At 64.1% G+C, this 56,055-nt stretch carries 58 protein-coding genes (2 of these 58 only partly in view); 35 read left to right on the top strand and 23 right to left on the bottom strand.

What is annotated here, in order from left to right; genetic code table 11:
* The 5 genes from M2334_RS06380 to M2334_RS06400 all read right to left on the bottom strand — a co-directional run.
* Positions 1-538: the 5' portion of an amidohydrolase family protein gene (locus M2334_RS06380; protein WP_264605033.1), read on the bottom strand. Its footprint begins 269 nt before the window's first position; only the first 538 of its 807 coding nucleotides appear in the window; it begins with the start codon at positions 536-538; the stop codon falls past the left edge of the window.
* Positions 539-618: 80 nt separating this feature from the next.
* Positions 619-2,025 carry an MFS transporter gene (locus M2334_RS06385; RefSeq protein ID WP_264605034.1) on the bottom strand — a complete coding sequence of 469 codons (1,407 nt, stop codon included), beginning with the start codon at positions 2,023-2,025 and terminating at the stop codon, positions 619-621.
* Between the two features lie 30 nt (positions 2,026-2,055).
* Positions 2,056-2,259: a hypothetical protein gene (locus M2334_RS06390; protein ID WP_181560124.1), complete on the bottom strand. Its 204-nt coding sequence runs from the start codon at positions 2,257-2,259 to the stop codon at positions 2,056-2,058.
* Between the two features lie 18 nt (positions 2,260-2,277).
* Positions 2,278-2,727 carry a hypothetical protein gene (locus tag M2334_RS06395; RefSeq protein WP_264605035.1) on the bottom strand — a complete coding sequence of 150 codons (450 nt, stop codon included), beginning with the start codon at positions 2,725-2,727 and terminating at the stop codon, positions 2,278-2,280.
* Positions 2,728-2,764: 37 nt separating this feature from the next.
* Positions 2,765-4,000 carry an acyl-CoA dehydrogenase family protein gene (locus M2334_RS06400; RefSeq protein WP_264605036.1) on the bottom strand — a complete coding sequence of 412 codons (1,236 nt, stop codon included), beginning with the start codon at positions 3,998-4,000 and terminating at the stop codon, positions 2,765-2,767.
* Between the two features lie 198 nt (positions 4,001-4,198).
* Here M2334_RS06400 and M2334_RS06405 point away from each other — a divergent pair, with 198 nt between their 5' ends.
* Positions 4,199-5,191, top strand: coding sequence for a protocatechuate 3,4-dioxygenase (locus M2334_RS06405; protein WP_264605037.1), 993 nt, complete (start codon positions 4,199-4,201; stop codon positions 5,189-5,191).
* A 36-nt stretch (positions 5,192-5,227) separates the two neighbouring features.
* On the opposite strand, the gene M2334_RS06410 is transcribed toward M2334_RS06405, so the two are convergent.
* Both M2334_RS06410 and M2334_RS06415 read right to left on the bottom strand, forming a co-directional pair.
* Positions 5,228-5,821, bottom strand: coding sequence for a hypothetical protein (locus M2334_RS06410; RefSeq protein WP_264605038.1), 594 nt, complete (start codon positions 5,819-5,821; stop codon positions 5,228-5,230).
* Between the two features lie 53 nt (positions 5,822-5,874).
* Positions 5,875-6,168 carry a hypothetical protein gene (locus tag M2334_RS06415; RefSeq protein ID WP_181560119.1) on the bottom strand — a complete coding sequence of 98 codons (294 nt, stop codon included), beginning with the start codon at positions 6,166-6,168 and terminating at the stop codon, positions 5,875-5,877.
* A gap of 135 nt (positions 6,169-6,303) precedes the next feature.
* On the opposite strand from M2334_RS06415, the gene M2334_RS06420 reads away from it, so the two are divergent.
* On the top strand, positions 6,304-7,566 hold the full coding sequence (locus M2334_RS06420; protein WP_181560118.1) for a Rieske 2Fe-2S domain-containing protein: 1,263 nt from the start codon (positions 6,304-6,306) through the stop codon (positions 7,564-7,566).
* The gene (locus tag M2334_RS06425; protein ID WP_264594229.1) at positions 7,566-7,856 is read left to right on the top strand and encodes a YciI family protein; all 291 of its coding nucleotides are present in this window, start codon (positions 7,566-7,568) and stop codon (positions 7,854-7,856) included. Before M2334_RS06420 ends, M2334_RS06425 begins: the two co-directional genes overlap by 1 nt.
* Before the next feature lie 14 nt (positions 7,857-7,870).
* On the opposite strand, the gene M2334_RS06430 is transcribed toward M2334_RS06425, so the two are convergent.
* Entirely contained in the window at positions 7,871-8,758 is an 888-nt protein-coding gene (locus tag M2334_RS06430; protein WP_264594230.1) for an MBL fold metallo-hydrolase, read from the bottom strand.
* Between the two features lie 106 nt (positions 8,759-8,864).
* On the opposite strand from M2334_RS06430, the gene M2334_RS06435 reads away from it, so the two are divergent.
* Both M2334_RS06435 and M2334_RS06440 read left to right on the top strand, forming a co-directional pair.
* On the top strand, positions 8,865-9,344 hold the full coding sequence (locus M2334_RS06435) for a hypothetical protein (RefSeq protein WP_181560115.1): 480 nt from the start codon (positions 8,865-8,867) through the stop codon (positions 9,342-9,344).
* Entirely contained in the window at positions 9,341-9,484 is a 144-nt protein-coding gene (locus tag M2334_RS06440) for a hypothetical protein (protein WP_264594231.1), read from the top strand. Before M2334_RS06435 ends, M2334_RS06440 begins: the two co-directional genes overlap by 4 nt.
* A gap of 8 nt (positions 9,485-9,492) precedes the next feature.
* Here the strand turns inward: M2334_RS06440 and M2334_RS06445 are convergent, their stop codons facing one another.
* The gene (locus tag M2334_RS06445) at positions 9,493-10,818 is read right to left on the bottom strand and encodes a sugar porter family MFS transporter (RefSeq protein ID WP_264605039.1); all 1,326 of its coding nucleotides are present in this window, start codon (positions 10,816-10,818) and stop codon (positions 9,493-9,495) included.
* Positions 10,819-10,951: 133 nt separating this feature from the next.
* On the opposite strand from M2334_RS06445, the gene M2334_RS06450 reads away from it, so the two are divergent.
* From M2334_RS06450 to M2334_RS06460, 3 genes are read left to right on the top strand one after another with little or no spacing between them, the layout of a single operon-like run.
* Positions 10,952-11,857: a dienelactone hydrolase family protein gene (locus M2334_RS06450; protein WP_264594233.1), complete on the top strand. Its 906-nt coding sequence runs from the start codon at positions 10,952-10,954 to the stop codon at positions 11,855-11,857.
* Between the two features lie 4 nt (positions 11,858-11,861).
* Entirely contained in the window at positions 11,862-13,430 is a 1,569-nt protein-coding gene (locus M2334_RS06455) for a carboxylesterase/lipase family protein (protein WP_264605040.1), read from the top strand.
* A gap of 28 nt (positions 13,431-13,458) precedes the next feature.
* Positions 13,459-15,132, top strand: coding sequence for a tannase/feruloyl esterase family alpha/beta hydrolase (locus M2334_RS06460; RefSeq protein WP_264605041.1), 1,674 nt, complete (start codon positions 13,459-13,461; stop codon positions 15,130-15,132).
* A 42-nt stretch (positions 15,133-15,174) separates the two neighbouring features.
* Here the strand turns inward: M2334_RS06460 and M2334_RS06465 are convergent, their stop codons facing one another.
* Positions 15,175-16,317 carry an alpha/beta hydrolase gene (locus M2334_RS06465; protein ID WP_264570778.1) on the bottom strand — a complete coding sequence of 381 codons (1,143 nt, stop codon included), beginning with the start codon at positions 16,315-16,317 and terminating at the stop codon, positions 15,175-15,177.
* A gap of 134 nt (positions 16,318-16,451) precedes the next feature.
* Between M2334_RS06465 and M2334_RS06470 the strand changes: the two genes are divergently transcribed.
* The 6 genes from M2334_RS06470 to M2334_RS06495 all read left to right on the top strand — a co-directional run bounded on the left by M2334_RS06470 (position 16,452) and on the right by M2334_RS06495 (position 26,526).
* Positions 16,452-17,885, top strand: coding sequence for a sialidase family protein (locus M2334_RS06470; RefSeq protein WP_264605042.1), 1,434 nt, complete (start codon positions 16,452-16,454; stop codon positions 17,883-17,885).
* 131 nt (positions 17,886-18,016) lie between these two features.
* Complete coding sequence (locus M2334_RS06475) at positions 18,017-18,646, top strand: hypothetical protein (protein ID WP_264605043.1); 630 nt, start codon at positions 18,017-18,019, stop codon at positions 18,644-18,646.
* 84 nt (positions 18,647-18,730) lie between these two features.
* Positions 18,731-21,601, top strand: coding sequence for a TonB-dependent receptor plug domain-containing protein (locus M2334_RS06480; protein WP_264605044.1), 2,871 nt, complete (start codon positions 18,731-18,733; stop codon positions 21,599-21,601).
* A 73-nt stretch (positions 21,602-21,674) separates the two neighbouring features.
* Complete coding sequence (locus M2334_RS06485; protein ID WP_264605045.1) at positions 21,675-22,223, top strand: hypothetical protein; 549 nt, start codon at positions 21,675-21,677, stop codon at positions 22,221-22,223.
* A 6-nt stretch (positions 22,224-22,229) separates the two neighbouring features.
* A complete protein-coding gene (locus M2334_RS06490; RefSeq protein WP_264605046.1) occupies positions 22,230-23,393 on the top strand; it encodes an alpha/beta fold hydrolase in 1,164 nt (387 codons plus the stop codon).
* Positions 23,394-23,736: 343 nt separating this feature from the next.
* A complete protein-coding gene (locus M2334_RS06495; RefSeq protein ID WP_264605047.1) occupies positions 23,737-26,526 on the top strand; it encodes a M10 family metallopeptidase C-terminal domain-containing protein in 2,790 nt (929 codons plus the stop codon).
* A gap of 32 nt (positions 26,527-26,558) precedes the next feature.
* On the opposite strand, the gene M2334_RS06500 is transcribed toward M2334_RS06495, so the two are convergent.
* The 6 genes from M2334_RS06500 to M2334_RS06525 all read right to left on the bottom strand — a co-directional run bounded on the left by M2334_RS06500 (position 26,559) and on the right by M2334_RS06525 (position 33,083).
* Entirely contained in the window at positions 26,559-28,046 is a 1,488-nt protein-coding gene (locus M2334_RS06500; protein WP_264605048.1) for a carboxylesterase/lipase family protein, read from the bottom strand.
* Between the two features lie 12 nt (positions 28,047-28,058).
* A complete protein-coding gene (locus M2334_RS06505) occupies positions 28,059-29,447 on the bottom strand; it encodes an MFS transporter (protein WP_264594244.1) in 1,389 nt (462 codons plus the stop codon).
* Positions 29,448-29,523: 76 nt separating this feature from the next.
* On the bottom strand, positions 29,524-30,153 hold the full coding sequence (locus tag M2334_RS06510) for a dipeptidyl peptidase 3 (protein WP_264605049.1): 630 nt from the start codon (positions 30,151-30,153) through the stop codon (positions 29,524-29,526).
* Between the two features lie 87 nt (positions 30,154-30,240).
* Positions 30,241-31,320: a TAXI family TRAP transporter solute-binding subunit gene (locus M2334_RS06515; protein WP_264605050.1), complete on the bottom strand. Its 1,080-nt coding sequence runs from the start codon at positions 31,318-31,320 to the stop codon at positions 30,241-30,243.
* Positions 31,321-31,528: 208 nt separating this feature from the next.
* Positions 31,529-32,632: an aromatic ring-hydroxylating dioxygenase subunit alpha gene (locus M2334_RS06520; protein WP_264605051.1), complete on the bottom strand. Its 1,104-nt coding sequence runs from the start codon at positions 32,630-32,632 to the stop codon at positions 31,529-31,531.
* Positions 32,633-32,789: 157 nt separating this feature from the next.
* Positions 32,790-33,083 carry a 2Fe-2S iron-sulfur cluster binding domain-containing protein gene (locus tag M2334_RS06525; RefSeq protein ID WP_264570766.1) on the bottom strand — a complete coding sequence of 98 codons (294 nt, stop codon included), beginning with the start codon at positions 33,081-33,083 and terminating at the stop codon, positions 32,790-32,792.
* 165 nt (positions 33,084-33,248) lie between these two features.
* On the opposite strand from M2334_RS06525, the gene M2334_RS06530 reads away from it, so the two are divergent.
* Positions 33,249-34,835 carry an FAD-binding protein gene (locus M2334_RS06530; protein ID WP_264605052.1) on the top strand — a complete coding sequence of 529 codons (1,587 nt, stop codon included), beginning with the start codon at positions 33,249-33,251 and terminating at the stop codon, positions 34,833-34,835.
* A gap of 21 nt (positions 34,836-34,856) precedes the next feature.
* Here M2334_RS06530 and M2334_RS06535 read toward each other — a convergent pair whose 3' ends face one another.
* From M2334_RS06535 to M2334_RS06550, 4 genes are all read right to left on the bottom strand, one after another.
* Positions 34,857-35,447, bottom strand: a complete 591-nt coding sequence (locus M2334_RS06535; RefSeq protein ID WP_264605053.1) for a MarR family winged helix-turn-helix transcriptional regulator — start codon at positions 35,445-35,447, stop codon at positions 34,857-34,859.
* A 27-nt stretch (positions 35,448-35,474) separates the two neighbouring features.
* Positions 35,475-37,451: an alpha/beta hydrolase family protein gene (locus M2334_RS06540; protein ID WP_264605054.1), complete on the bottom strand. Its 1,977-nt coding sequence runs from the start codon at positions 37,449-37,451 to the stop codon at positions 35,475-35,477.
* A gap of 119 nt (positions 37,452-37,570) precedes the next feature.
* Positions 37,571-38,929 (bottom strand): methylenetetrahydrofolate--tRNA-(uracil(54)-C(5))-methyltransferase (FADH(2)-oxidizing) TrmFO, encoded by a 1,359-nt coding sequence (gene trmFO / locus M2334_RS06545; RefSeq protein WP_264605055.1) that lies wholly within the window; start codon positions 38,927-38,929, stop codon positions 37,571-37,573.
* Complete coding sequence (locus M2334_RS06550) at positions 38,926-39,282, bottom strand: DUF952 domain-containing protein (RefSeq protein ID WP_264575487.1); 357 nt, start codon at positions 39,280-39,282, stop codon at positions 38,926-38,928. Before M2334_RS06550 ends, trmFO begins: the two co-directional genes overlap by 4 nt.
* A 100-nt stretch (positions 39,283-39,382) precedes the next feature.
* On the opposite strand from M2334_RS06550, the gene M2334_RS06555 reads away from it, so the two are divergent.
* The 3 genes from M2334_RS06555 (at position 39,383) to xrtV (ending at position 42,297) form a co-directional block, all read left to right on the top strand.
* Positions 39,383-40,288: an acyl-CoA thioesterase gene (locus M2334_RS06555; RefSeq protein WP_264605056.1), complete on the top strand. Its 906-nt coding sequence runs from the start codon at positions 39,383-39,385 to the stop codon at positions 40,286-40,288.
* A 149-nt stretch (positions 40,289-40,437) separates the two neighbouring features.
* Positions 40,438-41,277: a CmcJ/NvfI family oxidoreductase gene (locus M2334_RS06560; RefSeq protein ID WP_264605057.1), complete on the top strand. Its 840-nt coding sequence runs from the start codon at positions 40,438-40,440 to the stop codon at positions 41,275-41,277.
* 87 nt (positions 41,278-41,364) lie between these two features.
* Positions 41,365-42,297 carry an exosortase V gene (gene xrtV, locus M2334_RS06565; RefSeq protein WP_264594255.1) on the top strand — a complete coding sequence of 311 codons (933 nt, stop codon included), beginning with the start codon at positions 41,365-41,367 and terminating at the stop codon, positions 42,295-42,297.
* Between the two features lie 18 nt (positions 42,298-42,315).
* Here the strand turns inward: xrtV and M2334_RS06570 are convergent, their stop codons facing one another.
* Positions 42,316-42,711 carry a YdcH family protein gene (locus M2334_RS06570; RefSeq protein ID WP_264605058.1) on the bottom strand — a complete coding sequence of 132 codons (396 nt, stop codon included), beginning with the start codon at positions 42,709-42,711 and terminating at the stop codon, positions 42,316-42,318.
* A gap of 52 nt (positions 42,712-42,763) precedes the next feature.
* Between M2334_RS06570 and efp the strand changes: the two genes are divergently transcribed.
* Genes efp through M2334_RS06585 form a run of 3 tightly spaced genes read left to right on the top strand, consistent with a single transcriptional unit; the run spans position 42,764 to position 44,563 of the window.
* Positions 42,764-43,327, top strand: coding sequence for an elongation factor P (gene efp, locus M2334_RS06575; protein WP_181560089.1), 564 nt, complete (start codon positions 42,764-42,766; stop codon positions 43,325-43,327).
* Positions 43,327-43,689 (top strand): hypothetical protein, encoded by a 363-nt coding sequence (locus M2334_RS06580; RefSeq protein ID WP_181560088.1) that lies wholly within the window; start codon positions 43,327-43,329, stop codon positions 43,687-43,689. The genes efp and M2334_RS06580 overlap by 1 nt, the downstream gene beginning before the upstream one ends.
* Before the next feature lie 49 nt (positions 43,690-43,738).
* On the top strand, positions 43,739-44,563 hold the full coding sequence (locus M2334_RS06585) for an inositol monophosphatase family protein (RefSeq protein ID WP_181560087.1): 825 nt from the start codon (positions 43,739-43,741) through the stop codon (positions 44,561-44,563).
* Between the two features lie 117 nt (positions 44,564-44,680).
* Here the strand turns inward: M2334_RS06585 and bfr are convergent, their stop codons facing one another.
* Together bfr and M2334_RS06595 are read right to left on the bottom strand one after the other, a co-directional pair.
* Positions 44,681-45,160 carry a bacterioferritin gene (gene bfr, locus M2334_RS06590; RefSeq protein ID WP_181560086.1) on the bottom strand — a complete coding sequence of 160 codons (480 nt, stop codon included), beginning with the start codon at positions 45,158-45,160 and terminating at the stop codon, positions 44,681-44,683.
* A gap of 161 nt (positions 45,161-45,321) precedes the next feature.
* Positions 45,322-45,624 (bottom strand): (2Fe-2S)-binding protein, encoded by a 303-nt coding sequence (locus M2334_RS06595; RefSeq protein ID WP_319801191.1) that lies wholly within the window; start codon positions 45,622-45,624, stop codon positions 45,322-45,324.
* Positions 45,625-45,766: 142 nt separating this feature from the next.
* Between M2334_RS06595 and M2334_RS06600 the strand changes: the two genes are divergently transcribed.
* From M2334_RS06600 to nuoL, 14 genes are all read left to right on the top strand, one after another.
* The gene (locus M2334_RS06600) at positions 45,767-46,141 is read left to right on the top strand and encodes an NADH-quinone oxidoreductase subunit A (RefSeq protein WP_181560085.1); all 375 of its coding nucleotides are present in this window, start codon (positions 45,767-45,769) and stop codon (positions 46,139-46,141) included.
* Positions 46,132-46,698 (top strand): NuoB/complex I 20 kDa subunit family protein, encoded by a 567-nt coding sequence (locus tag M2334_RS06605; protein WP_181560084.1) that lies wholly within the window; start codon positions 46,132-46,134, stop codon positions 46,696-46,698. The genes M2334_RS06600 and M2334_RS06605 overlap by 10 nt, the downstream gene beginning before the upstream one ends.
* Positions 46,699-46,708: 10 nt before the next feature.
* Positions 46,709-47,596, top strand: a complete 888-nt coding sequence (locus tag M2334_RS06610) for an NADH-quinone oxidoreductase subunit C (protein WP_264605059.1) — start codon at positions 46,709-46,711, stop codon at positions 47,594-47,596.
* On the top strand, positions 47,596-48,831 hold the full coding sequence (locus tag M2334_RS06615) for an NADH-quinone oxidoreductase subunit D (protein WP_264605060.1): 1,236 nt from the start codon (positions 47,596-47,598) through the stop codon (positions 48,829-48,831). Before M2334_RS06610 ends, M2334_RS06615 begins: the two co-directional genes overlap by 1 nt.
* Before the next feature lie 11 nt (positions 48,832-48,842).
* Positions 48,843-49,205, top strand: coding sequence for a nuclear transport factor 2 family protein (locus M2334_RS06620; protein WP_264606045.1), 363 nt, complete (start codon positions 48,843-48,845; stop codon positions 49,203-49,205).
* A complete protein-coding gene (locus M2334_RS06625) occupies positions 49,202-49,393 on the top strand; it encodes a hypothetical protein (protein ID WP_181560082.1) in 192 nt (63 codons plus the stop codon). Before M2334_RS06620 ends, M2334_RS06625 begins: the two co-directional genes overlap by 4 nt.
* Positions 49,386-50,051: a complex I 24 kDa subunit family protein gene (locus M2334_RS06630; RefSeq protein ID WP_264605061.1), complete on the top strand. Its 666-nt coding sequence runs from the start codon at positions 49,386-49,388 to the stop codon at positions 50,049-50,051. Before M2334_RS06625 ends, M2334_RS06630 begins: the two co-directional genes overlap by 8 nt.
* Positions 50,051-51,391, top strand: a complete 1,341-nt coding sequence (gene nuoF, locus M2334_RS06635) for an NADH-quinone oxidoreductase subunit NuoF (RefSeq protein ID WP_264605062.1) — start codon at positions 50,051-50,053, stop codon at positions 51,389-51,391. Before M2334_RS06630 ends, nuoF begins: the two co-directional genes overlap by 1 nt.
* Positions 51,392-51,393: 2 nt before the next feature.
* A complete protein-coding gene (nuoG, locus tag M2334_RS06640) occupies positions 51,394-53,406 on the top strand; it encodes an NADH-quinone oxidoreductase subunit NuoG (RefSeq protein WP_264605063.1) in 2,013 nt (670 codons plus the stop codon).
* On the top strand, positions 53,403-54,449 hold the full coding sequence (gene nuoH, locus M2334_RS06645; protein WP_264605064.1) for an NADH-quinone oxidoreductase subunit NuoH: 1,047 nt from the start codon (positions 53,403-53,405) through the stop codon (positions 54,447-54,449). Before nuoG ends, nuoH begins: the two co-directional genes overlap by 4 nt.
* Positions 54,446-54,928, top strand: coding sequence for an NADH-quinone oxidoreductase subunit NuoI (gene nuoI / locus M2334_RS06650; protein WP_264570750.1), 483 nt, complete (start codon positions 54,446-54,448; stop codon positions 54,926-54,928). The genes nuoH and nuoI overlap by 4 nt, the downstream gene beginning before the upstream one ends.
* A gap of 30 nt (positions 54,929-54,958) precedes the next feature.
* Positions 54,959-55,573: an NADH-quinone oxidoreductase subunit J gene (locus tag M2334_RS06655; protein WP_181560076.1), complete on the top strand. Its 615-nt coding sequence runs from the start codon at positions 54,959-54,961 to the stop codon at positions 55,571-55,573.
* A gap of 106 nt (positions 55,574-55,679) precedes the next feature.
* Positions 55,680-55,985, top strand: coding sequence for an NADH-quinone oxidoreductase subunit NuoK (gene nuoK, locus M2334_RS06660; RefSeq protein WP_181560075.1), 306 nt, complete (start codon positions 55,680-55,682; stop codon positions 55,983-55,985).
* 4 nt (positions 55,986-55,989) lie between these two features.
* Positions 55,990-56,055, top strand: partial view of an NADH-quinone oxidoreductase subunit L gene (gene nuoL / locus M2334_RS06665; RefSeq protein ID WP_264605065.1) — the 5' portion only. Its footprint extends 2,061 nt past the window's final position; 66 of the gene's 2,127 nt are visible here — the first part of the coding sequence; its start codon is at positions 55,990-55,992; the stop codon falls past the right edge of the window.

The following is a 56,055-nucleotide window of genomic DNA, read 5'->3' on the forward strand; positions in this document are numbered from 1 at the left end:
GCCCCAGCGCGGGAATCTTGACCGTGATATTGGGGAAGCGCGCGAGCGCGAGCAGTGCCGTCCAGGTTTCGGGCTTTCGGTCGCAATCGGGTCTGACCCAGCCGGCCAGATGCTCCAGCATGATCGGCAAATTCGGGACGCTGCCGATGAGATCGGCGAACGCGGGCGATACAAACTGCGCGCTCGGCCCGCCGCAACTGATGACAAGGCCGTGCCGCTCCGCAGCCCGCCAGATGGCGAGCGGGTCGTCACCGGGGCTGCGGGCATCGGGCCGCAGGCGTAGGCCGGCCGCACCGTCATCCGCCAGCATCCCAAGTTGGTGCACCGCATCGGGCGCCGCGGGATCGATGGCGCCGACGCTGACGAAGCGATCCGGATAGCGCGCAACGCAATCGCGCTGATAGCGATTGTCAAACTGCCCAAGGATCTGCGTCAGCACCGCCTGCGCGACATTGTGGCGGTCCATCTGGAAGAGCAGGGTTTCGACCGGCTCGAACCACAGGGGCGAGACGTGGCAATGGGCATCGATCAGGAGCACGGCATATCCTCACAGGCTGTCATCGCCGGGGGTGGGCCGATATCGTTAGCGTAAAATGTTAGGCGATTCTAGCCGTCGGCTTAGTCCTCGTCGCGCACGGCGAGCTGGCTCAAATGGCGCGGGATGCGCCGACGCATGAGGAGGGTCGCGACGAACCCGATCAGCGCGACGGCCAGCATGGCGCCGCGATACTCCATCAGCCCCGGCTCCGCATGGCCGGTAAATTGCGTCAGGAGGCCAAGCAGCAGCGCCGTGAGCGAGACCGCCAGCGCTGCGAACAATTGCATGGAAATGCTGGCGAGCACATTGCCCTGCGTCATCGTGTCCTTGTCCAGACTGACATAGGTCAGCGAGGTCATGCCGGTAAACAGCACGGAGCGGGCCAGTCCGGCGACGAGCAGCGCCACGAAGATCAGGGCAGCGAGCCAGGGGCCTTGATCGGCCAGGGCGACCACGGCGATCGCGGCCAGCCCTGCGAAGCTCGAAAGCATCACCGGTCCCGAGAAGCCGAAGCGGTCGAACAGGGGGCGAATGAACAGCTTGGCAAGCAGATCGCCGCCATTGAGCGCCATGAGCATGACGCCGGCCAGAATGGGCGTGAAGCCATAGGCCATCTGGAACATGAGCGGCAGGCCGAAGAGCATCGCGCGCGCCGGGATGCGGACGATGGCGCCCGCGCCGATCACCGTCGTCCGGAAGCTCGGATCCTTGAGGGCATCGAGCTTCAGCACCGGGTCCGGATGGGTGCGAATATGCTTCAGTCCGGCAAGGCACAGGACCGTGCCGACCGCGAGCAACATCCAGGGCAAGGGGCGACCGACGCCGCTGGCCAGCCGGTCGAAGCCGGTGAGCAGGCAGACGAGCGATCCGCCCAGCAGCGCGGCGCCGACCATGTCCAGTCGTCTAGAGGCATCGGGCGGGCTGGCCGGAATGGTGCGCCATGCTGCGAGCAGCAGAGCAATGGTGACGGGGATGTTCAGCAGGAAGATGAATTCCCAGCGCGCATATTGCACGATGAATCCGCCAATCGAGGGACCGAGCGTCGGCGCGATGAGCATGGGCATCGCCACGATCGCCATCGCATCGACCAGTTCCTCCTTGCTGGTCTGCCGTAACAGCAGCAGCCGGGCCACCGGGGTCATCAGCGAGGCCGTGGCTCCTTGGAGGGCGCGCGCGGCAATGAACGGCCAGAAGGAGGGCGCGGCGGCACAGCAGATCGAGAAGAAGGCAAAGCCTGCCGTCGCGATCATGAACACGGTCTTCGGGCCAAAGCGCTCGGCCGCCCATCCGCTGATCGGCAGCAGCGCGATCTGCATGGTGAGGTAGATGGTGATGGCGAGGCTGAGCTCGATCGCCGGCAGGCCAAAGTCGGTTGAAATCTGCGGGATCGCCACCGCCAGCACGGACGCATCGAGCTGGACCATGAACATGGCGGTCGACGCAATGAGGATCGCGCCGCGACTCTTCAGGGACAGAAACCGCTTCAAGCCAGGTCTGTCCGCTCGCGCAGTGGCCGGCTAGCCGATGGCGTCTTCGTCTGTTTCTTGCGGAATGAACTCATGGGGGCGTTGCCGTGCGGCGGCCTTTCGGCTGAGGAACAGGGTGATCAATATGCCCATAATGCCGAAGAGCGCGCCGACCATCTCAAAATTCGTCATTTCGAGCGGATTGAGACTCATCATGTCGACCTGGCCGTCGAGTTTGAAGCTGAAGTTCGCCATTCGTCTGTCGATCCCTGCTTAAAGTGCCCGCATCAGCCGGGACGGCCGCTTCCAAATCGGCTGCGGCGCAGTCTTTGCCTTGAGCAGCGGCAGGAAGTAGTTGGCATAAGCCGCGAGCAGAATGAGGTGCATGACCAGATTGCGCGTCACCGAGAGCTGGATGTGGGGCAGGGGCACCCACGGCACATTGGTCAGGAAGATCATCAGCGTCACCGGCATCAGAAGCGTCAGCGCAAGCGGCACGAAGCGATTGAGCAGCAGGCAGGCGCCGGCGGTCAGCTCGATGATCTTGGCATAGGTGAACAGGTTGAGATCGGTGGCGGCGAGCACGAACGCATTGCCAGCCGCCGCGCCCATCTTGGGCTGGGGCCAGAAGAGGATGAAGTAGTTGAGGCCGGAGACGAGGTTGAAGCCGCCGAGATAATAGCGGCAGAAGACGACACCGTATTTTTCGATCACGCCCCTCATGCGCGTCCTCCCCTGACTTCCGTCCGCCCCTCGTGTCTCACTTCCCCTTGGGAATGGCGAAAGCCCCGGCCTTGAGTCCGGCGGCGGCGCGGCCATAGCCGGTCATCGCCCGGTCCCAGGTGAAGGCGAAGTGCTGCGCGCCGGAGTTCATGTCGCGGAACAGGCGCTGCATGGCGCCGCCATCATAGATGGCGCTGCCGCCCGATGCCTCGAAGATCCGGTTCGCGGCATGGCGCGCGCGCTGCACGCCCCACGCCCAGTTGCGCGAGATTTGCGCGCCCAGAAGCGGCGTGATTTCCGCGGGATCGCGGGCCTCATCGACCATGCGGGCGTCCTCCAAGATCAGCGCGAGGGCAGCGTCGACCTCGGCGCCAATCTCCGCGATACGCGCGAAGGTGGCGGATTGCTCGGCGACTTCCAGTGGCTCGGCGCCGTCCAAGCGTTTGCCGATATCCGCCGCAAAGCGCTGCACCATGCCCCGCGCCATGCCGAGCGGCGCGCCGACGATGGAGAAGGGCGCAATGTTGGAGAAAGGCATGCGGTAGACTGCACCCTCATGCACGCGCGCACCTGGGGTGGAACCAGCCAGCATGTCGGCCAGGCTGCAACTGCGATGGGCGGGGATGAAGGCGCTGTCGATCTTGATCGAGCGGCTGCCGGTCGCGCGCATGCCCATGGTGAACCAGTCGTCGACGATTTCGATCTCGGACTTGGGCAGGACGAAGAAGCGCGGCTCCATGCGGCCATCGGCCTTCTTGACGGCGTTGCCGATGATCACCCAGCTCGCATAATCGATGCCGGAGCAGAAGCGCCCGGCGCCACCGGTCAGCCGGTAGCCGCCATTTTCCTCCACGACCTCGCCACCGAGACGGAAGACGGTGCCGATGAGCGTGGTGGGATCGTCCATCACCTCGCGCTGCGCCTGCTCGGGGAACAGGTTGATGAGCCAGCTATGCCCGGCCAGTACGCCGAAAATCCACGCCGCCGAGCCTGACATAGTGCCGATCTCCGCCGTGACGCGCACCAGATCGGCAAAGCCCAGCTCCGATCCGCCAAGGTTGCGCGGCATGACGATGCCGAACAGGCCCGTCTGGCGAATGGCATCGACCACATGCGGGGAGAGGCGCCGGGCGCTCTCCGACTCGGCATCCGCCGCCGCGATCTGCGGGAGCAGCGCCCGAATGCGCGCAATCGCATCCGCACTGGATACGACGACCGGGTAACGGCCCGCAATATCCAACGTCGCAACGTCCGCGCTTGCCTGGCTCGCCATGTTCGTCATCCTTCCTCCATTGCGTTCATCTTCGGGGCTTCCGTCGGCTCATTGAGCGCCGCAGCCCCTTCTGCCCGCGATTGACCCGCGATGCAGGATTGTTATACAAACAGGTATCCGATAATGGAGCGGACATCAACACCCCACGTTGCCCGTCCGTGCAACGACCACAAAAGAGCATCGGCAGGAGAGCAGAGCATGGCAGAGATCGTTCTTGGTATCGGCACGAGCCATGGCCCGATGCTGGTCACCGAAACCGAGAGCTGGGGCCTTCGCGTGCCTGCCGACAAGGCGAACAAGCATGCGTGGAAGGGCGGCACCTGGACCTTCGATGAGCTAGTGGAAGCACGGGCCGGGGAGCGGCTGGGCGAGCAGACCGTCAAATCCGTGTGGGACGAGCGGCAGGCGCGCTGCCAGCAGAATATCGAGGCACTAGCCGACCTGTTCGAGGAGGCGCGGGTGGATGTGGCCGTGATCGTCGGCAACGATCAGGACGAGATCTTTCGCAAGACGCTCAACCCTGCCTTCGCGGTGCATTATGGCGACACAATCACCAATTATGAGTTCACGCCGGAGCGGCTGAGCGAACTGCCGCCGGGCATCGCCCCATCGCTCAAAGGCTATATTCCCGCCGGCGGCGCGGATTATCCGGGCTGCCCGGACCTGGCGCTCAAGATCATCGAGCAGGCAATGGCAGACGAGTTCGACGTCGCCGCGATGTCTGCCATGCCGCGCCCGGAGGCGCCCCACGCCTGGGGGTTCGTCTATCGCCGCATCATGCGCGACCGGCCTTGTCCGAGCGTGATGGTGACGGTGAACACCTTCTTCCCGCCTAATCAGCCGAGCGTGCGGCGCTGCTACAAGTTCGGCCAGTCGCTCCTCGATGCGATCCGTGGGTGGGACAGCGACAAGCGGGTCGCGCTGATCGCCAGTGGCGGGCTGACGCATTTCGTCATTGATGAAACGGTGGACAAGACGTTTCTCAACGCGCTGGAAAGCAAGGATTTCGATCCGGTCTTCAACATGGGTGAAGAGACGTTCCGCGATGGCACGTCCGAGATGAAGAACTGGGTGCCGGTGGCCGGCGCGATGGCGCAGCTTGGGCTGGAGGGCCATGTGCTCGATTATGTGCCCTGCTATCGCAGCGAGGCCGGGACGGGCAATGCGATGGGGTTCGTTTACTGGAAGTGAGGGCGGGGCGAGGACGGTTGGCGCCGCCCGCCTACCTCAGTGGGTCCAGTCGAGCGTCAAGCTCTGGAAATGCCAGCGCAATTGCGCAGGCGTTGCGCCATCCACATCATTGACCCGCCGCAGCACGGCTTCGCCTTCCATGCGCACTGGTCGCCCATCGCGATCCTTCCCGGTGATCGTGACGGGCGCGGTGTAGTAGCTGGAGCCCGCCGCGCCCTCCATCGTGCCGTCCGGCATTGCGACCATGATATTGGAGAGGTCGGCAAAGAGTGCCGCGAACGCGCTCTCACTCCACTTTTCCTTGTCTGCCGGCGCGAGCAATGCCCAGGCTTGATCGAAAGCCCGCTGCTCGATCGCGCGCGCGAAGGAGATCAGTACGTTGCGCGCGCCTTTTACGGTGCGTTCCGCTTCCGGTGTCAGCACCGGCGGGGTGAAATCGGGCGCGGCGGCGCGATTGCTGGTCCCCCCCGCTTCGTCGGCGGCCGGAGGCTCGGTTGGACCTGTCGGGTTGATCGCTCCCGGACTGGCTGCGTTGGATGGATCGATGGTCTGATTTTCTCCCGTCGGCGCACCGCCGCAGGCCGCGAGCGAGAAGGCGGGAATCATCAGAATGAGTTTGGCGCTGTTCATGGCCAAAGAACCCGCAAGGCCAGCTGGCCGTTCCCGCTCCCGTTGTTGGCGTTCTACCGCAGCAACGCCTCGCGCAGCACTTCCGCCGCCTCCCGGGGGCGGTCTTCCATGCCGACCAGATCATGGGCGCGGTGGACCAGATCGCGCAGATGATGAAGCTGCTCGGAATCATAATGCGTGTCGCCGCCGGCCTTGAGGGCAATGTCGATCAGCCGCCAGAGTTCGTCCAGCTCGCTCTCGCGGTAGATGCATTGTTCGGCGCCGCTGCTGCGCTGTAGCCGGTCGGCCAGCGTCTGGATCGTCAGGTCCGAGAAGTTCTCCACCGGCAGAATATCGTCCAGGTCCACGCAGTATCTCCAGTTCAGTGCGGCGGCTGCTCCGCCTTATCGGGCCGGCGCGCATGCCGGCAACTTTTGGGTAGTGACTTTTCGGGCGAGCCACGATATTTATATCTTATTGTCTAACAATGTCAGGTGCGTCAAATGCTCTCTCACGAAGATAACGAGCTGCTTTGCAGGATCGGTCCCGGCACGCCGATGGGCGAGTTGATGCGCCGCTTCTGGATGCCGGCCCTGCTGACTCAGGAGTTGCAGGCAGACGGCAAGCCGGTGCGCATCAAGCTGCTTGGCGAAGAGCTGGTCGCCTTCATGGACAGCGAGGGGCGGATCGGCCTGCTGGATGAGCATTGCCCGCATCGCGGCAGCTCGCTGGCGCTGGGCGTGAACGGGGAGTGCGGCCTGCGCTGCCTGTTCCATGGCTGGAAGTTCGATGTGACCGGTCAGTGCGTGGACACGCCGGCCGAGCCGGAAAATTCCAAGCTGGCCAAGGCAATGCGGGTCAAGGCCTATCCCACACGCGTCGCGGGCGGAATGGTGTGGACCTATATGGGGCCGAAGGAGAAGGAGCCGGTGTTCCCGCACTTCCCCTGGTTCGATATGCCGCCGGGCAGCTGCGAGGCCTTCAAGGTCATCTACGAGTGCAACTACGCGCAAGCGCTGGAAGGCGCGGTCGACAGCTCGCATGCGGGCATCCTGCACCGCGACAGCGCCTGGGATCAGCCGGCGAAATGGCCGCACGAGAAGGATCTGCGGCCAAAGCTCGAGATCGAATATACCCGCTACGGCATGCGCTATTGCGCCGTCCGCAACGATGGCGAGCAGAAGCAGGGCCGCATGACGCAAGTGCCGCTGCCCTTCTACACCTTCATTCCGCCCGATGGCCCCAAGGCGCCGGAATTCCGCCGCAATCGCCGGCTGGTCAATGCCTTCGTGCCGCGTGACGACTACACGACCTGGCACATCCAGTTCTTCTACGATCCCGGCCAGACCATCGACCGCGAGCACCGCATGGGCGAGGCGAACACGCCGCATGACGAACAGTTCTTCAAGACCAACGGCATGTCGGTCTGGTACAATCAGGACCGCGAGATGATGCGGACGCAGAACATGTCCGGCATCATCGGCGTGGCGCTGCAGGATCATGCCGTGAGCGAGACGATGGGCAAGATCGCCGACCGCTCGAAAGAGCATCTCGGGCGCTCGGACATGGCTGTCGTGGCGTTCCGGCGCATGATGCTGAAGGCGGCGCGGCGGCTGGCGGAGACCGGCGAGATGCCCGAGGCTGATCAGGGGCAGTTCGACTGGGGCCAGATCACGGCCGAGACGTTCAACTTCGAGCCGACGCAGAAGTGGCAGGATATCCAGCCGCTCGGCGATGATCTCCAGCCGGTGGGCGCAGCAGCTTGATGGCGCATTTTCTGGTCGAGTATCGCGAGCTTGGCGCTGCCGAGCTTCGCGAGGCCAAGCGGCCCGAGCATATCGCCTATCGCAAGGGGTTCGGGCCAGCCATGCCGCTGACCGGCCCCTTGCTGGACGAGGATGACCGCCCCATCGGCAGCGTCGTCATCATTGAGGCTGCCGATCTCGACGCGGCGCAGGCGGCGGCGCAGGCTGATCCCTATGTCGCGGCGGGCGTGCTGGACCTGGTCTCGGTCCGGCGGTTCCGGATTGCCGCGATGAAACCGCCGGCTGCCTAGGCGGAGCAGGCGGATCAGCCGACGAAATCGTAGCGATAGGCGTCGCCATCACTGCGAACATGACCGACGGAGTTGCCCCTGAAATGCGCGGGGCAGCATAATGTATCGGTATCCGCCAGCCGTGCGAGCAGCGACTGGCGCACCTGCGCGGCGGCATCGCCATCGTCATCGAACATCAGCGGCAGGTCGGGCCGCAGGAGCTGGACAGGGTGGTGGATCACATCGCCCCAGAATGTCGCCGCCGCGCCGCCGCCCTGCGCGTGGACGAGGCAACTGCCCGGCGAGTGGCCATAGGCGGGCTCCAGCCACACGCCATCGCCAATCTCCTTGAACGCCGCGCGTGGATCGTCGGTATCGACGATGTCGGCCAGCCCGGCTTCCACCACCGGCAGCACCGAATCCTCATAGGCTTCGCGATGGGGCGGAATATCCTGCTGGGTGGACCAATGATCATAATCGCGCTTGCCGAAGATGTAGCGCGCATTGGGGAAGGTCGGCACCCAGCGGCCATTCTCCAGCCGGGTGTTCCAGCCGACATGGTCCATGTGGAGATGCGTGCAGAGCACCATGTGAATATCCTGCGGGCGCAGGCCGAGCTTCGCCAGATTCTCGAGATAGGGCGTGTCGAGCATGTGGATGTCGGGCACACTGCGCGTCTTGCAATTGCCGTTGCAGCTGTCGATCAGGATGTTCTGGCCATCGAGCTGGACGACGAAGCTGTGCATGCTGAGCGTGACGAGGGAGGTCGCCGGGTCGCCGGTCAGGCTGTCATCGCGATACCATTGGGCAAGGCCGGCGAGATCGTCCGCAGTCACCTGCGGAAAGATCATCGCGAGCGGCATGGCCGACTCCATTTCCATGACACGACTGATCGTCATCCGGCCCAGAGTCTGCGGCGTCATGCGAAATCCTAATACATGATTGCCTAGCAATTCATGCGCGTTACAAAGGCGCTGTCAACTCGAATCGGCGCAATTCGGGTGGGGTCGCGGAGCGGGAGAAGATGGTATGTTCAAGCCAATGGTGGTTTCTGCGCGGATGCTGCTCGGCATCTTCAGCCTGCTGAGCGGCCTCAACTGGTTCTTCGGCTTCATGCCGCTGCCGAGCATCTACATGCCGCTCGATGCACCGATGAAACATGTGGTCATCACCGAGATGATCCGGACCGGCTGGATGTTCCAGATGGCCAAGGTGGTCGAAATCCTGCTGGGCCTGTCGCTGGTTTTCAACCGGGGCGTCCCGCTGATGCTGGTGGTCGCCTTCCCGGTGATTTTCGGCACCTTCATGCTCGATGCGCTGATCCTCGATGATATCTGGGGCTGGATACAGGGCACGGTGACCAATGCGCAGGTGCTCGCCGCCATTGGCGACATGATCATCGGCGGCCTGTGCGTGCTGCTGATCCATCTGTGGCTGATCTGGTGCTACCTTGACTATTATCGTCCCATGCTTGCCTGGAAAGCGACGCCGAAGGAGGCCGGGCTATGACCGTGCAGACCACATCGCCCCGCGACGCCCGGTCCAAGAGCCGGCGCTGGCTGCGGATCGCCTTCTATGCGTTCGGCTGGTTCGCCATCGCGCTGCAGGCCTATAATTTCTATCTGTTCGTCGGGCTGATCGGCAAGTAGCCCGGCGGTCAGGGCTGGGCGGGCTCGCTCGCCAGATCCGCTGACAGCTCCTCCAGCGAGCGGCCGCGCGTCTCGACCATCATGAACAGGGTGAAGAGCAGCTGCAGCACCATCATGAAGGCGAAGAAGCCGAAGATCCATACCGGCGCGACGCTGGCGAGCACGGCAGGCATGATCAGTGTGAGGGCGGCGGCGAGCACCCAATGCGTGCCGGTGCCGAGCGCCTGACCCGTGGCGCGGGCATTGTTCGGGAAGATTTCCGAGATGTAGACCCAGATGATCGCGCCCTGGCCGATGGCATGGGCGGCGATGAACAGGAAGATGAAGACCGGCACCAGCGTATAATGCGCGCTCGCAAAGCCATAAGCGACCATGGCCAGCGAGACGATGTAGCCGACCGAGCCGATCAGCATCAGCTTCCGGCGCCCGGCACTGTCGATCAACGCCATGCCGACGAGCGTGAAGACCAGATTTACTACGCCGACGCCCACCGTGGCGTATAGCGTGGCGCTCGCCTCCGCGCCGGTCAGGCCGAAGATGCGGGGTGCATAATAGATGATCGCGTTGATGCCGGAGAGCTGGTTGAAGAAGGCGACCAGGAAGGCGAGCATGATCGGGCGGCGCAGATGCCCGTCGAAGAAGCGGCGCAGCGTCATCCGGCTTTCGCCAGCGGGGTCGGCTGTGGCGCGGATCGCCTCGATATCGCCGCCGGCCATGGTCAGCACGCGCCGCGCCTCGGCTTCATTGCCCTTGTGCAGCAGCAGCCAGCGCGGGCTCTCCGGCAGCACGACGGTGGCGAGGAGGAAGAGCGCAGCGGGGATGGCCGGGATGGCGAGCATGATCCGCCAGTCCGCCGGGTGTGCGCCGCTGATCAGCGCGTTGGAGACATAGGCGATGAGAATGCCCAGCACGATCATCGTCTGGAATAGGATACCCAGCCGGCCGCGCCAGGCCGGCGGGGCAATCTCCGAAATATAGGCGGGCGCGGCGATCGAGGACGCGCCGATGGCGAGGCCGCCGATAATGCGGAAGGCCATGAACGACCACGGGTCCCACGCCAGTGCCGATCCGATGGCGGAGACCAGATAGAGGATGCCGATCCAGATCAGCGTCGGCTTGCGGCCATAGCGATCGCTGGGGATCGCGCCGAACAGGGCGCCGACCACCGTGCCCCACAGGGCAGAGGATATGGCGAGCCCGTGCATCGCGCTGCCCATCGACCAGGTCCGCTGAATGGCCATTTCCGCGCCTGAAATCACTGCGGTGTCGAAACCGAACAGCAGGCCGGCCAGCGCCGCCGTGAAAGCCCAGAGCGAAATAGAGCGATTGGGCATGGCGCGTCTCCTGTCCGGTTAGCGGTCGGTCAATTTATCCAGAAGAACGCTGGTGCCGATCTCGCTTTGTTATACGATCATGAATAAAGATGATTCGCAATGGATTGCAAGATGAGGATTGAGGAGAGCGATGATGCCCCCATTTCAAAGGCCTGACGCCAAGCTAGCTGCGCGGTTTTCCGGGGGCAAGGCGCTTTTCGCGCTCGGTGCTCTGGGCTTGCTGCTGGCCGGGTGCAACGGGGCCGCGCCGGATGCGCAGAACAATTCGGCCGCGGCGAATGCGAGCACGGTACAGACCGGCGATCTCAAGCTCACTTATGCCATGCCGCAGGCCAAGGGTGAGGAGATCGCGTACCGGGTCTTTCTGCCATCAAACTGGCGCGCAGACCGGCACTGGCCGATGGTGCTCATCCTGCATGGCTACGGCAACACGGCTGATGGCCCCTTTGACGATGCCGGGGGGGCGCTTCAGCGGGAGGCGGAAAAGCATGGCTTCGTGGTGGTCTCGCCCAATGGCTATAATGGCATGGCCGATTATGGCGCCAATCTTCCGCTCCCCTCGGCGCTGCCCGACATGGGGAAGAAAGCGACGATGACGCCGGAGCAGCAATCCGCGCTGGCCGAGGCGGATGTGCGCAACGTGGTGGCCAAGGCGATGGCGGATTATAATATCGATCCGCGCCGCGTGTATCTGATGGGCAATTCCATGGGCATGACCGGGGTCCTGCATTTCGCGCAGACCGATCCGCAGCGTTGGTGCGCCATCTCCGCGAGCGGCGGGCCGCCCTGGCCGGACTATCCGGTCGAGCAGCTGAAGCCCATCTCCAGCGTGCTGCTGGTGCATGGCGGCAAGGATGATCGCGCGAACGCATCCGACACGCAGACGCTGACGGAGCGCCTGAAAGCTGCCGGCATCGATGCGCGGATGGAACTGATTCCCGAGGGCACGCATGGCGATGCCTGGGTGCGCTATCTGCCGCAGACGCTCGACTTCTTCGCGACCCATGATTGCGCGAGCGGGGGCCGTGCCAATGGTTGATCGCATGAGGAAGACCGCCGGGAGAGGCCGCTTGCTGGCAGCCCTGACGATGGCAGCTACGCTCGTGGCAGCGCCCACTTCAGCTCAGGCGCAGGGGGGCTCGGCGGAGGCCCCGCGCGCCGCGACGACCTATGGTCCCGTCGTCGGTACGCGCGATTATGACGTGCTGGTGTTCAAGGGCGTGCCCTATGCAGCTGCGCCGACCGGCGAGCTGCGTTGGCGGCCGCCTGCAGAGCCGGCGGGCTGGACCCGACCCCGGCAGGCGACGACCTTTGCGCCAGCCTGCCCCGGTGGGCTGCCGGCGCGCAAGGATACGTCCGAGGATTGCCTTTATCTCAATGTCTGGACGCCGCAGATGGGCGCGCAGGCCAAGCGCCCCGTGATGGTGTGGATCTATGGCGGCGGCTTTCGCGGTGGATCGACTGCGCTGCCGATCTTCAATGGACGCGCGCTGGCGCAGCAGGGTGTGGTGCTGGTGAGCTTTGGCTATCGGGTCGGCGCGCTCGGCTTCCTCGCGACGTCGGAGTTGAGCGCTGAATCGCCCCATGGGGCCTCGGGCAATTACGGGGTTCTCGATGCCGTTGCCGCGCTGCGCTGGGTGCAGGAGAATATCGCCGCCTTCGGGGGCGATCCGCAGAATGTGACGGTGTTAGGCCAGTCCTCCGGCTCCGAGACAGTGAACATCCTCACCGCCTCGCCGCTTGCCAAGGGGCTGTTTGCCAAGGCCATCGGCGAATCCGGTTCGTCCTTCGGCGTGCGCGCGGCCCTGCCGCTGCGCAAGGCCGAGAGCCTGGGCGAAGCGTTCATGGCGGAACGCGGCGTGACCAGCCTTGCGGCCTTGCGCAAGCTGCCCACGGACAAGCTGCTGATCCCGGACGATCAGAAATATGAGCCAAATGTCGATGGCTGGCTGCTGCCGCGCAGCGTGCGCGAGATATATCTGGCCGGGGCGCAGAATGATGTGCCGATGATTATCGGTGGCACCACGCAGGAATTCGGGCGCCCGCCCGAGATCAGCCGGGAGGCGCTGAATGCGGGCCTGCAGGCCGAATATGGTCCGCTGGCGCCGGCCGTCGCAGCCGCCATCGGTGCCGACGGGGAGGCCGATCCCACCGATGCCCGCTGGCGCCTCACCAATGTCGAATGGGGGAATTTTACGGCCGCTATGTGGTCTGGCCTGCAGACGAAGACCGGCCGGGCGCCTGTCTATCGCTATGTGTTCGATTATGCGCCGCCCCAGCCGGCCGGGCGCCCGCGCACGGCCCATCATGGCGCGGAGCTGGCCTATATCTTCGGCAATTATCAGCCCGCAGGGCGGACGCTCGATGCCGAGGAGCAGATGATCCATCGGCTGCTGAGCGGATACTGGCTGAACTTCGCGCGCACCGGCAATCCCAATGGAGCCGGTCTGCCGCAATGGCCGGCTCATGGCGTGCCGGCCCATGTCGCGCTGCGCTTCGGCGCGGAGGGCGCGGCGCCAATCGGCGAGCGCGAGCCGGTGCTGCTCGACCTCATCGACCGGCATTATCACGGCGAGAGCGGGGAAGCGGATCAGACCATAAAACCGCGCTGAACGCGAAGTATCGGAGAGGGAAGGGCTTATGCGGACAGGTTGGATCAAGGGGCTGGCACGACTCGCGGTGGGCGTCATGCTCGCTTGTGTCAGCAGCGCGTCGCTTCAGTCGCAACCGGCGAAATCCCCGATGCCGCCGGTCCATTTCACGCCGCTGCCCGAGCGGCCGGTCGTGATGCCGGTCATGGCCTGCGACGCCTTGCCCGCCGAGGATCTGCTGACCATCGAGGGCGCGCCTGCGCGGATCAGCAGCGCAACGCTGGAGACGCGCGACAATGGCGTGGCCTTCTGCCGGATCAAGGGCATGATCGCGCCGCAGATTCAGTTCGAGCTGCACCTGCCGACAGAAACCTACACCGGTCGCTACCTGCAGGGTGGCTGTGGCGGGGCCTGTGGCGTCATCTATCAGACGGTGTCGCCCTCCTGCGATAATCAGACGGCCTTCAGCGGCGCATTTGCCGTGAGCTTCAACAATAGCGGCCATGTCGGGCCGGACGCGCGCGATACGCTGTGGGCCGCCCATGCCCCGCAATTGCGGGCGGATTTCGCCTATCGTGCGGCGCATGTGACGGCGCGTGTCGCCAAGGAGATCCTCGCCCGCTTCTACGGACGCAAGCCGGCTTACTCCTACTTCATGGGCTGCTCCAATGGCGGGCGCGAGGCCATGATGGAAGCGCAGCGCTATCCTGAGGATTTCGACGGCATCATCGCAGGTGCGCCCGCTCTGTGGATCACGCCGGGCGTCGTCCGCATCATCCATGAGTCTCAGGTGGCCAGGGGTGAGGATGGCCAAGCCCTTCTCACGCCGCAATCCACCCAATTGCTTCATCGGGCAGTGATGGCGGCATGCGACGGCCTTGATGGCCTCAAGGATGGCCAGATCGACAATCCCCGTCGCTGCCGGTTTGATCCGCGCACCCTCGTCTGCAAGCCGGGGCAGCGGACCGATTGCGTGTCGGCGCAGCAGGCCGAGACGATGCACCGGCTTTACGAAGGGCCGAGGGATGCACAGGGCCGGCCCTTGTTCTTTGGCGGCGAGCCTTACGGGTCCGAATTGCTGTGGACCGGGCCGGGCAGCTTCGTGGCCGACGGCTATCAATTGGCGGCGAACCAGATCAAGTTCATGATCTACAGTGGCGAGGCCCATCAGGATTTCGACTGGCGCACATGGAAGCCCGATGCGGCGGCCCTGGCCGATCTGATCGACAAGGGCGGCTATTATAACGCCAGCAATCCCGATCTCGCCGCATTCAAGGCGCGCGGCGGCAAGCTGATCATGTGGCAGGGCGAGGCGGACAATGCCGCAGGATCATGGCTACTGCCGGACTATTATCAGCGCGTCCGGGACGCGATGGGCGGCTTTGCCGGGACCGACCCGTTCATGCGGGTCTACATGTTCCCCGGCGTCTATCACTGCGCTGGCGGCTATATCGGCTACCAGCACGACCTGCTCGGGCCGATGGTCAATTGGGTAGAGCGGGGCGCGGCGCCGGGTGCGGTGGAAGGCGCTGCCATTCTGGAGGATGGCACGATCCGCCGCCGCCCGACCTATCCGTTCCCGGTGCAGATACGCTATACGGGCCGGGGGGACATCAACGCCGCCAGCAGCTTTGCGCCGGTGCCCATCGCCAAGGATCATGACGACCGGTTCGACTGGGTGGGCGCCGGCATGGAGGCTGGCCCGCCGCCGGCTCCTTACTGACATGCGGCGCAGACGGGAGACCGCTGCGCCGCATTCCAGCCGCTACTTGCCGAGCTTCTTGTCGAAGAAGTTGACGATGACCTTGTAGGCATCCTGCGATTCCGGGATGACCGGATTGTAGAAGAAGCCGTGGAACAGGCCGTCCCACACATGCAGATCGGCATCGGCGCCGGCCTTCACCATCTGGCCATGTGAGTAGACTGCGGAGCTCAGTTCAAAGGCCCGCGTGCCGGTGATGAACAGCGTCGGCGGGAATTTGGCCAGCAGTTCGAGCGAGTTGGCCGGTGCGGCCAGCGGGTCCTTGATGTCAACCTTCTCAAGATATTGGAGCGGCGGCAGACCCTTGCCGAGCGGCGGCGGCGGTTCCGCCGGCGGGTTCGCCTCGCCGATGGCGGCGGTGGTATAATGCGCATCACCGCCGAAACCGGGGCCTTTCTCCAGCGTCATGCCGGCACAGAAAATGCCGATGGCGCCGGGCATGGGGAGTTTCTCCTTATCGAACCAGGCCATCGCCATGCCAACGAGCATGCCACCCGCCGAGCAGCCATAGATGCCGATATCAGCCGGCTTGTAGCTCTTGAGCAGTTCGCGATAGACGCTGGCGACATCCTCGCTGGCAGCCGGGAAGCGATATTGCGGCGCCTGGCGATAATCGATCGTGATGACCTTATAGCCACCGAGCGACGCGATCGGCATCGATTCCAACTCGGCGCAACCCGGGTAGCAGCCGCCGAAGCCGCCGCCATGCAGGTTGAGCAGAATGCGCTTCTGGTTCTGCGGCTTGACCCCTTGCGTAGGCGTGTAAGTGATGGCGGGCACGCCTGCGATGGTCGTTTCCTGCCGGACCAGCGGGAACATCGCCTTGGCCGAGGCCATATAGGGCTTCATGAAGAAGGGGACGCCATTTTCCGGCAGCGTCTTCGATTCACGGTCCTGCATGTCGTGCAGATGCTCGGCCAGATAGGCCTTGGCTTCATCGGTCAGGAAACTGGAAACCGGTACGCTCATGGCGGGCACATGCACTGTGCCGTCGGCATCGATCTTCACTGGATTGCTGTCCGCCTTGTCAGCCGTTTGGGCCGGTGCGGCGGCGGGGAAGGCCAGCGCGACCACCGATGCGCCCGTAAGCGCCACTAGTCGCGACCACAGGCTGTACGCCGGGCGTTTGGCGAATGATTCTCCCATATAAACCTCTCATTTAGTCTGATTTTTGTGCCGCATCGCAAATTGGCATCTGGAATTGTTAGACTCACATGAATACAATCGATTGTAAAGGGGCCGTCCAAATCGGTCTTTTTGCTGGTCGAGGGAGAGTGGATATGGTCGGTCTGGCGCAGGGTAAGGGCGGGGTGCGGGCGCTTGCTGGCTTAGGAGCAGTGGCACTGGTGGCGGGCTGTCATCCTGCGGGGGCACGACCGGAGGCGGAGATGCCGACGGTCCAGCAACTCAGCACCGGCGGCGCGGCCTTTTCCGCCTCGGTGCCGGAGATCGCGGTCGACCCCGCTGACCCGCAGCGCGTCGCGGTCATATGGCGGGATCTGGCCATGACAAGGCCTGGCGAACCCGCCGGCGAGCGGGGCATGCAGTGCCACCTTTCGCTGTCCAAGGACGGTGGGCGCAGCTTCGATACCCAGCCGCTGGTCTGGACGATGGCCGACACGCCCGTGTGCAACTCGCCTTATGTGGACATTGGCCCGCAGGGCGAGCTGCTGATCGGCGCGACGCTGGCGGGCGTGCTGCCGCAGAACGCGCCGGAGGGCGAGCATGCGTCAGGGCGGGTAGTCATGCGCCTTTCGACCGACTGGGGCCACAATTGGTCCCCGATCTCCAGCGGCATCGCGACGGGGGAAGAGGCGCGGTTCGAGGCCAATGCCACGGTCCCGGCCGAAGCGACGCATGTGCCATGGGACGGGGGGCGCGGCGTGATCGACGCGGTGAGCGGGGAAATCATCCTCTCCGGCGGCTATCCGGCCCCGCCGGGCGAGGCGCTGCGCTCGCAGCGCTTCTACACCGTCTCGAAGGATCGCGGCAAAAGCTGGGGGCCGATCCGCGCCTTTGGTGCGCCCGGCTGGCCGCAGCGCTGGGACGGGCATTATGTCGTCGCCCACGGTACGCTTGCCTACAGCTATCTGGCGGAAGCCGTGCCGGTCGATGGCGTCAAGTGCTTGTGCGTGGTCTTCGCCACCAGCGCGGATGGCGGAGCGACGGTGCAGCGGCACCTCGTCACACAGGTCGAGTATTTCGACCGGCTGGTCCATTATCCGCCGATCGCCGCGCATCCGGCCCATGCTGGGCAATATGCGCTCGCGCTGGCGTCCGACAAGGCGGGGACGCCAGCGGTGCGCATCACGCGGGATGGCGGCGCCCACTGGCAGACATTGGATGGCCCGGCCGCGCCTGAAGGTGTGGTGCGGTCGTCGCGGCCGGCGCTGGCCTATACGCCCGGAGGCGTGCTGGGGCTGCTCTGGCGGGGCTATCATGCCGACGGCAGCTATGACCTCTATATCGCGGCGTCTACCGATGGTGAGCGCTTCGGGCCGGTGCGGCGCGTCTCGCCCGCCTCCTCGCGCGTGCCGGACGCGCTGGCAAAGGATTATTCGGCGGGCGGGGACTTCATCAGCAGTCTGGGCGCGGGGAGAGACGCGTTTCACGCCGCCTGGACAGGCTGGCCGGCGGGCGGGGCAGGGCAGGTGATGTATGCGCGCGTTCCGCTGGCACCGCTGCTGGGCGACCTACCGCCGCCGAACAAATAAGATCGTTAGTCAAAACTAAATTCAAAATGTTGACACGATGCGGGGGATGGCCCTAGCATGACCATCAGCGCTGAAGGCGTGAGGGGTACGAAGTGCCCCCTGCCTGATCCTGCGCTGGAGGGGATGCATCGATGGGGCACCAGGCAAAGATCGTCGCGGCGATACTGATCTGTATCGCAGGCTTATCGTTCAATCTGCTGAGTTTTGATTCCTTCATCTTCTTCGGCCTGCCTATGGTGGCCGGTGTTGCGGTGGCCTGGGCGAACACGCGCCGCCATGCCGATTGGCGGACGATTGACCAGGCGACCGATGTGATGCGCATCTACTTTGGCGGGCATCTGCTCTGGTCGTGCCTGCGCTTCTGGTTCACGGACATGCAACCCTCCGGGGCGCCCATGCATCCGATTGCGGGGCCGTTCCTTGCCTCGCTCTTTGCGACCGGCATTTTCCCGGCGGTCAAGGTGCTGGAGGGAATTGTCGGCGTAATGCTGCTGAGCAACCGTTTCGTTCCGCTGGCCCTCGTGCTGGAAGTGCCGACGAGCATGACGGTGTTCTATCTCAACACCTTCATCACTGCGCGGCTTAGTGGCCTGCTCACCGGGCCGACCGAACTGGGCGTAAACGTGCTGCTGATGCTCGCCTATTTCCAGCATTACCGCCCGATGCTTCGCGCGAAGCCGCGCGCCGCGCCGCCTTGGGAACGCGAGGATCGCCTTGACGACAAGGCTCAATATAGTTATACAAAATCAAATAACATTTAATATACCGATGAATTCGGCGGTCTGGCGAGGTGCCAGTCGCTCAGGCATCCCGGCCATGATCGGGAGCAAGGGGAGGGAGATGAGATGAAGGCACGGAATTTTTCTGTCCGCGAACGGACGGGTCTGAAACTGGCGGTCTCCGCTTCGGCTCTGGTGTTGGCGGCGCTCGGCGCAGTGCCCGCCATGGCGCAGCAGGATGCATCGCCCCAGCAGGGCAGCTCTACGGATGCCGGGGATGCCGCGATTATCGTGACCGGCACGCGCATCAAGGGCGTCGCGCCGGTCGGTTCGCCGGTCATCCCCGTCGGTCGCGAGGAGATCGAGAAGCTCGGCGTCAGCACCACCAACGACGCGCTCCGCAAGCTCCCCCAGATCGTCAACTTCGGCGGCAATAACGAGCAGCAGGGTGGATCGATCATCCAGAACACGTCGCTCAATTCCTTCGCCGCCAAGTCGATCAACCTGCGCGGTTTGGGCACGGCCTCGACGCTCAGCCTGGTGAACGGCCACCGTGTCGCCCCGCAGGGCGCCAATGGCCAGCTCTTCGATGCCGATAACATCCCCGCCATCGCGCTGGAGCGCATCGAAGTGGTCGCGGACGGCGGCTCGGCCATTTACGGGTCGGATGCGGTCGGCGGTGTCGTCAACTTCATCATGCGCCGGCCGGACAATGTGTTCGAGGTGCAGGCCCGCGCCGGTTTTGCCGACTCCGTCGAGGAGTATATCGGCTCGGTCGCCTTCGGGCGGCGCTGGTCCAGCGGCGGCTTCTTCCTCGCCTACGAGTATCAGAACCGTACCGCGCTGGAAGCCGCCGACCGGCCGAACCTGTATAACAGCGACCTCTCGCCTTATGGCGGCGCGCCCAACCCGGTGCTCACCAATCCAGGCAACGTTCAGTTCGGGTCGAGCTTCTATGGTATTCCCGCCGGGCAGAATGGCACGAACGTGACGCTGGGCAAGCTGACGGCGACGCCCAATCGCGAGAATGCATGGATCGGCGCCGATGCCATTCCTTCCGGCAAGCGGCATACGGTGGTCGGCACCTTCCGCCAGGATTTCGACGATAACGTGACGTTCGTGGCCGACGGCCTGTTCTCGCGGCGTGAACTTACCAACCGCGGCATCGCCTCGACAGCGACGCTCTCGGTGCCGAGCACCAACCCGTTCAGCCCGTGCGCGGCGGGCAAGGTGGACGATAGTGCCACGCTCAATTGCCCGGCCAACGGGACGCTGAGCGTGCCCTACAGCTTCCTTGAGGACCTGGGGCCGCAAACGATCACAGGCTATGAGCAGATATGGTCGCTTTCGGGCGGGTTGGAAATGAAGCTGAGCAACAGCTGGAACGCCAACGTCACCGCTTATTACAGCGAGAACAAAGGCTACAGCCTGGCGACCAACCAGCTCAATACCAATGGCCTTAACCGGGCGCTGGGCGCTACCGTCGCCGGCACCACCAAGCCGGCGAGCGTGCCGTTCTTCAACCCGTTCTGCGACGGGCAGCAGTTCGATTGTAATTCCGAGGCGACTCTGGCGCTCTTCCGCGCGCAGACCGAACTTGAAGTGTTTAATCGCAGCTATGGCGGCTCGGCCAATATCGGCGGCTCACTCTTCCGCCTGCCGGGCGGTGACGTGCGCGTCTCGGTCGGCGGTGAGATCCGTTTCGACTATCTGTTCGGCAACGGCCAGCTCTCCAACACGCGCACTGCGAATGTCGATACCTTCGCCGGCGTGCCGACCTCTAACGAGCGCGACGTGCGTTCCGTCTATGCAGAAGCCTATGTGCCGCTGTTCGGTCCGGACAACGCCCGGCCGGGTCTGGAGAAGCTCGAGTTCAACGCGGCCGTCCGCTACGATCGCTATAGCGACGTCGGCTCGACGACCAATCCGCGCTTCGGTGTGACGTACGCCCCGGCATCCGGCATCCAGTTCCGCGGCAGCTACGGCACATCCTTCCGCGCGCCCTCGCTGGTCGACGTCAACAAATATGCCACCGCCGGCTTCCTGCCGCGCACCGGCAGCGGCTCGGCCGTGGGCCTGTCGCCCGCTGCGGGCTCGTTCCAATATGTCTATCCGATTGGCGGCAATCCGGACCTGAAGCCGGAGACGGCCACGACCTGGTCGCTGGGCATGGACCTGACGCCGGAACTGGCCAAGGGCTTCAACTTCAGCCTGACCTACTACAATATCGTCTACAAGGATAAGGTCGACACGGCCGCCTACAACGCGCCGATCGGCGCGGTGCTGAACTCGGGCGCCTATGACGATTTCATCGTGTTCAACCCGGTCTACTTCCCGAGCAAGACCAACCAGACGCTGGCCCAGTATGTCGCGTACTGGAACCAGATCACGGCCGATCCGCAATTGCCGGTGCTGGGCCTGGTCGACCCGACCACCGTCATCGCCATCGTCGATGCGCGCCGCAATAACAGCGGCGTGGTGGAGACGGACGGCTTCGACGTCTCGCTCGACTATACGCTCTATGGCAATGGCATCGATTTCCGCTTCGGCGCCCGGGCCAACTATGTCCTCCACTACAAGACCTCGCCGGTGCCCGGCGTTGCGCTCAAGGATGAGGTGAACCACTTCGGCTATCCGGCGCGCTTCACCGGCAAGGTGGAAGCGGGCGTGGACATCGGCGGCTTCTCCGGCACCGTGTTCCTCAACTATGTGAATTCGCGCACGATCACGCGCGACTTCCTGCCGGCAGCCGTGCCCGATCAGTATCAGAACATCGATCCGATCACGACGGTGGACCTCAGCCTGCGCTACAATTTCGGCGAAACCGGATCGATGATCACCAATGGTCTGGCGGCATCGCTGAACGTGCTCAACGTGTTCGATGCCGATCCGCCGCTGGTGGTGAATGCGGGTGGCGCCACGCCGATCCGGTTCGACTCCAGCTATTCCAGCTCGATGGGCCGGTACATCTCGTTCCAGCTCTCGAAGAAGTTCTAACGGCTGAGGGGGGCGCCCGGACGAAGCCCAAGGGCTTCGTCCGGTCCGTCAGTTGCACCGGAGGCGATCCGCCATGGCACCCAGCACAGTCGCTTCGCCCACCGGTGGGCGCACGATCTTCGGCAGTGTCGTCTATGCCTGCCAGTTTCTCTATGGCGGCTGGTTCCTGTTCCACGGGCTGAACTACTGGCTGGAATTCTATCTGGACCGGTCGATCCAGCCCGGGCCGGGTCTCGTGCCTGAACTGGCAGAATCCGGCGTGATGGCGCTGGTCAAGGCGCTGGAAGTCACCATTGGCCTGGCCCTGCTGCTCGATCTGTTCGCGGCGCTGGCGGTTGTCGCCGCCTGGCCGATCACGTTGATGATTGCGTTCGTCACGGCATCGCATGGCCGTCCGTTCGGCATGGGTGTGGCGGCCGTCATTATCGGGCTGAACGCGGTCATGTCGTTCGGCTATCTCCATCGCTATCGTCCGATGCTGGCGTGCAGCGCAGGTCCACCCGGCGGTTCAACCCCCGCGCAGGGCTCGCGCATGGTGCCCGCGCGGCACGCCCTTGCCGCGCTTATGGGTATAGCGGCGGCCATCGGCATCACCTACCTTACTGTCTATCTTCGGCGCTGAGCGGGTATGACGTCCATCCGCCTGCCACTGCTCGCCTGTCTGCTGGCGGCGCTGCCGCTTTCTGCTGCGCCCGCGCAGGAGAGCGCCCCTGTAACACAGCCGCTCGTCATTGCGCGGCAGGGCAATTTCTTCGTCGGCGGGCATGAGGCGCAGACGCCGGACGGGCCGGTGATCGCCGGCGCCATGTACGTCGAATATCAGATCCCGGCGCAGCAGACGCATCCCTATCCCTTGGTATTCTTCCACGGCGGCGCCTCCAGCGGGGCGAGCTTCTGGAGCACGCCGGATTGCCGCGAGGGCTGGGCGACGCTGTTCCTGCGCAAGGGTTATGCCGTCTATGTGGTGGATCGCCCGACGCTGGGCCGCTCGCCGCATTATGAGGCGGTCGATGGGCGCAAGCTGATGCCTCCCGCCGGACTTCCCGCGCGGGAAGGGCAGGCGGCACCGCCTCCGCCGACCAGCAAGCCAGCGCATCTGCCCGGCACGAACGCCCCTGACGATCCGGCTACCGCCTACATGCGTCGCGCGCGCCAATCGACCATCGAGGTGCCCTTCGGCGCGCCCGGCGATGCGCTGGCGGTCAGCGTCTATGTCGACCGGCTGGACCGGGAGGCGGGCGCCGCGCTGCTGGACAGGATCGGCCCCGCCATTCTCGTCACCCATTCGCGGGCGGGGACGACAGGCTGGCAGATCGCCGATGCCCGGCCCGGCCTCGTCAAAGCCATCGTCGCCGCCGAACCGAATGGCCCGCCTTTTTACAACGCCCCGCCCATGGGCGCGCCGGGCGATCCGGTCGCGCGGCCCTTCGGCATCACATATGCTGGCCTGCGCTTCGATCCGCCGGTCACCGATCTGCGCGACTTCGGGCCGCTCGCCCAACTGCCGCCGGAGGACGGCCACAAGGTGGGCTGCTGGACGGTGGCGGGCAAAATGCCCCGGCTGGTCAATCTGGCGCAGGTGCCGGTGATCGTGCTGGTCGGCGGGGCATCCTATCATGCCGGCTATGACCATTGCACCGCGCAGTTTCTGGAGAAGGCGGGCGTCCCGGTCGATCTCGTCCCGCTCGACGCGCATGGGTTCGTCGGCAACACCCATGGCTTCCCGACTGAGACCAACAATCATCTGATCGCCGATTTCATTGCCCGCTGGCTGGCGGAGCGCGACCTGTAGAACAAGCTGGGTCGCCGGTGCGGGAGCCCATCGCGGCAGCTTGGTTCGCCGATCTGACGATGACACCCCGCTAATCAGCTTCCTGCCGCTTTCTGAAAGCGCCGCAACCCACCCTTAGCGTGGCGGTGGATTGCGCTTATTGACAAGCGCGACAGAAATAATGGTCTATTTCCTGACATGTAAAGTCAATGTATGTAAATGAATGTCTCTGCAATTTTGCGGAATTCGGTGCGTCCGAGAGAGCGGAAGTCGAAGTATAAATCAAATATTTTATTTAACGATTGTTAATTTAATATAACGATCTTAACCGACCTGGATTTCAATGACGACCTCTAAATACATCATGATGAAGAACGGAGGTGATGGCCTCGCGTTTATCGATTTCATTGTGACATATGGTGGATTGGCGTTGGATGGTCAGGACATCCAGTTTCTCGGCTCCTCATTGATCGATGCCGTTTTTGTCCGCCCCGGGGCGAGCTATGTTCTGAATACGGGAGGCGGAGCGGACCGCATTTATGTCGAAGGTCAGCTCTCCGATTACACGTTGAGTCGCAATAACGCGACGCTGATCCTGACGCGCACGGTGGACGGTAAAGTGGAGACCGTCCATGTGGCAGGCGCCAACGCGACGACCGCACCCGATGTGCTGGTGTTTTCAGATGGCAGCGTGAGCGTGAACGCCCTCTACACGCATGTTGCAGACGGAACGGCGGCTCCAGTGCCGACGGGCGAAACCTCACTGGCCCCTCAAGGCGCGGCCGCGCCCGGCGCCGTTCTGGACGCCATAGTGAAGATCGGATGCTTCAACCCTGCTGGCGAGACGGTCGCCGCTTCGAAGCCGGGCGTCGCGTTCCAGATCCTCGGCAGTGCCGGTGTCGATAGGGTGTACGTCGCCGAGGGAACCACGATCGACGCTGCCTCGCTCGGCGGCGGCGTGGATGTGGTTTACTTCCGGGGACAATGGGCCGACTACACCAAGACCCTCACCGGCGCGCGCCTGACGCTCACCCGCACTGTGAGCGGGCACGTCGAGACGATCGTCGTGGCATCCAGCGGCGGCACGCTCAACGATCTGCTGGTGTTCGCCGATGGGGCTGTGCGCTCGCAGGTGGCCGGCCAGGGGGTGAAGGCGGATGCCAACGTCGCTCTAGCGGATCTCGCCGGCTTTGATCCGAGCGTGTTCGTCGATCTGGTCGCACCCGTTGCGCCCCGGCTATCGCTGGCCAACGATAACGGGACATCCCAGACCGACGGCCTGACCAATGACGGCCATATTCTGGTCACGCTTCTGGAGGCGGGAGCATCCTGGACATACAGCATCGACGGCGGACAGACCTGGCTCAAGGGCGAGGGGGAGACCTTCAGCCTTGCTACGGGAACCTATGCGGCCGATCAGATTCAGGTCCGGCAGCGCGATGCGGCAGGGAACCTGTCCGAAGCCGGGCACAATGAGACTGTCCTGACCATCGATTCCACGCCGCCGGTGGCGCCCGTGATATCCGGCTTTCTCGATCCGATAGCGAGTTCGATCAACCCGTCAACGGGGGCGATCATCAACCTCGTGACGAGCCCGGTGGCTGGCGCTTCTGTCCTTCAGCAGGGCGCGACCAGTCTGCACGGAACAGGCACAGCCGGCAGCAAGGTCGTCGTCACCTTCGGGGCCTCTGAACAGCGGGTGGTGACGGTGGACGTCGCGGAGGCCTGGTCCCTGAATCTCACGCACGCGGACATCGTGTCATTCGGCATCGGGGCGGAGGCATTTACGGCCACCGTCAGCGATGACGCGGGTAATTCTGCAAGCACCACCGTCCCGCTGCAGATCAATGCACAAGCCTACACGACCAACGATGTGGCGGCCTCCGGCTATGGCAGTGAGTATGTCGACGCTCTGATTATCGGCGAGGCCGGCTGGTCCGGTGGCATCATCACTTATTCTTTCTCCGCCGGCTCGGGCGCATCGGTCTGGTCGGAAAGTGAGAAAAGCGCCGTGCGATCGGCATTGGCTCTCTACGAGAATATCGCGAATTTGGACTTTCAGGAGACGGATGACTATGGCGAAGCGGCGGGCGGCGCGAATATCGCTCTCGAAAAATCGCCCGCTTCGACCTGGACCGAGCCTGGAATTCTGGCCGACTTCACCATTCCCTTCGGCGGATACAATGCCACGCAGGTCGGCCGCTTCAACTATGAGATTTCCTATTGGCAGAATCTGAGCGAAGGGGGCCTCGCGTTCGACACGCTGGTGCATGAACTTGGCCATGCCCTCGGCCTAGGCCACCCCTTCACGGATACCATCAACGGCGTGACGCAGACCCAATTTCCGGGCGTAGCGGCCAATGATGCCTATGCGCTCGGGACGCTGGACCTGAATCAGGGCATCTGGACTATCATGTCCTACAATTTCGGCTGGGATGTGAAGGCGCCGCCAAACAGTTACGCATGGGGCTTGTCGAAGACGCCGATGGTCTTCGATGTTGCTGCGATACAGGCGATCTATGGCGCCAATCTCTCATACCGCACCGGTAACGACGTCTACACGCTGCCCACCGCCAGCAAGTCGGGTACGGGCTGGGCATGCATCTGGGATGCGGGGGGCGTGGACACGATCAGCAATGCGGGCAGTTCGCTCAACTGCGTCATCAACCTCAATGCCTATCCGCTCACGGCCGGCGTCGACCCCACACTTTATGTATCGCGGAATCTTGCCATATCCGGAGGATATACGATCGCGGCGGGTGCGGTGATCGAAAATGCGGTCGGCGGGGGAGGCCGCGACACGATCATCGGCAACCATGTCTCCAACCTGCTGACCGGGGGCGGCGCAGCCGATCAGTTCGTCTTCAACACCGCGCTGGGGCCGAGCAATGTCGACCGAATTAGCGACTTTTCTGTCAGCGCGGGTGACGTCATCGCGCTCGACAAGAGCATTTTTGACCGGCTCAGCAACCTCAGCGATCTGAGCGGTCACTTCGGTTATTCAACCCAGTCTGCGGATCCCGACCTGTTCGTCATTTACGATACCGGCAGCGGAACGCTCAGTTACCGTGACGAAGCAAACGAGCTGATCGATTTCGCGATCCTGCTCAGCAAGCCGCAGTCGATCACAGCCACATCTTTTGCGGTCCTCTGACCCGATCCGGCGCAGCCGCCGGACGCGGATCGCTAGCGTCGCGCATCGAAATAGCTGTCGAGGAAGGCCTGCGCCTCTGCGCGCGGGGTGCCGATGACGGCCGGCTGCGGGGAGAGGCGCATCAATTGGGGTGTCGCGTCGTCGTATTGAGGCCATTCCGGCAGTCCGGGGCCGTTGGGATTGCCTGTGCGCGCGAAGTTCACCCAATAATGCGAGACAAGGTCCGAGAGCTTGTGATCCTCAGGCGTCCACGGCTGATCCTCGACCTGCAGGTTGCGGAAGACATAGACGATCTCCGCTGAATGGAAGGCGCCCATTTCCGGCTTGCCGGGCCAAGGCTGATCGAACCAGTAGAGCCACGCGCCGGACTTACCGGTCTTGGCTTGAAGCTTGGCCCAGCTGCGCATCTGCCATTGGACGGCATCGGTCGAAGATTGGCCCAATTGGTCCTTGGATGCCCCGTAAATCCGGTCGTAAGCCGCGCCATTCGTGTCCGACCGCTGCACCCAATCCTTGCGGATGTTTGATCCCTCCATGGAGTTGGAGCCGACCAGCGTGGGCACGTCGTTCTGCTTGCCCGCCGCGAAAATGTTGTAGACGATGTCCGGCAGCACATAGCCGTCACGCTCGGTGGGCCAGAAGAAGGCCAGTTCCTTGGTGAAGGCGTCCATTGGCAGCGCGCGGAGCTGCGCGACTGTTTCGCCGCCAAGCTTGCGGCCAAAGTCCGCGCCATAAGCCTCCGCCTCGCGCATGTCCTTGCGACCGACGAGCCCGCCATCGGGATCGAACTGGGACGTGCTCTCGCCAATCGCGCGGTGGAACAATCCCTTGGCCAGGGGCGAAGCCTGCAGGATGCTGATCGCGGTGCTGCCGGCGGACTCGCCGAACACGGTGACGTTGCCCGGATCGCCGCCAAAGGCCGCGATGTTATCGCGCACCCATTTCAGCCCCTCGATCTGGTCGAGAATGCCGTAATTGCCCGAGGCCTTGTAGGGCGCTTCGGCGGTAAGGCCAGGATGTGCCATGAAGCCGAGCGGGCCGACGCGGTAATTGAGAGTAACCAGCACCACACCCATTTTCGCGAGCGCAGTGCCGTCATACGCCGGCTCGCGGTTGGATCCGCCCAGGAAGCCGCCGCCGTAGATCCACACCATCACCGGCAGCGGGCCTTTGTGATCGGCCGGCGCCCAGACATTTACCGAAAGGCAGTCCTCGCTCATCGGCCGCTGGTCGACCGGCGGGCGCCATTGCGGGCAGATCGGGCCGAACTGGGTTGCATCGTGCAGGCCGCTCCAACCGGAGGCCGCGAGCGGGACTTTCCAGCGCCGCTCGCCGGCGGTCGATGCGCCGAACGGGATGTTGAGGAACTTGCGCACGCCGTCCGCTTCGGCACCTTTCAGTGCGCCCTGACGGATCGTCACCTGCGGCGCGGCGCCGGTGTCGGCGGCCAGCGGGGCGGCAGTTCCGGCGAGGAGGAGTGCGGCAAGCGCGCGACGGCGCAGCAGAGGGATCGTCTTCATGGGAATCTCCGTTCAGGCCGCACTGGCCAAGGGGCGGGCGCGGGCGGCAAATCCGGCCAGGCCGCATAGAGCGAGCAGCACGGCGACGACGGCGAAGAAGGCAAAGGAGCCGCCCAGATCGAGCGAAATGACGCCGGTGAACGAGCTGAGCACCGCGCCCAGCCGCCCGGTGGCGGAGGCGACGCCTACGCCGGTCGCCCGCGCGGCCGTTGGGTAGGCCGTGGCAGCCAGCGTGTAGAGTGTGTTGTGCAGCCCTGCCATGCAGAAGCCGAGCGCGACCATCACCGGCAGGATGATGAGCGCCGAGACCACATCACTGCCGAGCAGCACGGCGAGTACGCCTGCGAGGAGGGCAGCGGCGCCGGCCAGGGCCATATGCGCGCGGCTGAATCCGGTGCGATCGAGCAAAATGCCGCTGAACAACGCGCCGACCACGCCGCCCATATGGAAGGTGGTGATGCCGAGGCTGGTCATGGTGAGATCGAACCCCAGCGTGCTCAGCATCGTCGGGACCCAGCTGAAGATGGTGTAGGAGGCCATCAGGCAGGTGAAGAACCCGCCCCAGAGCAGCAGGGTCTGGTGGCGCAGCGCCGGCGAGAGCAGCAGCCGCAGCGGCGCGATGACCGTGCTGGCTGGCGGCGGTGCATCGAAGCGATGGGCCGGGTCATGCGAGATGCGGCAACGCATGAGCAGTCGCGCCAGATCTTCATGCCGGCCGGCGCGCAGCAGGAAGCTCGGCGATTCCGGCAGGAAGACGATGAAGGCGAGGGCCAGCAGGATTGGCAGGGCGCCTGCGACGAAGAACAGGGTCCGCCATCCGAACATCTCCAGCACCGAGGCGCCGAGCCCGCCGGCGATGATGCCGCCAATGGGAATGAACACCATGCCGATGGCAATGGCGCGGCCCCGGCGCTTTTCCGGCGTGAATTCAGAGATGAGCGCGGCGCCATTGGGGATCGCCGCGCCGATGCCAAGGCCATCGAGGAAGCGCACGAGCAGCAACTGCGTGGCGTCATGCGTGAAGCCACCTGCCACCGTCATCAGGCCGAACAGGAGGATGGCAACGATCAAGGCCCAGCGGCGGCCGATCCGGTCGCCCATGATCCCGCCGATGATCGAGCCCAATGCGACGCCGGCCAGATTGGCGGCCGTCACCGGCGCGAACGCCCCACGGGGAATGCCCCAATCCGCGATCAGGGCCGGCAGCACGATGCCGAGAGACTGGTTGGCCAGCCCGTCGACCGCGAAGACCAGCGCGAAACAGCCGAGCAGCAGCTTCTGGAACGGGCTCCACGCCGCATTGTCAATGGCCGTGCCCAGATCATGCGATACCACAGCTGACGCCGCGCCGCTGGGCTCGGCAGGCAGTGCCGTGCCGGCTGCTGGGGTGAAGGATGCCATGCTGCTCTCTCTCCGTGTCAGGCGTTGGTCTGTGGCCGGGGGCGATTCTGGTGTCGCGCGCTCACGGCGGACGGTTTCAAAGGGGGCGGGGCGGCTCCTGCGTGTCGAGGGCGCTCTCGCCCATGAAGCGCGGTGGCGCGGCGTAGGCGCGCGCGGTCAGGAAAGGCTGGTAATAGCGGAAATAGGCCAGCAGCAGCGCGCAGTTCACGCCGATCTCCAGCGGTCCTGTGATGAGCTGGCGCGGCAGGCCGACGACGATGGCGTTGAGGTAGAAGATCGTGAAGCTGGTCGGCACCTGCAGCACCAGCATTAGCGGCACGAACCGGTTGGTCAGCAACACGATGCCGACAAGGCCCTCCATGGCCTTGATGCCCGGGAAGAGGCCCATATCGAGCAGCGACTGGATGAACGGTCCGCCGATGGGGTGGGGCACGACCGGCTGCATGTCCGTCAGCCAGTAGCGCGAGGACGACCAGATGAGATGCAGGCCGAAATAGATGCGCATCGCATCGGTCACATGGTCCGCCGTCGTGCGCTTCGGGTCCAGCCGCCGCAGGATCAGCGCGCCTACGATGCCGGCAAGGATCGGGAAGCCGAAGAACATGAACGTGTCGAACTTGCCGACCGCCAGATAGAGGCCGATGGCGCCGCTCAGCGCGGCCGGAACGATGAAGCCAGTGGTCAGCGGCTTGGGTGACGAGGTCATGATGCTTCTTTCTGCTGGCGAGCGCCTTGGGGTCGTTCGACCTGTGTCGTTGGTGGTGTCATGGTCCGGGTCTCGCGAGCCGCCCGATCAGTCGAGGTAGCCCATTTCGCGATAATAGCGCGCCGCGCCGGGATGCAGCGGGACACCCTTGCCGTCGCCGACCGTGCGCGGATCGATGGAATAGGGCCGCACAAACCATTTTAGCTCGCCGCGTGCCCGATCGATGCCGCGTGCGGCGGCATAGGCGATGTCGTCTGGCATATCGGCGCGACCGAACACGACTTCGCCGGACCGGCCGACCGTCCTGATCGTGCGATCCACACCGCGCAGCACGCCCCAGCGGGCGGTGGTGCGGACCATGTCCGCCTCCTTGACCATCTTGTCGAGCAGATCGTCCGGCAGATCGAGGAAGTGGAGTTTGTGCGCGACGGTCAGCGTCGTCCAGAAGGAGGATTCAGGATTGTTCGCCGGGCTCGCGAGGCTGGAGATGACGACGTCGAATGGGGTCTCCGCCGTCACGTCGTGCGGGCTCTGGATCGAGCCACCCCAGCTCTCCACGCTGGCCTTGTCGAGGCCGTAATAAGCGAGCACGGGCGCCTCGCTCGGCTGGCCATCGGTGAGAATGCGCACCGGCAGCTTGCGGGCGCGGATTTCGGCTAGGCTTTTGATGCCGAGTTCCGGCTTGACCGCGACCAGCAGATAGGTCGGGTCCTCGATCCGTGCGATGAGGCGCAGCGCGGGATAGGGACCGTCCTTGGCATAGATATATTGGCCACGATAGGCCCAGGTCATCATCGATGCCTCGGTGATGCCGAAGTCGATGGGGGCGTTGATTCGCTGGGTCGTGCCGTGGCGCACATCGCCTTCCTTCAGCGGCGGGGGCAGGGCGGCCTTGCCCACCAGACGCGGCCCTTCGGTGCGGTTGCAATTGCGGCAGAGGATGATCTCATAGCCCTCCGGCGCCATCGCATCGCGCACGAATTCGCCCAGTTCGCCCCAGGGGCAGGCTTCCGGGCAGGCGGAGGCGAGGACGAGACGCTTGGTGGCGTAACCGGTCTTGCCGACATCGGTCCAGCTTGAGTCGACGATCTTTTCCGGCTCTGCCGCGCGCGCCGGCATGCCCAGCGTGAGGCCGGCCAGGGCCAGGGCGATTGCAGATAGCAGCATGCGCATTGAAGACCGTCTCCCCTCAGGCGCCCGATCCAGTGTGTCGCGAGACTCGCAGGACAGGCAGCGGCTGGTCCAACCCCGCTTTCTTCTGTGGGAAGCTTGGTTAGGCAGCAAACAATATAAAAAATAGTATACTAATCTGGCGTCGTCAATGCCATGTGGTCGCGCGCCTTTCTAATATTTGACCTGTGGGCGCGCGAGAGCTTCAGTGCGCCATCTCCGCGGGTGCGCGCGGAGCATTCAGGGAAGCGGAGGCCTCCTCGGCGCGTTCGCGGGCGATGAGATCGGCCAACATGCGGCGCGCGGAGACCGGCGCCGTATCCGTCGCAAGCAGGATCGGGTTCAACTCATTGATGTCGCTGACCGCGCCCATATTCTCCTGAACCATCTCGATCATCGGCTCGTCCTGCTGGCGGAAAGCCATATCGAAAAAGTCGAGCAGGGCTTGGTCGACCTCCGGCTCATCGCGACGGCGATTGCGGCCGTTGACGAAGAAATAATGGGAGGTGAACTCGGTCTCCGGCGTGATGATATGGAGCTGCGGGATATGCGCGCCGCTCTCGCGCGGCTGACCGACCTCCCAACTGCCGAGCTTGAAGTCCAGCATCGCCGGCGGATGCCAGGTCATGGTGGTGTCGGTCTCCACGACAACCTTGGGGTCCATGCCGAACAGGCCGACATGCGCCGAGGAGGGGCCAAGGCCGCTACGGATGCGATGATTGGTGATCCAGCGATCGCCACGCTCCAGCCGCTGCGTGGTGGCGGCGAGCAATTGCTCCGGCGTGTAATTGCCCCCGCTGAACTGCGGGTGGATAAAGGCGGCGTGACTGAGGTCCAGCAGGTTATCCACCACCAGCTCGTAATGACCTTTCACGTGCAACAGCCCGCGCACCACGGCATAGTAATCGGGCTGTTCAAGGAAATCGATGACCGGCAGCAGCGCCGGGTCGGCCTTTGCAGGGTCGCCGGGCCAAAACCAGATGATGCCGTAGCGCTCCAGCAGCGGCCAGGCGCGAATGTTCGCAGCGGGCAGGCCGGCCTTGGTCTTGCTGTGCGGATTGAGCACGCATTCGCCATCCCGGTTGAAGCGCAGCCCGTGATAGGGGCATTCCAGCGTGTCATCGATGATCCGGCCGGCGGAGAGCGGCGCAAAGCGGTGCGGACAGCGATTGAGGATCATCGCCGCCTCGCCATGGCTGTCGCGGAACAGCACGGCCTTCTGGTCGATCAGCGTGCGGGCCAGCGTGCCTTCGCCGAGTTCATGGGAATAGGCTGCGGCGTACCAGGTGTTTTTCAGGATCGAGAGCACTCACCACTCCATCAATATTTTGATCGCGGCAACCGGGGCTCCCGCAACAGGACCAGGAGGCGGGCGCAGCAAACCTCTCCTGAATCATTGGTAGACGATTATGTATACCATACGAGTTATCCGCTGTCATCCGGCAAGTCGCCCCGCCGCTCGCTCATCAAAGGTCCAGCACCAGCCGCTCGGTCAACGCGCCCGAGCAGCAGATCATCATCATCTTCCCCTCGCGCTTCTCCTGCGGTGTCAGCACCGCGTCGAAATGCTCGGGCGTCCCGGCGAGCACTTCCGTTGCGCAGGCGCCGCAGGTGCCCTGCTCGCAGCTTGAGCTGGCCGGAACGCCGGCCTCGCGCACCGCCTCAAGGATCGACTGGCCCGGCGCCACGGTGAGTTCCAGGCCGGAGCGGGCCAGTTCGACGATGATGGTGCCATCGGGGAGGGGTTGTTTCTCAGTCACGACCGGCAGTCTTTATCATGCTTTCCATCCGCTCGTCATACGCCAGAAATATCTTAGTGCTAAGATATATTGACAGGAGGTAAGGGCGAAAATACCCTCAGGGCAACTCACCGCGCGCGCCATTGCTGCGCTCGGTGCCCCCATGATGGTTTTAGGAGATGCGCAGTGGCCCGCGAAATGGTGACGGATGTTCTGGTGATCGGCGGCGGCTCGGCGGCGACGCGCGCGGCGCTGGAGGCCGCGGCGGCGGGCGTCGCCGTGATGCTGGTGGACAAGGGCACGGTCGGCGATAGCGGCTCCAGCCCGCATGCGCTCGTCGGCTTCAGCGTGCCGCTGCTGGATGAGGCGGATAGCTCCGCGCTGTTCGTCGAGGATTGGGCGAAGGCCAGCGGCGGCATTTGCGACCGCGATCTGGTGGCGCAATGCGCAGAGCATGGGCGCTTTCTGGCCGAGGATATGGAAAAGCGCGGCGTGCCCTTCATCCGCAATGCCGATGGAAGCTGGTTCATCTCCCGCCGCGCCGGCCATTCCGTGCGCCGGACCTTGCAGGCGCAGGGCCTGGGCAAGGGCAAGCACGCCAATGTCATCGCGCCCATGCGCACCGGCCTGATCGATGCCGGTGTGACGCTGCAGGAAGGGACGATGATCACCCGCCTGCTGCTCAGCGATGGCGCGGTCGTGGGGGCATATGCGGTCGGCCCGGATGGCGAGCATTTCATCATCCGCGCCAAGGCCGTCGTGCTGGCCTCGGGCGGGGTGAACCGGCTCTACACGAAGCTCTGCGACGAAGTGGTCGAACATGGCAGCCGCACCACGGGCGATTCCTACAGTCTGGCGTTCCATGCCGGCGCACCGCTGATCGACATGGAGTTCGTCCAGTTCCGCGATTCGCCGCCCGCCGGGCCGATCTACGGCGCCGCCTATGTGAATGCGCTCGGCGAACGGATCATGGAGAAATATGATCCCGAGAATATGGAATGCGCCCCGCGCTACATGATGGCGCGCGCCGTCTATACCGAGAATTTTGAGGGGCGCGGGCCGGTGGTCTGGCATGTCGAGGACGGGCAGGTCGCCCGCTCGCGCGCGCCGGTCGGCAATTATGAGGGCGGGCAGATCGTGGAGATCACCCTTATGTTCCAGCGCCTGATGGGCGGCGCGCGCATCGATGTGACCGCCGCGACGGCGGTGCCGGGGCTTTATGCGGCGGGCGAGGCGTCCGGGGGCATTCATGGCGGCGACCGGATGCAGGGCTGCGGCTTCCTGGAGACGCAGACGTTCGGGCGCATCGCCGGGCAGAGCGCGGCCCAGCGGGCGAAGACGACTGACTTGCCCGCGCTCGATGCCGCTGCGGTGGCGGCCGAGGCAGCGCGGCTGGCGCGGAGCGCGGGCGCGCAGGATCCTGTCGCCCTGTTCGAGAGGGTGCGCGAGATCATGTGGGCGCAGGTCGGCGTGGTGTCCAACCGCACTCAGTTGACCGATGCCATCGCCAAATTTCAGGAGATCCAGCGCATCGCTGCGACCGATGTCGATCAGTCCGATCTGGTCGCCGCCGAGGAACTGCGCAATCTCGCGCTCACCGCCGAACTGGTGGCGACTGCCAAGCTCGCCCGCGAGGAGACGCGCAGCGGCCATGGGCGCACCGATTTCCCGCAGGAAGACCCTGCCTGGGTGCGCCACGTCCGCCTCGCGAACGCAGGCGATGGCGCGGTGGCCGTCGATACCATCCCGGTGGTCGAACTCGCCGACGCCTGACCGGCGCCGCGCCGCCCGCGGTCAGGGCAGCGCGGCCTCGATCGAATGGAGCAGCTTGCGCAGGATCGCATTGCAGCGCTGCCGATCCGCCTGCGTAAGGCTGCCCATCAGCAGCTGTTCCGTCGCAGTAAAGGCGGCCATCGTCTGCCCGGCCAGCGCGATGCCGTCGGGCGTGAGTTCGATGAGCAACGAGCGCTGATCGCTGGCATGTGAGACGCGGCGGATCAGGCCGCGCTGTTCCAGCCGCCGCGCCAGCCCGGTCAACCCGCCCGACGTCACCGGCACATAGCGCCCGGCGAGGTCGGTCGGCGCCGCGCGATAGGGCGCGCCGATGCGCATCAGGCCCGCCAGCAGGCGAAACTCATTATCGGATAGTCCTGACGCCTTGAGCACCGCCGCCGTCTCCGCGCGCAACCGATCATCGATCCGCGCGACCCGCGCCGCAATCGCCCGCACATCGGAATCCAGCGCCGGAATGACGGCCTGCCACTCCCCGATAAGCGCATCGACCGCCGCATCCAGCCGATGCGCCTCACTTTCTGCGCGCAGGTGTGCGAGGCTCTGTGAGGAGGGTGTCGAGTCTGGTCCTGTCGAGCGCGGGCGGGAGGTCATCGGCGCTTTATAAGCGTTCGTAGCGGCTCAGTCCGCAGGATTATGCTTGGCGAGGAAATCCTCCATCGCGCGGAGGAGCGTCAACCGATCCGCTTCGCGCGTGAAATAGTGGTCTGCCAGCGGGACGGAGACCATCTCGACGCTCTTGCCGGCCTTCGTCATTGCGGCATGCATCCGGGTCGACTGGTTGTGATCGACGCGAACATCCTTCTTGCCGTGGATCAGCAAGAGCGGCGTCTTGATGCGACCCACGGCATTGTAAGGCGAAATTGCCTCGAAGTCCGCCGCCATGCGCTGCCACTGCCCCTTGAAGAGGCGGGCGCGGGTTGAGCCTCCGAAGTCGTTCACATCGCGACGAACGTTGGATACGCCGCTGACCGAAATGGCACAACGATAGAGGTCCGGGTCCTTGGCGATCCCCCACATCGCTGCATAGCCGCCATAGGACGCGCCGACGATGCACACCCGCTTGGGGTCGGCAATGCCCTGCTTCACAGCCCACATGACGCCGTCCGTCACATCGTCCTGCATGGCCAGACCCATCTGGCCTTCGCCGGCTTTCAAAAAGGCCTCGCCATATCCTGTCGATCCCCGGAAGTTCGGCTGCAGAACTGCATAGCCCCGCTCGGCAAGGAACTGCACCCAGTAATCGTAGGTCAAACGGTCATGCGCCCACGGGCCGCCGTGCGGCATGACGATGAACGGCAGATTCTTGTCCGGTCTGCCGCGCGGCATTGTGAGCACGCCTTCGATCTGAAGCCCATCGCGCGCTTTGTATTCCACGTAAGTTGCGCGCGAGAGGCGTTTGCTCTCGATCCGCGGGTTGACGACGGCCAGCTTGGCCAGCGTATTGCTTGGTGCATCAAGAACATAGAGCAGGCCGGGATTGTCCGGCGTGCTGAATTTGACCAGCAGTCGGGAATGATCACTGTTGAAGCTGAGGATGTCGACCGTCGAGCCCGGCGAGGCCTTTTGAAGGTCGTTTTGATGCGCCTGCAAAGCGGGATCGAGCCAGCGGACCGGCGCCGCGCGGTCGTTCGTGACCACCCCGAGCAGCGCGGATGTCTGCTTATCCAGGATCACGGAATCGACTGGCGCATCGTCAAACACGGTGCGGGCGATTTTCCCCGTTATCAGGTTGCGCTCCACAATTGAGGTGACGCCCTTATCATTCGCTTCAAACACATAGCCATGGTCGGTCCCGGGCACGAAATAGAAGGGCACGGTGAGATATTCATCGACGCTGAGATTAGCGGTGTCGATGGTCCTCAGCCCGTTCTCGGCCTGTCCTCGGAACAGCAGGCTCGATTTGGTGGTCTGATCATTGTAGCCGATCCCGATACGGACCCGGCCCTGGGCATCGGCTCCCCATTCCGAGACGAACCGCCGGCTCTTTTCGACCAGCGATTTCTTTCCGGTCGTCACGTCGACGCTGTACACGGCACTCCAGAAGTCGGGATCACCCAGATACGGGCTGTTCTGGGCGGCCACCAGAATTCGCGTGCTGTCATCGGACGGCACCCAGAGAATATCGCCGGCGTTCTGCCCACCCATCTCCCAGAGCAATTGCGTTGCCTTGCCGGAGGTCCGGTTTACCGCGATCAGACGGCTCAGATACCAGTTCTCGCCTTCAATCGGCGCGAGCGCGATAACGTTGACGACAATATTATCATTGCCCACCCAGCGAATGGCGGACACGTCCATCAGATCGGGGACATTCAGGCGGATCATATTTGATCGGTCGCCTGTTAGCGGCATGATCGCGATCACCTGCTTGCCGCTGGTCGCGAGTAGGCCGGCGATGTGCTCACCATCGGGCGAGAGCTCGGGCATCTCAAAAAAGGGCAGCGCTGCGAAGGCTTCTGTGGTGATCTGCGAGTTGGCCGCGACCGGCGGTGGAGGTGTCTGGCTGACCGCCGGTGGCGTCCAAAGGCCTGACAACAGCGCTGCCGCGACGACGATCCGCGCTGCAACGCGTGCGCGCGAAACGCGAATATCCTCCATCTATTCTTTCCCCCAGCGATATGGGGCTTGTTGGCCCCGGCCTGCAGCCTAGTAAAAGTCTCCGTCTATGCAATATCTTACGTTCGCCGCGGCTTCCGGCAAGAGGAGCGGCCTTCGTGTTAAGCGGATAGGGCCGCAGTCGGGCTGGCGCTCGCCTTCCACCCCGTCAGCGCCTCGCGCGCCCGGTCGGTATAGGCCTGTTTGCGCTGCTTCTTGCGCACGCTCTCGTCCTCGATGGGCGGGAAGAGGCCGAAGTTGACGTTCATCGGCTGGTAGCTCTCTGCGTCGGCGCCGCCGGTGATGTGGCCGAGCAGCGCGCCGAGGGCTGTCTGGGGCGGGGGGAGGGGCATGTCACGTCCGCCCAAGTCCGCCGCGCAGAACAGACCGGCGAGCAGGCCGACGGCAGCGCTTTCCACATAGCCTTCGCAACCGGTGATCTGCCCGGCGAAGCGCACATGCGGCATGGCGCGCAGGCGCAGGTGATCGTCCAGCAGCTCCGGGCTCTTGATGAAGGTGTTGCGATGCAGTCCGCCCAGCCGCGCAAACTGCGCGTTCTCAAGCGCGGGAATCGTCCTGAACAGAGCGACTTGTGCTTCATATTTGAGTTTCGTCTGGAAGCCGACCATGTTCCACAGCGTGCCTAGCGCATTGTCCTGGCGCAGCTGCACGACGGCATAGGGCCAGCGGCCGGTGCGGGGATTATCGAGACCGACCGGCTTCATCGGCCCGTGGCGCAGCGTCTCCCGCCCGCGCTCGGCCATGACCTCGATGGGCATGCAGCCGTCGAAGTAAGGCGTGTCCTTCTCCCACTGCTTGAACTCGGTCTTGGGACCATCGAGCAGACCCTGGACGAAGGCATCATACTGATCCTTGTCCATCGGGCAGTTGATGTAATCCTTGCCGTCGCCGTCGGGCGAGCCCTTGTCCCAGCGGCTCGCCTTCCACGCGATCGACATGTCGATGCTGTCGCCGTGGACGATGGGCGCGATCGCGTCGAAGAAGGCGAGTTGGTCCTTGCCGGTCGTCCGCGCGATCGCCTCGGCCAAGGGCGCGGCGGTGAGCGGGCCGGTGGCAATGATCGTCGGGCCCTCCGCCGGAATGCCATCAACGCGCTCGCGCACCAGCTCGATCAACGGATGCGCTTCGATGGCGGCGGTCACGCCCTGCGCGAAAATGTCTCGGTCCACCGCCAGCGCGGAGCCCGCTGGCAACTTGCACTTGTCCGCCTGCGCCATGATGAGCGAGCCGAGCGCGCGCATTTCCTGATGGAGCAGGCCGACGGCATTGCTGTTGGCATCGTCGGAACGGAAGCTGTTGGAGCAGACCATCTCGGCCAGCGCATCGGTTTCGTGAGCGGGCGTCTGCTCTCCGCTGCCCCGCATCTCGGAGAGGCGCACGCGCACGCCGGCCTGGGCGAGCTGCCACGCCGCCTCGCTGCCGGCGAGGCCGCCGCCGATGATGTGCACCTGATGGGTCATGGTTCTTCAAATCCTGCCGGGAATGCGTGTTTCCCGTCCGCCCCTAGCCGCAGCTTGCTGTGACCGGCAACCGCGCTCATCGGGATCGGGCCATAGACATGCGGGAACAGAGCGCCGCCGCGCGAGACTTCCCAGCGCACGGTGTCGCCCAGCGGCGGCAGATCGACCATGACGAGGATGGCCGGATCGACATCGGCAAACCATTTGGCTGCCGTTTCCCGCACCTGTTCGCGGGCGGAAAGGTGGATGTAGCCATCGGCCAGATCCACCGGTGCGCCGGCAAAAACACCTGAGTCGCGCCATGCCGACCATTCCTCGGGGCGCAACAGCTTGAAGGCGAAGAGTTCTGTCATGAAACGACGCTACGGCATGGGCGGGGCGCCGTCCAGCGCTTGCCTTGAGGCGGGAAACACGGGCATTCCAATCGGTGAATCGATTGAAACAGAACGGGATATGCTCTTCATGTCGAGCGACGCCACGCCCATGTCCATGCTCACCGCAGGGCTTATTCGCCTGCTCGATGTCGAGCCGGCGGGAGAGCCCGGGCATTTCCTGGGCCATCGCAAGCCCGGCGGGGCAGGGCGCGTCTATGGCGGGCAGGTGGTCGGCCAGGCGCTGGCGGGCGCGGCCAAGACGGTGGCGGCGGACCGGCCCGTGCATTCGCTGCACTGCTATTTCATGCGACCGGGCAGTGAGGACTACCCCATCGACTATCAGGTTGATGCGGACATGGATGGCCGCGCCTTCTCGAACCGGCGGATCGTAGCCTGGCAGCAGGAGAAGCCGATCTTCAACATGATCGCTTCCTTCCATAAGCCTGAGCGCGGTCCGGCGCACCAGAGCGACATGCCGCCGGTGCCGGACCCCGATGATCTCAAGGACCTCGGCGATCTCATCGAGCAGCATGATCTCCCGGCCGGTCCGGTGCTGCGCTGGATCGCCGGGCGCAACAGTCCGGTGCGCTTCCGTCCGGTGGGAGATATCCAGTCCGGCATTATCAAGACGCACGATGCCGCGCCGCAGCTGTGCTGGATGCGCGTGGCGGAGGGGCCGCTCGGCCTTGAGCAGCCCATGCAGCGGGCGATGCTGGGGTTCATCAGCGACATGCTGCTGCTGGCAACGGCCTACCGGCCGCACGGCCTGCACATCGGCAGCCCCGGCGTGGCCAGTGCCAGCATCGATCACAGCGTCTGGTTCCACGACGATGTGGAGTGCGGCGACTGGCTGCTTTACGTCACGGACAGTCCCTGGGCGGGGCATGGACGGGGCTTCGCGCGCGGGCATTTTTATGCGCGGGACGGTCGCCTGGTGGCCAGCGTGGCGCAGGAAGGGCTGATCCGCTTCCGCGAGGCCGAGTGACGCGCGTCCCTTTGGACCGTCGGCCCCCAATATTCCATGTCATCAGGACATCCGTTGCGTTGGAGCCGCGCTGACGGCAAAGTTCATCGCCGAAAGCACTATTGATCCGGGCCTGACAAAGGCACACCCCGGGCGGAACGGAGGAGTGGATGACCAGAATTCGGGCTGATCGGCCCTCTGTGACGATCAACTATGTCGCACGCACCGACGAACGGCCGCGTTATTATGCGAACGATCACAGCCGGGACACTGTGGTGATTGAAGAGCACGGCATGGCCGCCAGCGATGGACGGCATGAGGTGCTCGGCCTCGACACGGCCGGCGTGGCGCTGGTTGACGCGCCCACGGCGGTCACCGACTTTGCCGACAAAGCCAATTTCCCGGCCTATGCCGAGGAGATCGAAGCGCTGCTGCTGCGCGAGACGGGGGCGGATGTGGTGATCGTCACCGGTCCGCCGATCCTGCGCTTTTCGGAACGCTCCGGCAAGGCCGGCAGCAGCGATAACAGCCATCCCGCGCGCTTCGCCCATGTCGATGTCAGCGACGCGACGGCGCGCGGTTTTTCGGCGCAGCGTCAGCCCGCAGAGGGGGACATTGTTCGGGCCGCCCATTACAATGTCTGGCGCGTGCTTTCGCCCGCCCCGCAGGATGTGCCGCTGGCGATCTGCGATGCGCGGTCGGTCACCGGCGGGGAACTGCTGCTCGCCGATGCGATTTTCGACAGTCCCTCGGGCGACTGGAGCTTCGAGGGCTATGTCGTCGCGCACGATCCGGCGCATCGCTGGCTGTGGTTTCCCGATATGACGACGGACGAGGCAATCATCTTCAAGACGCATGACAGCCGGGACGGGGTCGCCCGCTGCGTGCCGCACGTCGCGTTCGATGATCCGCTGTGCGATGACGAGGCGCCGCCGCGCGTCAGCGTCGAGGCGCGCGCCATTGCCTATTGGCGAGAGGGCGGAGATCGCGGTAAAGGTAAATTACCGTAAACCAAAATTATCCCGATGGCTGACCGTATCATCATCAGCTCTTAACCTTGTTCAGGTTAGGCGCAGGTCAAAGAGCTGAGAGTTCCAATGGCGACGAATGCACCTGTGATTACCGAAAAGAAAACCCGTTTCGAGCTGCTGAACTGGTTGATGGCCAACCCTGTTCTGGGGGCGGGTATCCTCGCGGTGCTTGTTCCGACGCTGCTGCTCGTGGCGCGGGAAAGCTGGTCGACGGAGCAGGGCGCGCATGGTCCCATCGTGCTGGCCACCGGCCTGTGGCTGCTGTGGCGGGAATGGCAGAATGCCGCGGCCGTCGCGCGCCCGGCGCCGGGGCTTCCGATTGCCATCGCCTTTGCGATTCTCCTCCCGCTCTACTTCGTTTCGCGGGTCAGCAACATCGTCGAGACGGAGGGCTTTCTCATGTATGGCCTCGTCGTCGCGGCGCTGTTCAGCGCCATCGGCTGGGAGGCGCTCAAGCGGCTCTGGTTCCCGCTCATCTACCTGCTGTTCGTGCTGCCGCCGCCCGAGACGCTGGTGGCCATGGTCACCAATCCGCTCAAGATCATGCTGTCCGAATCCGCCGTCGGCTTCCTGTATCTGGTCGGTTATCCGGTCGCCTCGTCGGGCGTCACCATTCAGGTGGGCCAGTATCAGCTGCTTGTCGCGGAGGCCTGCGCGGGCCTCAACTCGCTCATCTCGCTATCGGCCATCTCGCTATTTTATGTGTATCTGCGCCACCACGCCAATGTGCGCTACGCGCTGCTGATGATCGTTGCGATCGTGCCGGTTGCCGTATTCGCCAATTTCGTGCGGATCGTGCTGCTTGTGCTGCTGACCTATCATGGTGGCGAGGCAGCGGCGCAGGGCTTCCTGCATGATTTTGCGGGACTGACCATGTTCATGACCGCGCTGATCACCATATTCGCGATCGATCATCTCTTCGGGCTGCTGTTCCCGCGCCTGAAGGGCAGCAAGAGCGATCCTGTCTTAAAGCCAGCGGCCGAGCCCGCCCAGCCCTAAGGCCGGGCGCGGCGTGCCTCAGCTCCGCTGTTGGGCGATCAGGGTCGAGATGTCGTCCAGGATCGCTAGCCTCTCCTTTTTAAGGTCCTCCAGATGCTCGTCGCAGGCCGGCTCGATGTCGGTTTCGATCCGGTAGATCTGGCGCGTGAGCAGGTGGTGGCGCTCGGCAAGGGTGCGGAAATGCGCGTTGTGCAGCTTCAGGGCGTGAAGCACCTCATGGTCATGCGGGAACAGGTCGTCGAGCGTCTCGCGGGTATCAAGGGTCATGTTGCTCTCCTGGGTCTTGTCCGGCTTGCAATGATCCGATCGTGCCGGACGGAACGATAGCGCGCCTTGCGCAAGATCAATTCGTCGCCCACCGCCAGCGCATGGGCGGCGGGATTGCCCGCGCCCCTTGCCGTTGCGCGTCAACACGGCTAGAGGGCGCACCGGCTCTTTCCATCCTTGAAATAGACAGGCGCGACCCATGAAGATCAGCGGCGTGGATATTCGTCCCGGCAACAATATCGAATATGAAGGCGGCCTGTGGCGCGCCGTGAAGATCCAGCACACCCAGCCCGGCAAGGGCGGCGCCTATATGCAGGTTGAGCTGAAGAACCTGATCGACGGGCGCAAGAACAATGTGCGCTTCCGCTCTGCCGAGACGGTCGAGCGCATCCGCCTCGATACCAAGGATTTCCAGTATCTCTATGCCGAGGGCGACATGCTCGTCTTCATGGACACGGAGACCTATGAGCAGATCAACCTGCCCAACGATCTCGTCGGCGACGCCGCCGCCTTCCTGCAGGACGGCATGATGGTCATGCTCGAAATGTATGAAGAGCGCCCGATCAGCGTGCAGCTGCCCGAGACGGTCGAGGCGACCGTGGTCGAGGCGGACGCCGTCGTGAAAGGGCAGACCGCATCGGCGAGCTACAAGCCGGCGATTCTCGACAATGGCGTGCGCGTGATGGTGCCGCCGCACATCACCACCGGCACCCGGATCATCGTCGACGTGTATGAGCGCGAATATGTGAAGCGGGCCGACTGATGCGCGCTCTCCGCCTCGTCGCCGGGTCCGCGCTGGCCCTGTCCCTTGCCTGGTCCGCGCCGCTGCTGGCGCAGGCCAAGCCGGCCAGGCCTGCGGGGCAGCCCAGCGAAGCCCAGCTTCAGCACGCGGCGGAGAATTTCCGCATCATGGTCAGCGGTCTGCAGTCCGACAAGATTCCGCAGCCGGTGAAGAGCATTCTCTTCACCTGCGCCTACGGGAATCCGTTCAGCAAGATCAGCGAGAATACCGACAAGCTGATGACCGAGAAGAAGCTGGACCGCAAGAATCCGACCCAGGTGCTCAGCGCCATGGCGGCCGTTTGCGGTTTGCGGCCCGAGATGGTCGCACCGCCCAAGAAGTGATTTCATTCCCTGACCGGCCGCTCTTCCGCGCCGGAGGAGACAGATTGATATGGTATCCCATTCCGGCCTGCTGACGGTCATCGAGCGCGCGGCCCGCAAGGTGGCTCCGCAACTGCGGCGCGACTTCGGCGAGGTTCAGCATCTTCAGGTCAGCCGTAAGGGGCCTGCCGACTTCGTGACCGTCGCCGACAAGAAGGCGGAAGACACGCTGGTCGCCGAGCTGAGCAAGGCGCGGCCGGACTGGGGCTTCCTGCTCGAGGAAGGCGGCGAGATCGCCGGCGATCCCATGAAGCCGCGCTGGGTGATCGATCCGCTCGATGGCACCACCAACTTCCTGCATGGCATCCCCCATTTCGCCATTTCCATCGCCGTGCAGGAGCCGCATCGCTCCGGGCAGGGTTGGGGCGAGGTGACGACCGGCATGATCTACCAGCCGATCACGGACGAGAGCTATTGGGCCGAGAAGTCCCGTGGCGCCTGGCGGCATGACCAGCGCCTGCGCGTCTCGGCACGCCGCGATCTGACCGAGGCTTTGATCGCCACCGGAATTCCGTTCATCGGCCATGGCGATTTCACTGAATGGAGCCGCATCTTCGGTGCCATCGCGCCGTCGGTCGCGGGCATCCGCCGCTATGGCTCCGCTGCGCTCGACCTCGCCTGGGTCGCGTCCGGGCGCTATGATGGCTTCTGGGAGAGCGGCCTCTCGGCATGGGACGTGCAGGCCGGCATTCTTTTGGTGCGCGAGGCCGGTGGTTTCGTCACCGACTTCCGGGGTGGCGCCGAGCCGGTGGAGCGTCGCCAGGTGCTGGCCGCCAATGACGTGCTCCACAGCAAGCTCCACAAGCTGCTCGCAGGCGCGCTGCGCAATATGTGAGGCGGAACGGTCCGGCGCCGGCGACTATCGCTGCCGCCGTTTACCGGCCAACAAAAAGGGCGCCCGCTACTCGCCATTCGGCCAGCAGGGGCGCCCTTTTTGCTTCTGGACGGCGCGTCAGCCTTCAACAGCCTCGCTGTTGAGCTGGATATAATTGGCCAGGCCCATCCGCTCGATCATCTCGAACTGCGTCTCCAGCTTGTCGACATGGTCTTCCTCGCTGTCGAGGATGTGCTGGAACAGGTCGCGGCTGACATAGTCGCGCACGCTCTCACAATGCTGGATGGCATCGCGCAGCAGCGGGATCGCCTCCAATTCGGTATCGAGGTCGGCCTTGAGCACTTCCTCGACCGTGCTGCCGATGCGCAGGCGCCCGAGCAGCTGGAAGTTGGGCAGGCCATCGAGAAACAGGATGCGCTCCGCCAGCTTGTCGGCGTGCTTCATCTCGTCGATCGATTCCTCATACTCAAACTTGGCGAGTTTCGAGATGCCCCAATGATCGAGAAGACGGTAGTGGAGGAAATACTGGTTGATGGCCGTCAGCTCGTTCTTGAGCGCGCCATTGAGAAATTCGATGACCTTTTCGTCACCCTTCATGTTCTGTCTCCATGTCGTCAGTCGATGGAGCGGAACTAGCAGCAAAGCGGCAATAATTCACGCGAGAACGTCTCGCAACCGTGGGTGCGATAGGTTCTTAATAGCGGTGCACTTCTTCGCTAATGCCAATGATAGTCAGGAATGGGGCTTGGCTGGTCGGCTCAGGCCGTTGCCCAGGTGCCGGTCTGGCTCGGCGCATTGAGGCTGCGGCTGCAGCGCCCCCGGCAGGAGGATTGCTCTTCCACCATCACATCTTCCGCATGATCGAGGCAGATGCGACATTGCGGCGTTTTGCCGAGCGCCCGGTAGGCGCTTTCGGGACACGTCACACCCTGGCGAGCAACGCTGCGCAGTTCCTGTTCCGTGATCGCATTACAGATACAGACAAGCATGATTCGTTGATAGTGTTGTTGCGAGGCATTTGCAATCTCCGACGTGATCGAATGCGACGAATGGTTGGGCATCCTGCCGGTCTGTGCGCCAAGGGGAGGGGCTCAGGCTCGGCTGATTTGTTGCGAATCATTCTCAGCCCGTCCAAGGGTTGCCTCGCAGGTGCAGCAGTCCTAAAGCGCCCCCATCAAAGGCTATTAAGCCTAGGGGATTCAAGTGGTCGATCTGTCGCAATATCTGCCGATCCTGCTGTTTCTGGTTGTCGCATTGGGCTTGTCGTGCGCGTTCGTGTTCCTGCCCATGGCCGTCGGCCGGCTGACGGGATCGCACAAGCCGGACCCGGAAAAGCTGAGCGAATATGAGTGCGGCTTTCCCGCATTCGAGGATCCGCGCAGTCAGTTCGACGTGCGCTTCTATCTCGTCGCCATCCTGTTCATCATCTTCGATCTGGAAGCGGCGTTTCTCTTCCCCTGGTCGGTGAGTCTGGCTGAAATCGGCTGGGCCGGCTGGGGCGCGATGATGATCTTCATTTTCGAGCTGGTGCTCGGCCTCGTCTATGCCTGGAAGAAGGGAGCACTCGATTGGGAGTAGAACTTGAACGGCCGGGCACGCTGGGCGCTCCGCTGATCGGGGTTCCGCCGGCCACGCAGCCAGATCCCGAATTCTTCAAGGCGCTCTCCACCGAGGTGAGCGACAAGGGCTTTCTCGTCACTTCGACGGAAGACCTGTTCAACTGGGCGCGCACCGGCTCGCTCTGGTGGATGACCTTCGGCCTCGCCTGTTGCGCGGTCGAGATGATTCACGTGAACATGCCGCGCTACGACATGGAGCGCTTCGGCGCTGCCCCGCGCGCGTCCCCGCGCCAGAGCGACGTGATGATCGTCGCCGGCACGCTTTGCAACAAGATGGCTCCGGCGCTGCGCAAGGTCTACGACCAGATGAGCGAGCCGAAATACGTCATCTCGATGGGCTCGTGCGCCAATGGCGGCGGCTATTATCATTACAGCTACAGCGTCGTGCGCGGCTGCGACCGGATCGTGCCCGTGGACATCTACGTCCCCGGTTGCCCGCCGACCGCCGAAGCACTGCTTTATGGCATCATGCAGCTCCAGCGGAAAATCCGCCGGGTCGGCACGATAGAGCGTTGAGGGGGCGGATATGGTGACAGCCGTTCATTCCGCACCGCGGGTCGAGCCGATCGAGGGTATGGCCGATGCCATTCGCGCCGCGCTCGGCGATGCCGTGCTGGCGATCAAGGATGCGCATTTCGAGCTGAGCGTGGGCGTGCAGCGCGAGGCGCTGGCCGACGCGTTGCAGCTTCTGCGCGATCGCTTCGACTATCAGCAGCTCATGGAGATCGCCGGGGTCGACTATCCCGAGCGAGCCGAGCGCTTCGAGGTCTGCTATCATCTGCTCTCGGTGACCAAGAACCATCGCCTGCGCGTCAAGGTGCGCACCGATGAGGATCATGCGGTGCCGACCGTCACGCACCTCTGGCCGGTCGCCGGCTGGCTCGAGCGTGAAGTGTTCGACATGTATGGCGTGCTGTTCGAGGGCAACACGGACCTGCGCCGCATCCTCACCGATTATGGCTTCAAGGGCTATCCGTTCCGCAAGGACTTCCCGCTCACGGGCTATGTCGAGCTGCGCTACTCGGAAGAGCAGAAGCGGGTGGTTTATGAGCCGGTGAAGCTGGCGCAGGACTTCCGCAGCTTCGACTTCATGAGCCCGTGGGAAGGCGCGCAATATGTGCTGCCAGGCGACGAGAAGGCCAAGGGCGAGGCCCCGGGTGCGCCCACGCCGCCACCTCCTCCGCCGCCACCCCCGCCCGCATCGGCTTCCCCGGACGCAAAGACGGCCAAGACGACGGACAAGCCTGCGGATACTGGTGCCGGTGCGCCCGCCGACAAGGCTGCGACCAAGCAGGCCCGTGCACCGCGTGCCAAGAAGGCGGAGGTTGCGTCTGCGCCGGTGGAAGACACGCCCCCGGTGGAAAACAAGCCGAAGCGTACGCGCAAGCCCAAGACGCCCGAGGGTGACGCCTGATGTCCGAATATCTCGACAAGCTGGAGCATCTCGTTGACGACGCCGATCCGGCGCTCGGCGACACCGCGATCCAGAACTACACGATCAACTTCGGCCCGCAGCACCCGGCTGCCCACGGCGTGCTGCGTCTGGTCATGGAGCTCGAGGGCGAGATCGTGGAGCGCTGCGATCCGCATGTCGGCCTGCTGCATCGCGGCACCGAGAAGCTGATCGAATACAAGACCTATTTGCAGGCGCTGCCCTATTTCGACCGGCTGGATTATTGCTCGCCGCTTGGCATGGAGCATAGCTATGTGCTGGCCATCGAAAAGCTGCTGAACCTCGAAGTCCCGCTGCGCGCGCAATATCTGCGCGTGTTCTTTGCGGAACTGACGCGGATCAGCAACCACATGCTGAACCTTGGCTCTCACGTCATGGACGTTGGCGCGATGACGCCGAATCTGTGGATGTTCGAGATCCGCGAGGACTGCCTCAACTTCTTCGAGCGCGCATCCGGCGCCCGCATGCACTCGGCCTATTTCCGGCCGGGCGGCGTCCATCAGGACGTGCCGCTCAAGCTGCTCGCGGACATTGGCGAATGGCTCGATACGCGCCTGCCACGTCTCTTCGAGGATGCGATCAGCCTGGTGGCGGACAACCGCATCTTCAAGCAGCGCAATGTCGATATCGCAGTCTGCTCCAAGGAAGACGCGCTGCGCTGGGGCTTCTCCGGCCCAATGCTCCGTGGCTCCGGCATTCCGTGGGACATCCGCAAGGCCCAGCCTTACGATGTCTATGATCGCATGGAGTTCGACGTGCCCGTCGGCACCAACTTCGACTGCTACGACCGGTTCATGGTGCGCGTGGAGGAGGTCCGCCAGTCGGCGCGGATCATGAAGCAGTGCTTGAATGAGATGCCCAACGGCCCGGTCGCTTCGCTCGATCGCAAGGTCGTGCCGCCCAAGCGCGGCGAGATGAAGCAGTCGATGGAAGCGCTCATCCACCACTTCAAGCTCTACACCGAGGGCTTCCACGTGCCCGAGGGCGAAGTCTATGTGGCGACCGAAAGCCCCAAGGGAGAGTTCGGCGTCTATCTGGTGAGCGACGGGACCAACAAGCCCTATCGCTGCAAGATCCGTCCGACCGCGTTCAGCCATCTGCAGGCGATGGACTTCCTGATGAAGGGCCACATGCTGGCCGACACCACGGCCGTGCTCGGCGCGATGGATATCGTGTTCGGGGAGTGCGACCGGTGAGCGTTGCAACCATGCTGTCCGCTGACGAGCGCATCGCCATCACCCGCGAGATGATCGCGCGCTACAATCGCCAGGATGCCGACGCCTATGTCGAGCTGATGACGGACGAGGCCTGCGAGGCGAATTATCGCGGCGCGGTCGTGCGCGAAGGCAAGGAAGGGACCCGCTCGGGCCTCGCCGCCGCTTTCGCCAAATGGCCGCAGAACCATGCGGAGATCGTCGAGGCGCAGGCCATCGGCAATTACGTACTGATGTGCGAGCATGTCACGCGCGGCCCGGCCAGCGATGGCTCGGAGCTGGTCGAGCCGTTCGATGTGATCGCAGTCTATTCATTCGAGGGCGACAAGGTGTCGCGCGTGGAGTTCATTCGATGAGGGGCGACGCAACACCCGTCTGGTTGCATATCCTGGTGCTGAGCCTTGCCGGCATGGTGCTGATCGTGCTGGACCGCATGGCCGATGTTCCTGATGGCGTGGTCGCCGGGCTAGCCTGCGCCACGGTCTATTTCTGGCTGACCTTCGGCGCGCCGGCCTACAGCAAGCGGATCCGCGAGAATGGCTGACGCGCCCCAGATCCCCGATGAAGCCGAAGTCCGCGCCCGCTGGGGCGGCTTTGCCTGGACGCCGGAAAATGCCGAGCAGGCCAAGAAGGTCATCGCGCGCTATCCCGAGGGACGCCAGCAGTCGGCAGTGATGCCGCTGCTCGATCTCGCCCAGCGGCAGGTCGGTGCGGAGACGAACACGCAGGGCTGGCTGCCGATCCCGGTGATCGAATACGTCGCCGCCCAGCTCGAAATGCCGTTCATGCGCGCCTACGAGGTCGCGACCTTCTACACCATGTACAATCTGGCGCCGGTCGGCCGGTTCCATGTGCAGGTCTGCGGCACGACGCCGTGCATGCTGCGCGGCAGCGACGATGTGCTGGACGCCTGCTACAAGCGCGGCCTCAAGAAGGGCACGACCACCGCGGACGGCCTGTTCACGCTCACCGAGGTCGAGTGCCTCGGCGCCTGCGCCAATGCGCCGATGGTCCAGATCAACGACGACAATTACGAAGACCTGACCTTCGACAGCATGACGGCGATCCTCGACGATCTTGCGGCGGGCAAGCAGCCCAAGATCGGTCCGCAGATCGACCGCCAGACCAGCGCGCCCGAGGGCGGGCCGACTGCGACGAAGGCGATGGTCACCGAGAATCATGATTATCGGGGGGAATGGTAATGGCTGACGAAACGCCCGCCGCGCCGCCGCCCTTTGTCGGCCCGCTGGAAGACAAGGACCGCATCTTCACCAACGTCCATGGCTATCAGGACTGGCGCATCGACGCCGCCATGAAGCGGGGCGATTGGGATAACACCAAAAAACTGCTCGAAATCGGGCAGGACGGCATCATCGACATCATGAAGGCCTCGGGCCTGCGGGGTCGCGGTGGCGCCGGCTTCCCGACCGGTATGAAGTGGAGCTTCATGCCCAAGGAAAGCAAGGACGGGCGCCCGAGCTTCCTGGTCATCAATGCCGACGAATCTGAGCCGGGCTCGTGCAAGGACCGCGAGATCATCCGCCACGATCCGCACAAGCTGATCGAGGGCGCGCTGGTCGCCGGCTTCGCGATGCGCGCGCGCGCCGCCTATATCTATATCCGCGGCGAGTTCATCTACGAGGCGAAGGTGCTCTTCGCGGCGGTGGAAGAGGCCTATGCCAAGGGCTTCATCGGCAAGAATGCTTGCGGCTCGGGCTATGATTTCGACGTGTTCGTCCATCGCGGGGCAGGGGCCTATATCTGCGGCGAGGAAACCGCGCAGATCGAGAGCCTCGAGGGCAAGAAGGGCCAGCCGCGCCTCAAGCCGCCGTTCCCGGCGGGCGCCGGCCTCTATGGCTGCCCGACCACGGTCAACAATGTCGAGAGCATCGCGGTTGCGCCGATGATCCTGCGACGCGGCGCCGGCTGGTTCTCCAGCTTCGGGCGCGAGAACAATCGCGGCACCAAGCTCTTCCAGATCAGCGGCCATGTGAACAAGCCCTGCGTGATCGAGGAGAGCATGAGCATCCCGTTCCGCGAACTGATCGATCGCCATTGCGGCGGCATTCGCGGCGGCTGGGACAATCTCCTCGCGGTCATCCCCGGCGGCTCCTCAGTGCCGCTAGTGCCGGCTGCCGAGATCATGGACGCTCCGATGGACTTCGACGGCCTGCGCGCGCTCGGCTCCGGCCTTGGCACGGCGGCGGTCATCGTCATGGACAAGTCGACCGACATCGTGCGGGCGATCGCGCGGCTCAGCTACTTCTACAAGCATGAGAGCTGCGGCCAGTGCACGCCGTGCCGCGAAGGCACCGGCTGGATGTGGCGCGTGATGGAGCGACTGGTGCGCGGCGATGCCGAGGTGGAGGAGATCGACATGCTCTTCCAGGTCACCAAGCAGGTCGAAGGCCACACCATCTGCGCGCTCGGCGACGCAGCCGCCTGGCCGATCCAGGGCCTCATTCGCCATTTCCGCCCCGAGATCGAGCGCCGCATCGCGGCCAAGCGCGGCGGCGCCCCTGTGCTGGAGGCAGCGGAGTAATCATGCCCACAGTCAAAGTAGACGGCATCGACATCGAAGTGCCCGCCGGAGCCACCGTGCTTCAGGCGTGCGAGCTGGCCGGCAAGGAAATTCCGCGCTTCTGCTATCACGAGCGCCTCTCCATTGCGGGCAATTGCCGCATGTGTCTGGTCGAAGTGAAGCCCGGGCCGCCCAAGCCGCAGGCGAGTTGCGCGCTGCCGGCCGCTGACGGCCAGGAAATCCGCACCGATAGCGAGATGGTGAAGAAGGCTCGCGAGGGCGTGATGGAGTTCCTGCTCATCAATCACCCGCTCGATTGCCCGATCTGCGATCAGGGCGGCGAGTGCGATCTGCAGGACCAGTCCGTCGCTTATGGCCGTGGCCAGAGCCGCTATGACGAGAACAAGCGCGCGGTCACCGAGAAATATATGGGGCCCATCGTCAAGACGGTGATGACCCGCTGCATCCAGTGCACCCGCTGCGTGCGCTTTGCCGAGGAAGTCGCCGGCGTGCCGGAGATTGGCGCGATCTATCGCGGCGAGAACATGCAGATCACCACCTATCTGGAACATGCCGCCAAGAGCGAGCTCTCCGGCAATGTGGTCGATCTTTGCCCGGTAGGCGCGCTGACGTCCAAACCCTATGCCTTCGAGGCACGGCCCTGGGAGCTCAAGAAGACGCTCGGCATCGACGTGATGGATGCGGTGGGCACCAACATCCGCATCGACAGTCGCGGCCGCGCCGTGCTGCGCGTGCTGCCGCGCGTCAATGATGACGTGAACGAGGAGTGGGCGAGCGACAAGACCCGCCACGCCGTTGACGGGCTGATGCGCAAGCGTCTGGACAAGCCCTATGTTCGCAAGGATGGGCAGCTTGTCCCCGCGACATGGGACGAGGCCTTTGCGGCCATCGCCGCCGTTGCGAAGAGCGCCAACGGGTCGGTCGCAGCGATCGCCGGCGATCAGCTCGATTGCGAGACGATGTTCGCCGCGCGTGAGCTGGTCCGTGGCCTTGGCGGTTCGCTGCTGGAAGGTCGCCAGGGCGGCCTCGATTATGACGTTTCCAGCCTTTCGGCGGTGAACTTCAATTCGACGCTCGCCGGCATCGAGACGGCGGACGCGATCCTGCTGGTCGGCACCAATCTGCGCTGGGAAGCGCCGCTGATCAACACGCGCATCCGCAAGGCCATCAAGAAGGGCGCCAAGGTCTGGACCATCGGGCCGGACGTGGACCTGACCTACAAGGTGACCTCGCTCGGCAACGATGCGGCGCTGCTCGCGAACCTGCCCAAGGACGTGCTTGATGCCTTCGCTGCGGCTAACCGCCCGGCACTCATCATGGGCGGCGGTGCGCTGGCGGCCGCCGGCGTGCACGGCGCGGCGCTGGCGGCGGTGAACACGCTGGGTCTGATCGAGCCTGACTGGAACGGCTTCAACGTCGTCCACATGGCCGCCGCGCGTATGGGCGGGCTGATGCTCGGCTATGCCGCGCGGGGCGGGGTGAAGGCGATCGCGCAAAGCGAGCCCAAGCTGCTGTTCCTGATGGGCGCGGACGATGTGCCGTTCGACCTCTTCGGCAAGAGCTTCAAGGTCTATGTCGGCCATCATGGCGACAAGGGCGCCCATGCAGCGGACGTGATCCTGCCCGGCGCGGCCTACACCGAAAAGGCCGGCACCTATGTGAACACGGAAGGCCGCGTGCAGCGCGGCGACAAGGCCGTGTTCGCGCCGGGCGATGCCCGCGAGGACTGGACGATCCTGCGCGCGCTTTCTGATGTGCTGGGCAAGAAGCTGCCGTTCGACAGCTTCGAGGCACTGCGTGCGGCCATGTATGCCGCCGTCCCGGCGCTAGCGCAGGAAGGCCTGGTCGATTTCGGCTGGTCAGCCCCGTCGCTGGCGAGCAATGCGAGCGGCCCGATCAGCCTGCCGATCAAGGATTTCTACCTGACCAACGCCATCTGCCGGGCCAGCCCGACGATGAAGCGCTGCTCGGCAGAACTGGTCATGGGTGAAGAGTTCGCGGAGGCCGCGGAATGACCGAGTTTTTCCAGACCTATCTGGGCACGGGCTTCGGCTGGTTCGTCGCCAACCTGATCCTCATCCTGCTCATCGCGCTGCCGCTCATGCTGGCGGTGGCGATGATCATCTATGCCGACCGCAAGATCTGGGCGGCGATGGCGCTGCGTCGCGGCCCGAACGTCGTCGGTCCCTTTGGCCTGCTCCAGTCGTTCGCGGACGGCCTCAAGGTCTTCCTGCAGGAAACGATCATCCCGAGTGCGGCCAACAAGGGCCTGTTCATCCTCGCGCCGATCATCACCTTCACGGTGGCGCTGCTGGCCTGGGCGGTCATTCCGTTCGATGCCGGGATGGTGCTGGCGGACATCAATGTCGGCCTGCTCTATATTCTCGCGATCAGCTCGCTCGGCGTTTACGGCGTGGTGATCTCGGGCTGGGCGTCCAACTCCAAATATCCCTTCTTCTCGGCGATGCGCGCCAGTGCGCAGATGATCTCCTATGAGGTCTCGATCGGCTTCGTGCTGATCAGCGTCGTGCTCTGGTCGGGCAGCTTCAATCTCTCGACCATCGTCGAGACGCAGCGCAGCTATTATGGCTTTTTGAATGGCCACGGCTTCAACCCGCTGCTCTTCCCGATGGCGGTGGTGTTCCTCATCTCGTCCATGGCGGAGACGGCGCGGGCGCCCTTCGACCTGACCGAGGCGGAATCCGAGCTCGTCGCCGGCTATCAGACCGAATATTCGTCGATGAGCTTCGCGCTCTTCTGGCTCGGTGAATATGCCAACGTCATCCTGATGTGCCTGCTCAACGCGCTGCTCTTCTGGGGTGGCTATCTGCCGCCGGTGGACTGGGCGCCGCTTTATATTGTGCCGGGCATCATCTGGCTGCTGGGCAAGACCTTCGTGTTCTTCTTCATCTTCTCATGGGTGAAGGCGACGGTGCCCCGCTTCCGCTATGACCAGCTGATGCGGCTGGGCTGGAAGGTCTTCCTGCCGCTTTCGCTCTTCTTCGTATTCCTCGTGTCCGGGTTCCTGATGTTGACCCGCTATGGAGGCGGCGCATGATTGCGCATCTCGTCAAATCCTTCACCCTCTGGGAGTTTTTGAAGGCGCACGCTTTGACCTTGAAGTATTTCTTCAAGCCAAAGGCGACCATCAACTACCCCTATGAGAAGAACCCGATCTCGCCCCGCTTCCGCGGCGAGCATGCGCTGCGCCGTTATCCCAATGGCGAAGAGCGCTGCATCGCATGCAAGCTTTGCGAGGCAATCTGCCCGGCGCAGGCGATCACCATCGAGGCGCAGCCGCGCGACGATGGCTCGCGCCGCACGACGCGCTACGATATCGACATGGTGAAGTGCATTTATTGCGGCTTCTGCCAGGAAGCCTGCCCGGTCGACGCGATCGTGGAAGGCCCGAACTTCGAGTTTGCCACGGAAACCCGTGAAGAACTCTATTACGACAAGGCGAAACTGCTCGCCAATGGTGACAAATGGGAGCGGGCAATCGCGGCGAACCTTGCCGCCGATGCCCCCTACCGTTAAGGCGCCGCGAAGGGACCAGAGGGGGACGTTTTGACCGTTCAAGTTTTCGCCTTCTACCTGTTCGCGAGCATCGTCGTGGCATCCGCCACGATGGTCATTCTCGCGCGCAATCCGGTGCACAGCGTGCTCTGGCTCATCCTGGCGTTCTTCAACGCGGCGGGACTCATGGTGCTGCTCGGCGCCGAGTTCGTCGCGATGCTGCTCGTCATCGTCTATGTGGGCGCGGTTGCCGTGCTCTTCCTCTTCGTGGTGATGATGCTCGACATCGATTTCGCGGAGTTGCGAGCGGGATTCGTCAGTTATTTCCCGCTGGGCGGCGCCATCGCGCTGATCCTGCTGGTCGAGCTGGTGCTGGGCATCGCCATCTGGCAGGCCGGTGAGGTCACGCTCGCGCAGCGGGCCGCGCCGACACCCACGGACATGCCGAACATCCAAGCGATCGGCGCGCTGCTTTACTCTCGCTACATCTTCCTGTTCGAGGCGGCCGGGCTCATCCTGCTCGTCGCGATGATCGGAGCCATCGTGCTGACGCATCGCGCACGGGGCGGCGTGCGCTCGCAGGACATTGGCAAGCAGGTCCGCCGCCGGCCCGAGGATGCCGTGCGCAACATCGATCAGCCGGTGGGCAAGGGGGTAGAGCTGTGAGCCTCTTCCGCATCAACGCTCCGTTCGTGTCGAGCGTCGTCGAGACACGTCGCGCACCCCGCTTCTCGACTTCGCTCGAAGCGAACGGAAAGGGAGGTCTTTCCGCATGATCGGCCTGGGTCATTATGTCGTCGTCAGCGCGATCCTGTTCGTGCTCGGCGTGCTCGGCATCTTCATCAACCGCAAGAACATCATCGTCATTCTGATGGCGATCGAGCTGATCCTGCTGGCGGTGAACATCAATCTCGTCGCGTTCAGCGCCTATCTGGGTGATCTGGTCGGGCAGGTCTTCGCCATGTTCGTTCTGACGGTGGCCGCCGGTGAAGCGGCGATCGGTCTGGCGATCCTCGTCATCTATTTCCGTCAGCGCGGCACCATTGCCGTCGACGATGTCAACCAGATGAAGGGCTGATCGCGTGATCTCAATCATCGTCTTCGGTCCGCTGCTGGCCGCGATCATCGCGGGGCTGGGCCAGCGCGCC

The sequence above is a fragment of the Sphingobium sp. B11D3D genome, from assembly GCF_025961755.1.
Classification (GTDB): Bacteria; Pseudomonadota; Alphaproteobacteria; order Sphingomonadales; family Sphingomonadaceae; genus Sphingobium.

Coding starts and splice junctions, on each gene's coding strand:
- trmFO (WP_264605055.1), bottom strand. CDS start 38,929: ATGACCCATCAGGTGCACATCATCGGCGGCGGCCTCGCCGGCAGCGAG.
- M2334_RS06425 (WP_264594229.1), top strand. CDS start 7,566: ATGGCGCATTTTCTGGTCGAGTATCGCGAGCTTGGCGCTGCCGAGCTT.
- M2334_RS06485 (WP_264605045.1), top strand. CDS start 21,675: ATGGCACCCAGCACAGTCGCTTCGCCCACCGGTGGGCGCACGATCTTC.
- M2334_RS06595 (WP_319801191.1), bottom strand. CDS start 45,624: ATGCCCAACCATTCGTCGCATTCGATCACGTCGGAGATTGCAAATGCC.
- M2334_RS06405 (WP_264605037.1), top strand. CDS start 4,199: ATGGCAGAGATCGTTCTTGGTATCGGCACGAGCCATGGCCCGATGCTG.
- M2334_RS06555 (WP_264605056.1), top strand. CDS start 39,383: ATGCTCTTCATGTCGAGCGACGCCACGCCCATGTCCATGCTCACCGCA.
- M2334_RS06450 (WP_264594233.1), top strand. CDS start 10,952: ATGCCCCCATTTCAAAGGCCTGACGCCAAGCTAGCTGCGCGGTTTTCC.
- M2334_RS06400 (WP_264605036.1), bottom strand. CDS start 4,000: ATGGCGAGCCAGGCAAGCGCGGACGTTGCGACGTTGGATATTGCGGGC.
- M2334_RS06550 (WP_264575487.1), bottom strand. CDS start 39,282: ATGACAGAACTCTTCGCCTTCAAGCTGTTGCGCCCCGAGGAATGGTCG.
- M2334_RS06515 (WP_264605050.1), bottom strand. CDS start 31,320: ATGCTGCTATCTGCAATCGCCCTGGCCCTGGCCGGCCTCACGCTGGGC.
- M2334_RS06420 (WP_181560118.1), top strand. CDS start 6,304: ATGCTCTCTCACGAAGATAACGAGCTGCTTTGCAGGATCGGTCCCGGC.
- M2334_RS06510 (WP_264605049.1), bottom strand. CDS start 30,153: ATGACCTCGTCACCCAAGCCGCTGACCACTGGCTTCATCGTTCCGGCC.
- M2334_RS06535 (WP_264605053.1), bottom strand. CDS start 35,447: ATGACCTCCCGCCCGCGCTCGACAGGACCAGACTCGACACCCTCCTCA.
- nuoG (WP_264605063.1), top strand. CDS start 51,394: ATGCCCACAGTCAAAGTAGACGGCATCGACATCGAAGTGCCCGCCGGA.
- M2334_RS06480 (WP_264605044.1), top strand. CDS start 18,731: ATGAAGGCACGGAATTTTTCTGTCCGCGAACGGACGGGTCTGAAACTG.
- M2334_RS06440 (WP_264594231.1), top strand. CDS start 9,341: ATGACCGTGCAGACCACATCGCCCCGCGACGCCCGGTCCAAGAGCCGG.
- M2334_RS06460 (WP_264605041.1), top strand. CDS start 13,459: ATGCGGACAGGTTGGATCAAGGGGCTGGCACGACTCGCGGTGGGCGTC.
- M2334_RS06620 (WP_264606045.1), top strand. CDS start 48,843: ATGCTGTCCGCTGACGAGCGCATCGCCATCACCCGCGAGATGATCGCG.
- M2334_RS06580 (WP_181560088.1), top strand. CDS start 43,327: ATGCGCGCTCTCCGCCTCGTCGCCGGGTCCGCGCTGGCCCTGTCCCTT.
- M2334_RS06430 (WP_264594230.1), bottom strand. CDS start 8,758: ATGACGCCGCAGACTCTGGGCCGGATGACGATCAGTCGTGTCATGGAA.
- M2334_RS06495 (WP_264605047.1), top strand. CDS start 23,737: ATGATGAAGAACGGAGGTGATGGCCTCGCGTTTATCGATTTCATTGTG.
- M2334_RS06505 (WP_264594244.1), bottom strand. CDS start 29,447: ATGGCATCCTTCACCCCAGCAGCCGGCACGGCACTGCCTGCCGAGCCC.
- M2334_RS06500 (WP_264605048.1), bottom strand. CDS start 28,046: ATGAAGACGATCCCTCTGCTGCGCCGTCGCGCGCTTGCCGCACTCCTC.
- bfr (WP_181560086.1), bottom strand. CDS start 45,160: ATGAAGGGTGACGAAAAGGTCATCGAATTTCTCAATGGCGCGCTCAAG.
- nuoH (WP_264605064.1), top strand. CDS start 53,403: ATGACCGAGTTTTTCCAGACCTATCTGGGCACGGGCTTCGGCTGGTTC.
- nuoI (WP_264570750.1), top strand. CDS start 54,446: ATGATTGCGCATCTCGTCAAATCCTTCACCCTCTGGGAGTTTTTGAAG.
- M2334_RS06540 (WP_264605054.1), bottom strand. CDS start 37,451: ATGGAGGATATTCGCGTTTCGCGCGCACGCGTTGCAGCGCGGATCGTC.
- M2334_RS06610 (WP_264605059.1), top strand. CDS start 46,709: ATGGTGACAGCCGTTCATTCCGCACCGCGGGTCGAGCCGATCGAGGGT.
- M2334_RS06410 (WP_264605038.1), bottom strand. CDS start 5,821: ATGAACAGCGCCAAACTCATTCTGATGATTCCCGCCTTCTCGCTCGCG.
- M2334_RS06625 (WP_181560082.1), top strand. CDS start 49,202: ATGAGGGGCGACGCAACACCCGTCTGGTTGCATATCCTGGTGCTGAGC.
- M2334_RS06465 (WP_264570778.1), bottom strand. CDS start 16,317: ATGGGAGAATCATTCGCCAAACGCCCGGCGTACAGCCTGTGGTCGCGA.
- nuoK (WP_181560075.1), top strand. CDS start 55,680: ATGATCGGCCTGGGTCATTATGTCGTCGTCAGCGCGATCCTGTTCGTG.
- xrtV (WP_264594255.1), top strand. CDS start 41,365: ATGGCGACGAATGCACCTGTGATTACCGAAAAGAAAACCCGTTTCGAG.
- M2334_RS06435 (WP_181560115.1), top strand. CDS start 8,865: ATGTTCAAGCCAATGGTGGTTTCTGCGCGGATGCTGCTCGGCATCTTC.
- M2334_RS06615 (WP_264605060.1), top strand. CDS start 47,596: ATGTCCGAATATCTCGACAAGCTGGAGCATCTCGTTGACGACGCCGAT.
- M2334_RS06395 (WP_264605035.1), bottom strand. CDS start 2,727: ATGAGGGGCGTGATCGAAAAATACGGTGTCGTCTTCTGCCGCTATTAT.
- M2334_RS06490 (WP_264605046.1), top strand. CDS start 22,230: ATGACGTCCATCCGCCTGCCACTGCTCGCCTGTCTGCTGGCGGCGCTG.
- M2334_RS06630 (WP_264605061.1), top strand. CDS start 49,386: ATGGCTGACGCGCCCCAGATCCCCGATGAAGCCGAAGTCCGCGCCCGC.
- M2334_RS06470 (WP_264605042.1), top strand. CDS start 16,452: ATGGTCGGTCTGGCGCAGGGTAAGGGCGGGGTGCGGGCGCTTGCTGGC.
- M2334_RS06475 (WP_264605043.1), top strand. CDS start 18,017: ATGGGGCACCAGGCAAAGATCGTCGCGGCGATACTGATCTGTATCGCA.
- M2334_RS06445 (WP_264605039.1), bottom strand. CDS start 10,818: ATGCCCAATCGCTCTATTTCGCTCTGGGCTTTCACGGCGGCGCTGGCC.
- efp (WP_181560089.1), top strand. CDS start 42,764: ATGAAGATCAGCGGCGTGGATATTCGTCCCGGCAACAATATCGAATAT.
- M2334_RS06390 (WP_181560124.1), bottom strand. CDS start 2,259: ATGGCGAACTTCAGCTTCAAACTCGACGGCCAGGTCGACATGATGAGT.
- M2334_RS06560 (WP_264605057.1), top strand. CDS start 40,438: ATGACCAGAATTCGGGCTGATCGGCCCTCTGTGACGATCAACTATGTC.
- M2334_RS06585 (WP_181560087.1), top strand. CDS start 43,739: ATGGTATCCCATTCCGGCCTGCTGACGGTCATCGAGCGCGCGGCCCGC.
- M2334_RS06455 (WP_264605040.1), top strand. CDS start 11,862: ATGAGGAAGACCGCCGGGAGAGGCCGCTTGCTGGCAGCCCTGACGATG.
- nuoF (WP_264605062.1), top strand. CDS start 50,051: ATGGCTGACGAAACGCCCGCCGCGCCGCCGCCCTTTGTCGGCCCGCTG.